The sequence below is a fragment of the Pseudalkalibacillus sp. A8 genome, from assembly GCF_045920555.1.
Lineage (GTDB): Bacteria > Bacillota > Bacilli > Bacillales > Fictibacillaceae > Pseudalkalibacillus.
In genome coordinates, this window is sequence record NZ_CP174509.1 from 5,592,292 (window position 1) to 5,649,962 (window position 57,671).

General features: G+C 40.4%; 49 protein-coding genes and 2 pseudogenes (2 of these 51 only partly in view). 9 read left to right on the top strand and 42 right to left on the bottom strand.

What is annotated here, in order from left to right; all coding sequences use genetic code 11:
• On the top strand, nt 1-108 hold the end of the coding sequence (locus ACJROX_RS28035; RefSeq protein ID WP_408008456.1) for a hypothetical protein. It extends 438 nt beyond the left edge of the window; the window shows 108 of its 546 coding nt (coding positions 439-546); the start codon falls outside the window, past its left edge; the stop codon is at nt 106-108.
• A gap of 418 nt (nt 109-526) precedes the next feature.
• Here ACJROX_RS28035 and ACJROX_RS28040 read toward each other — a convergent pair whose 3' ends face one another.
• Nucleotides 527-1,720, bottom strand: a complete 1,194-nt coding sequence (locus ACJROX_RS28040) for an IS110 family transposase (protein ID WP_408008457.1) — start codon at nt 1,718-1,720, stop codon at nt 527-529.
• Nucleotides 1,721-2,066: 346 nt separating this feature from the next.
• Here ACJROX_RS28040 and ACJROX_RS28045 point away from each other — a divergent pair.
• Nucleotides 2,067-2,702, top strand: a pseudogene (locus tag ACJROX_RS28045) (RNA-guided endonuclease InsQ/TnpB family protein).
• Nucleotides 2,703-2,862: 160 nt separating this feature from the next.
• Here the strand turns inward: ACJROX_RS28045 and ACJROX_RS28050 are convergent.
• The 12 genes from ACJROX_RS28050 to ACJROX_RS28105 all read right to left on the bottom strand — a co-directional run bounded on the left by ACJROX_RS28050 (nt 2,863) and on the right by ACJROX_RS28105 (nt 15,943).
• The gene (locus ACJROX_RS28050) at nt 2,863-3,819 is read right to left on the bottom strand and encodes an aminopeptidase (RefSeq protein ID WP_408008458.1); all 957 of its coding nucleotides are present in this window, start codon (nt 3,817-3,819) and stop codon (nt 2,863-2,865) included.
• On the bottom strand, nt 3,806-4,699 hold the full coding sequence (locus tag ACJROX_RS28055; protein WP_408008459.1) for a DMT family transporter: 894 nt from the start codon (nt 4,697-4,699) through the stop codon (nt 3,806-3,808). The genes ACJROX_RS28050 and ACJROX_RS28055 overlap by 14 nt, the downstream gene beginning before the upstream one ends.
• 50 nt (nt 4,700-4,749) lie before the next feature.
• On the bottom strand, nt 4,750-5,406 hold the full coding sequence (locus ACJROX_RS28060; RefSeq protein WP_408008460.1) for an AroM family protein: 657 nt from the start codon (nt 5,404-5,406) through the stop codon (nt 4,750-4,752).
• A gap of 2 nt (nt 5,407-5,408) precedes the next feature.
• Nucleotides 5,409-6,347, bottom strand: coding sequence for a DUF1177 domain-containing protein (locus ACJROX_RS28065; protein ID WP_408008461.1), 939 nt, complete (start codon nt 6,345-6,347; stop codon nt 5,409-5,411).
• Nucleotides 6,348-6,370: 23 nt separating this feature from the next.
• Nucleotides 6,371-7,411, bottom strand: a complete 1,041-nt coding sequence (locus ACJROX_RS28070) for a DUF917 domain-containing protein (RefSeq protein WP_408008462.1) — start codon at nt 7,409-7,411, stop codon at nt 6,371-6,373.
• A 77-nt stretch (nt 7,412-7,488) separates the two neighbouring features.
• The gene (locus tag ACJROX_RS28075; protein WP_408008463.1) at nt 7,489-9,066 is read right to left on the bottom strand and encodes an OPT/YSL family transporter; all 1,578 of its coding nucleotides are present in this window, start codon (nt 9,064-9,066) and stop codon (nt 7,489-7,491) included.
• Nucleotides 9,067-9,081: 15 nt separating this feature from the next.
• Nucleotides 9,082-9,714 (bottom strand): aspartate/glutamate racemase family protein, encoded by a 633-nt coding sequence (locus ACJROX_RS28080; RefSeq protein ID WP_408008464.1) that lies wholly within the window; start codon nt 9,712-9,714, stop codon nt 9,082-9,084.
• A gap of 305 nt (nt 9,715-10,019) precedes the next feature.
• A complete protein-coding gene (locus ACJROX_RS28085) occupies nt 10,020-11,630 on the bottom strand; it encodes a PucR family transcriptional regulator (RefSeq protein ID WP_408008465.1) in 1,611 nt (536 codons plus the stop codon).
• A gap of 397 nt (nt 11,631-12,027) precedes the next feature.
• Nucleotides 12,028-12,393, bottom strand: a complete 366-nt coding sequence (locus ACJROX_RS28090) for a hypothetical protein (protein WP_408008466.1) — start codon at nt 12,391-12,393, stop codon at nt 12,028-12,030.
• Nucleotides 12,394-12,624: 231 nt separating this feature from the next.
• Complete coding sequence (locus ACJROX_RS28095) at nt 12,625-13,830, bottom strand: aminotransferase class V-fold PLP-dependent enzyme (RefSeq protein WP_408008467.1); 1,206 nt, start codon at nt 13,828-13,830, stop codon at nt 12,625-12,627.
• 18 nt (nt 13,831-13,848) lie between these two features.
• A complete protein-coding gene (locus ACJROX_RS28100) occupies nt 13,849-14,934 on the bottom strand; it encodes a M24 family metallopeptidase (RefSeq protein ID WP_408008468.1) in 1,086 nt (361 codons plus the stop codon).
• A gap of 247 nt (nt 14,935-15,181) precedes the next feature.
• Complete coding sequence (locus ACJROX_RS28105; protein WP_408008469.1) at nt 15,182-15,943, bottom strand: IclR family transcriptional regulator; 762 nt, start codon at nt 15,941-15,943, stop codon at nt 15,182-15,184.
• Between the two features lie 173 nt (nt 15,944-16,116).
• On the opposite strand from ACJROX_RS28105, the gene ACJROX_RS28110 reads away from it, so the two are divergent.
• Nucleotides 16,117-16,395: a hypothetical protein gene (locus tag ACJROX_RS28110; RefSeq protein WP_408008470.1), complete on the top strand. Its 279-nt coding sequence runs from the start codon at nt 16,117-16,119 to the stop codon at nt 16,393-16,395.
• 1,109 nt (nt 16,396-17,504) lie between these two features.
• On the opposite strand, the gene ACJROX_RS28115 is transcribed toward ACJROX_RS28110, so the two are convergent.
• From ACJROX_RS28115 to ACJROX_RS28130, 4 genes are all read right to left on the bottom strand, one after another.
• Nucleotides 17,505-19,148 carry a M20/M25/M40 family metallo-hydrolase gene (locus ACJROX_RS28115; RefSeq protein WP_408008471.1) on the bottom strand — a complete coding sequence of 548 codons (1,644 nt, stop codon included), beginning with the start codon at nt 19,146-19,148 and terminating at the stop codon, nt 17,505-17,507.
• Between the two features lie 99 nt (nt 19,149-19,247).
• The gene (locus ACJROX_RS28120) at nt 19,248-20,576 is read right to left on the bottom strand and encodes an amino acid permease (protein WP_408011671.1); all 1,329 of its coding nucleotides are present in this window, start codon (nt 20,574-20,576) and stop codon (nt 19,248-19,250) included.
• Between the two features lie 116 nt (nt 20,577-20,692).
• On the bottom strand, nt 20,693-21,454 hold the full coding sequence (locus tag ACJROX_RS28125; protein ID WP_408008472.1) for a dimethylarginine dimethylaminohydrolase family protein: 762 nt from the start codon (nt 21,452-21,454) through the stop codon (nt 20,693-20,695).
• Nucleotides 21,455-21,474: 20 nt separating this feature from the next.
• Nucleotides 21,475-22,347, bottom strand: a complete 873-nt coding sequence (locus tag ACJROX_RS28130) for a dimethylarginine dimethylaminohydrolase family protein (protein WP_408008473.1) — start codon at nt 22,345-22,347, stop codon at nt 21,475-21,477.
• A 169-nt stretch (nt 22,348-22,516) separates the two neighbouring features.
• Between ACJROX_RS28130 and ACJROX_RS28135 the strand changes: the two genes are divergently transcribed.
• On the top strand, nt 22,517-23,254 hold the full coding sequence (locus ACJROX_RS28135; protein WP_408008474.1) for an IclR family transcriptional regulator: 738 nt from the start codon (nt 22,517-22,519) through the stop codon (nt 23,252-23,254).
• A gap of 364 nt (nt 23,255-23,618) precedes the next feature.
• Here ACJROX_RS28135 and ACJROX_RS28140 read toward each other — a convergent pair whose 3' ends face one another.
• Together ACJROX_RS28140 and ACJROX_RS28145 are read right to left on the bottom strand one after the other, a co-directional pair.
• Nucleotides 23,619-24,797: an amidohydrolase gene (locus tag ACJROX_RS28140; protein ID WP_408008475.1), complete on the bottom strand. Its 1,179-nt coding sequence runs from the start codon at nt 24,795-24,797 to the stop codon at nt 23,619-23,621.
• Nucleotides 24,798-24,982: 185 nt separating this feature from the next.
• Nucleotides 24,983-26,326 carry a YfcC family protein gene (locus tag ACJROX_RS28145; RefSeq protein WP_408011813.1) on the bottom strand — a complete coding sequence of 448 codons (1,344 nt, stop codon included), beginning with the start codon at nt 26,324-26,326 and terminating at the stop codon, nt 24,983-24,985.
• Nucleotides 26,327-27,796: 1,470 nt separating this feature from the next.
• Between ACJROX_RS28145 and ACJROX_RS28150 the strand changes: the two are divergent.
• A pseudogene (locus ACJROX_RS28150) lies at nt 27,797-28,425 on the top strand (IS4 family transposase); the annotation flags it as partial.
• A gap of 324 nt (nt 28,426-28,749) precedes the next feature.
• Here ACJROX_RS28150 and ACJROX_RS28155 read toward each other — a convergent pair.
• The 10 genes from ACJROX_RS28155 to ACJROX_RS28200 form a co-directional block, all read right to left on the bottom strand.
• A complete protein-coding gene (locus ACJROX_RS28155; RefSeq protein WP_408008476.1) occupies nt 28,750-29,235 on the bottom strand; it encodes a hypothetical protein in 486 nt (161 codons plus the stop codon).
• The gene (locus tag ACJROX_RS28160; protein WP_408008477.1) at nt 29,235-30,023 is read right to left on the bottom strand and encodes a DUF3100 domain-containing protein; all 789 of its coding nucleotides are present in this window, start codon (nt 30,021-30,023) and stop codon (nt 29,235-29,237) included. Before ACJROX_RS28160 ends, ACJROX_RS28155 begins: the two co-directional genes overlap by 1 nt.
• A 27-nt stretch (nt 30,024-30,050) precedes the next feature.
• Nucleotides 30,051-31,307 (bottom strand): M20/M25/M40 family metallo-hydrolase, encoded by a 1,257-nt coding sequence (locus tag ACJROX_RS28165; protein ID WP_408008478.1) that lies wholly within the window; start codon nt 31,305-31,307, stop codon nt 30,051-30,053.
• A 451-nt stretch (nt 31,308-31,758) separates the two neighbouring features.
• On the bottom strand, nt 31,759-32,520 hold the full coding sequence (locus tag ACJROX_RS28170) for an IclR family transcriptional regulator (protein ID WP_408008479.1): 762 nt from the start codon (nt 32,518-32,520) through the stop codon (nt 31,759-31,761).
• Nucleotides 32,521-32,738: 218 nt separating this feature from the next.
• Entirely contained in the window at nt 32,739-34,010 is a 1,272-nt protein-coding gene (locus ACJROX_RS28175) for a M20 family metallopeptidase (protein WP_408008480.1), read from the bottom strand.
• Entirely contained in the window at nt 34,007-34,957 is a 951-nt protein-coding gene (locus tag ACJROX_RS28180; protein WP_408008481.1) for a DUF1177 domain-containing protein, read from the bottom strand. The genes ACJROX_RS28175 and ACJROX_RS28180 overlap by 4 nt, the downstream gene beginning before the upstream one ends.
• An 18-nt stretch (nt 34,958-34,975) precedes the next feature.
• A complete protein-coding gene (locus tag ACJROX_RS28185) occupies nt 34,976-35,947 on the bottom strand; it encodes an ABC transporter ATP-binding protein (RefSeq protein WP_408008482.1) in 972 nt (323 codons plus the stop codon).
• Nucleotides 35,940-36,953, bottom strand: coding sequence for an ABC transporter ATP-binding protein (locus ACJROX_RS28190; RefSeq protein WP_408008483.1), 1,014 nt, complete (start codon nt 36,951-36,953; stop codon nt 35,940-35,942). The genes ACJROX_RS28185 and ACJROX_RS28190 overlap by 8 nt, the downstream gene beginning before the upstream one ends.
• A gap of 18 nt (nt 36,954-36,971) precedes the next feature.
• Nucleotides 36,972-37,823, bottom strand: a complete 852-nt coding sequence (locus ACJROX_RS28195; protein WP_408011814.1) for an ABC transporter permease — start codon at nt 37,821-37,823, stop codon at nt 36,972-36,974.
• A gap of 41 nt (nt 37,824-37,864) precedes the next feature.
• Nucleotides 37,865-38,830: an ABC transporter permease gene (locus ACJROX_RS28200; protein ID WP_408008484.1), complete on the bottom strand. Its 966-nt coding sequence runs from the start codon at nt 38,828-38,830 to the stop codon at nt 37,865-37,867.
• A gap of 229 nt (nt 38,831-39,059) precedes the next feature.
• Here ACJROX_RS28200 and ACJROX_RS28205 point away from each other — a divergent pair, with 229 nt between their 5' ends.
• From ACJROX_RS28205 to ACJROX_RS28215, 3 genes are all read left to right on the top strand, one after another.
• Nucleotides 39,060-40,673: an ABC transporter substrate-binding protein gene (locus tag ACJROX_RS28205; protein WP_408008485.1), complete on the top strand. Its 1,614-nt coding sequence runs from the start codon at nt 39,060-39,062 to the stop codon at nt 40,671-40,673.
• 249 nt (nt 40,674-40,922) lie between these two features.
• The gene (locus ACJROX_RS28210; protein ID WP_408008486.1) at nt 40,923-42,011 is read left to right on the top strand and encodes an amidohydrolase family protein; all 1,089 of its coding nucleotides are present in this window, start codon (nt 40,923-40,925) and stop codon (nt 42,009-42,011) included.
• Between the two features lie 4 nt (nt 42,012-42,015).
• Complete coding sequence (locus ACJROX_RS28215; protein WP_408008487.1) at nt 42,016-43,179, top strand: amidohydrolase family protein; 1,164 nt, start codon at nt 42,016-42,018, stop codon at nt 43,177-43,179.
• Nucleotides 43,180-43,588: 409 nt separating this feature from the next.
• Here ACJROX_RS28215 and ACJROX_RS28220 read toward each other — a convergent pair whose 3' ends face one another.
• The 13 genes from ACJROX_RS28220 to ACJROX_RS28280 all read right to left on the bottom strand — a co-directional run bounded on the left by ACJROX_RS28220 (nt 43,589) and on the right by ACJROX_RS28280 (nt 56,476).
• Complete coding sequence (locus ACJROX_RS28220) at nt 43,589-43,795, bottom strand: UPF0158 family protein (RefSeq protein ID WP_408008488.1); 207 nt, start codon at nt 43,793-43,795, stop codon at nt 43,589-43,591.
• Complete coding sequence (locus ACJROX_RS28225; protein WP_408008489.1) at nt 43,777-44,055, bottom strand: hypothetical protein; 279 nt, start codon at nt 44,053-44,055, stop codon at nt 43,777-43,779. Before ACJROX_RS28225 ends, ACJROX_RS28220 begins: the two co-directional genes overlap by 19 nt.
• A gap of 72 nt (nt 44,056-44,127) precedes the next feature.
• On the bottom strand, nt 44,128-44,439 hold the full coding sequence (locus tag ACJROX_RS28230) for a transposase (protein ID WP_408008490.1): 312 nt from the start codon (nt 44,437-44,439) through the stop codon (nt 44,128-44,130).
• A 622-nt stretch (nt 44,440-45,061) separates the two neighbouring features.
• Nucleotides 45,062-46,636 carry an FAD-dependent oxidoreductase gene (locus tag ACJROX_RS28235; RefSeq protein ID WP_408008491.1) on the bottom strand — a complete coding sequence of 525 codons (1,575 nt, stop codon included), beginning with the start codon at nt 46,634-46,636 and terminating at the stop codon, nt 45,062-45,064.
• A 124-nt stretch (nt 46,637-46,760) separates the two neighbouring features.
• Nucleotides 46,761-48,428, bottom strand: a complete 1,668-nt coding sequence (locus ACJROX_RS28240; RefSeq protein ID WP_408008492.1) for an alpha amylase family protein — start codon at nt 48,426-48,428, stop codon at nt 46,761-46,763.
• A 109-nt stretch (nt 48,429-48,537) separates the two neighbouring features.
• The gene (locus tag ACJROX_RS28245; RefSeq protein WP_408008493.1) at nt 48,538-50,064 is read right to left on the bottom strand and encodes a DUF4127 family protein; all 1,527 of its coding nucleotides are present in this window, start codon (nt 50,062-50,064) and stop codon (nt 48,538-48,540) included.
• 40 nt (nt 50,065-50,104) lie between these two features.
• Nucleotides 50,105-51,001, bottom strand: a complete 897-nt coding sequence (locus ACJROX_RS28250; protein WP_408008494.1) for a carbohydrate ABC transporter permease — start codon at nt 50,999-51,001, stop codon at nt 50,105-50,107.
• 13 nt (nt 51,002-51,014) lie between these two features.
• The gene (locus tag ACJROX_RS28255; protein ID WP_408008495.1) at nt 51,015-51,884 is read right to left on the bottom strand and encodes a carbohydrate ABC transporter permease; all 870 of its coding nucleotides are present in this window, start codon (nt 51,882-51,884) and stop codon (nt 51,015-51,017) included.
• Nucleotides 51,881-52,786: an ROK family protein gene (locus tag ACJROX_RS28260; RefSeq protein WP_408008496.1), complete on the bottom strand. Its 906-nt coding sequence runs from the start codon at nt 52,784-52,786 to the stop codon at nt 51,881-51,883. Before ACJROX_RS28260 ends, ACJROX_RS28255 begins: the two co-directional genes overlap by 4 nt.
• 12 nt (nt 52,787-52,798) lie before the next feature.
• Nucleotides 52,799-53,653, bottom strand: a complete 855-nt coding sequence (locus ACJROX_RS28265) for a MurR/RpiR family transcriptional regulator (RefSeq protein WP_408008497.1) — start codon at nt 53,651-53,653, stop codon at nt 52,799-52,801.
• Nucleotides 53,604-54,347, bottom strand: a complete 744-nt coding sequence (locus ACJROX_RS28270) for an N-acetylmannosamine-6-phosphate 2-epimerase (protein WP_408008498.1) — start codon at nt 54,345-54,347, stop codon at nt 53,604-53,606. The genes ACJROX_RS28265 and ACJROX_RS28270 overlap by 50 nt, the downstream gene beginning before the upstream one ends.
• A gap of 96 nt (nt 54,348-54,443) precedes the next feature.
• Nucleotides 54,444-55,721: an ABC transporter substrate-binding protein gene (locus tag ACJROX_RS28275; protein ID WP_408008499.1), complete on the bottom strand. Its 1,278-nt coding sequence runs from the start codon at nt 55,719-55,721 to the stop codon at nt 54,444-54,446.
• A 23-nt stretch (nt 55,722-55,744) separates the two neighbouring features.
• The gene (locus ACJROX_RS28280; protein WP_408008500.1) at nt 55,745-56,476 is read right to left on the bottom strand and encodes an alpha/beta hydrolase; all 732 of its coding nucleotides are present in this window, start codon (nt 56,474-56,476) and stop codon (nt 55,745-55,747) included.
• 558 nt (nt 56,477-57,034) lie between these two features.
• Between ACJROX_RS28280 and ACJROX_RS28285 the strand changes: the two genes are divergently transcribed.
• Nucleotides 57,035-57,671: the 5' portion of a PQQ-dependent sugar dehydrogenase gene (locus tag ACJROX_RS28285; protein ID WP_408008501.1), read on the top strand. Its footprint extends 554 nt past the window's final position; only the first 637 of its 1,191 coding nucleotides appear in the window; the start codon lies at nt 57,035-57,037; its stop codon lies off the right edge, out of view.

Below are 57,671 nucleotides of genomic sequence, written 5' to 3' on the forward strand. Positions count from 1 at the left end.
CTCGATAAATATTTTAAGTTAGATACTCTTTTGAATATCAATAGAAAGAAAAGAAGAAAAACTGTCTCCATGCTATCTAACAAAGAAAAACTAACTATTAATTCTTAAATCTTTACATTTTCAATTAAATAACATTGTACTAATCCAATAAAACAACCCTAAAATATTAAACAATACAAAAGCATATAATAAAATTGTAGTAACCTTCAATATAATTCCCCCATACTACTCTATATTAGCTAACATTAACAGTATAAATTATATTCTAATGGACTTAATGTTTGTAAAAAATTGAAAACCGTCATTATAATTAGTGACGGTTTCATATTGCTTTCATTAGATGTACTGGTACCGTTCACCTTGCTTAATGTTAAACCAATAATAACTTATTCCACAATACCAGCTAATAAGAGGTCAATAGCTAAGGTAAAATTCTTTTTATAAACATGATACAATAAAAAATAACATGCCAAATAACCTCCCTAATGTTAATGGAAGGTTATGGAAATATGTTTATGTGTTAACCTTATACAAAGGTTTCTTTACGTTTAAGCATATAATATAACCAATAGATGAGTTTGTTCATGCAGGCTCCCATAACGACCTTGTGGGGTTTCCCCTCTTCTCGCTTCCTTTGGTAATAAGCGATGAGTTTTGGGTTGCGAGACTTGCGTAAACCGCATTGCACAGCGCTATACAAAGCCTGACGCAACTTACTTGAACCACGCTTGGTCATTCGGTTTTGGGTTGCTTTAAATTTTCCTGATTCATGAACTCTGGGGTCAATCCCTGAAAAAGCAACTAACTTCTTTGGGTGATGAAAGCGATCGATTTCCCCAACTTCAGACAGGATTGTTGCCGCAATCTTGTCCCCGATTCCTGGGATTGATCGTATTAAATCATATTCATACAATTCTTGAGCCTGGGCATCTATCTCTTCCTTTAATACAGATAGATGCTTTTGGTATTCCAACAGAAGATGAATGTACATCTGTAAACTGATGATTTGGCTTTGGTAGAGCGTCCGTTGAAATGGATCCTGCCTGGCTGCCTCTTTCAACTGTTCAGCCTTCGTCATTGCCCACGCATAAGACCTCGTATGACAGTGCGTTTTAATACGTTCTCCTAATGTCACGCTATCCTCAGCCAAAACCTTTTCTGGTGTAGGAAAATCCAAAAGGAGCGTCAACGAAACCCTTGAATAGATATGTCCAAACACCTTTTTGTACTCAGGAAATAGCTGGTCTAATACGGTTTGAAACTTTAATTTCACTTGGACATAAGAGTCCGTTAACGCATCATGTTGTCTTGTTAGATGACGTAGGTTTAAGGTTTGAACACTTTTTCTCTGATAAGGTTCTAAATCTTCTTTATAGTACAACTCACATAAATGAGCCGCATCCAAAGCATCTGTTTTGACCTTTCTCATCCCCGTTTGCTTTGCCCCATGAGATACAATGGGATTCACGAGATAATACACGATATCATGCTTATCAAAGTACTGTGTCACAGGTTCATGATAATGCCCTGTCGATTCTAAAATCACCGTAGGTGATTGACGTCCTTCTCTTTCTACTTCTTTGTAAAAAGCGTGGAATTGCATAAACCCATCCGTATTATGCTTAAATTTAAAGCTCTTTTTATAAGGCTTCTTTCTTTGTAAATACGCCTGAATCTGGCTTTCTTCTTTCGCTACATCCAGACCGATGACTGGATCCATTCTCGAACCACTCCAATTCTCCCATTTCGCCGGTGCCTCTATCCCCTTGTAGTTTCATATCTTCGCTTGTTATACGAGATCGTTCAGAAACGTCCCAACCAGCCTCACACATGTTTCTACAAGTAGAGGGGAACAGTTTTGTGGACGGGATCATTCAAGTCCCACTGGCCCGTTCGTTCTCCTCCGGCTACTCATATTAAACCATGAAAAATGGCCAACCAGAAAATAACTGGTTGACCTCATAATACGATCTGGCCCGTATACGAAAAGACGCGTTATTCGATAAACCACATAATAAGCACTAAGATTGCACATTACCCGTTGTCTCTTAGGCAACGGGGCAACTGTGTCTAAAGATAACAATCGAACAAATCAAAAATATAAAGTCTATCCAACAGAAGAACAAAAAGAAATACTAGAACGTTGGTTACAATATAGTCGTCAAACCTACAATTCTGCTCTTTTAGATAAAGACCGTAAATATAAACAAAACAAAGAAAATTACAGTCGTTATGATATGCAAAACCAACAAATACTAGATAAAAAGAAATATCCTTTTCTAAAAGAAGTACCTTCCCAGCCTTTACAGGAAGTCTTTGTTCGTCTATAAAAAGCGTTTGAAAGCTTCTTTCGTAAAGATGCAAAATATCCAAAACAGAAAAAGTATAAAGATTATAATAGTATGACTTTCCCTCAATTCGGTTTCAAACCAAATGGGTTATCGAAATCCATTTCGGATGCAGGTTGGGGAATGTTCCGAAACATGCTTTTGTATAAATGCGAAAAGCATGGAGGACTACTGAAAAAAGTAGAACCAAAATACACTTCTCAAGACTGTTCCTATTGTGGGAATCGTGTAAAGAAGTCACTTTCTATTCGTACTCATATTTGTACAAAATGCGGAACAGTGTTGGATAGAGACCAAAACGCAGCACGAAACATCCTACAAAAAGCATTAGAAGAATTACTTGTAACAAACTGAATCATACGAACTGTAGGGCAAGGTTGTGTCCGAACAGTATAATCTACGCCTATGGAGATTATGTAAGACGTAGCGGGAAACCCCTCTACGCAACGGTCTGCGAAACAGGAAGCCCCTTCTTCAAACATCCCGAAAGGGTGTTAAGGAGGGGTCATTCACATTAGACGTCACCATTTGAAATCACTTTATCGCTCCCAATCCAAACTGAAGGTCTTTTAGTCACACAATCTAAATGTACACCTGCGTCTATAGTTCCTCCAAAGGTATGATTTGAACCAAAGGCAATGTGAATAGTTCCGTATGCTTTTTCATCTTCTAAAATATTTCCCGTTACTCGTGCAGCGTTATTCGTTCCAATTCCAAATTCCGCAATGCACCTTCCATCACGTTCACCTAATAACTCTAAAAGTTTTTTACCTTCCGAACCACTTGCAGAAACTAGGCGACCATTTTCTACTTTTAATAAGACTGGATCAGACACTTTTCCAATTCCAGCAATGGAACCATCAATTAAAATTTCACCAAAAGATTTTTCAAGTTGAGGAGCAATATAGCTTTCACCAGATGGAAGATTCCCAGATGCACCGCTTTTTTTAAATACACCTGTGCTGTTAATTCCCTCTCTGCTTTTAATATTAATGGTTAGTAAATACTCATTATTTTGCCCAGTTTGTATTCTTATTTTGTCAGAAATAGTTAGCTTTTCTGCAAATAAGTTTGTAAGTTTCTCAACTTTTTCATAATCAGCTTTCATGGCTCCTTCTGTAAACATATCCATCGTTATCCCTGGCATCGTAATCACTTTTGTTCCTGCTAAGCTTGCTTGTTTCTTAGCTTTTGTATGAGTTAAAGAATGTTGGCAAATGCAAAAACAAATATCAGCGGTTTTCATCATCGATGCTATCGTAGCAGGTGGTTCTTCTCCAGAACGGGATCTCGTTTGCATTAATACGAAATCAGCCTTAAAACCAAGTCTACATAGACTATCAAATACAAGGCGTCCAATTTCCTCTTTTTCAAAATCCGTTAAAACTACAACATGTTCATCTCCAAAAGCACATACATTTTGTTTCATCATATTATTTACGATTGGTAAAAACTCATTAAGCTGACTCAAATTTCCCCTTCTCCTTTCTCTTGTCCTTATTCATTAAGGTAATGCTTATTAAAATAAAAAATAATCCAAAAATCATGCTGCCGGTTACACTCTCATCTAAGAAAAAGTACCCTAACATTAGACTTATTATAGGCATGATATATGTTATAAAAAGTACGTAAACTGGCCCACCATACGAAACTAAATAATAGAATACAACATAGCCAAGCCCTGAGCTTAACATACCCAATATAAGATAAACAGAAAAATTTGTTGGCTCAAATAAGTTCGAATAACTATCCGGTTGAACAAAAAACATCATAATTCCACAAACTATCGTTGCAGTAAACAATGTAGTAAAGGCTAAAATATAGGGAGATGTTTGTTTTTGATACTTACTTGAGAGTATACTTGTGAATGAATAACTAAAGGTGGCAACTAGCAAGATTAGCACACCTAAAATTTCAGTAGATTGAATAGTTTTATTTTGAACGATAAAAATAAAAGCCACTCCAAAAAATCCTAAAAATAAACTTAGCCAGTCCAACGATTTTGGGCGATGTTTTAAAACGATAATACTTAATAACATACCAAAAATAGGTGTAAGTGAATTGATAATTCCTGATAATGTGGTTTCTAAGTATTGCACACTCACTGTCATCAATGTCCATGGTACTGTTGCACCTAATAAACCAATAGTTATTAATGAGGCAGATAGTTTTATCTTTGAGAAAGCCTTTTGTTTGATAAGAAATGGGAGTAAAAACAAAACACCAAACAAACATCTAAAAAAAACGATCGAAATAGGATGAAAATCTACCAATAATATTTTTGTCCAAAAAAATGTTGAGCCCCATAAAGTACTCAACATTAGTAAGGCAAATATATAAATAATACTCACCTCTTTTCTGGTTACATAATAGTAGTAGAAAGAACGGCTAACCGTTCTTTCTATGCTAGTTCTGCTGCAACTCTAGCCACAATACTTCTTGATAAAATCGTTGGGAGACCCGTCACAAATTTTACCATTTGCTTATGCGCTTCATTGTAACCCATGCAATCAAGTATGATGATCGTAGCACCTTTATCCTTTAATTTCCTTGCAGGTCCTTCAAAATCAGATTCTTCATATGGGGATACAGATTCTACAACAACAGGTATATTACCCCATTTATCTACCATTTGCTTTTTTTGTTCTTCTAAAGGAACGAGCAACCCTAACGTCCCATTTCCTAATACAGACTTTCCAACATGTTTTAATATCTGATCTGGGAACAACAATGGTTTCGAATGCGCAAGGGTCGGAAAACTTCCAGTACATACAACGATTGAACTTGATGCCTCTTCTTCTACTTTACTAATTTTTTGTTGTAAATAAGGCAATAGTTTTGATTTTGACAGCTTAACACTTTGGCCATTTCTTAATCTTGAAATGTAAGTAATCTCATCTTTTTCGGGAGCTAATTTCGCGATTTCCACTTCCGATAAATTATCCAAAGCTCCTGCTTCAACAAAGCATATCGCAGGTCCTAACAACACTTGCATTTCGGGAGTTAAATCGATACGAGGCGATTGACCAATCGTAATTAGACCAATCTTCTCACCCATCTTTAAGCGTCCTTTCCAAGAGTTTGTAGTACTTTCATTGAACCGTACAACTCGACAAGATGTTCAAACTCCTTTTCATCATAAAAAGAGATTTTACCTGCTGTAAATTCTTTCGCGACTTCAATGGCAAAGCGAACCGCTTGTGCGATATCCACTTCATGACTAGCACCTGTTCCGCAACCAGGAACTGCTGATTCTGCAGTAATGGCTAACCCTACAACCGGGACATCAGTCGCCACAGATGGTTGAAGAATAGAGTTTATATGATACACTTCATTACCATAAGGAGTAATATCTTGTGTCGTTACCGTAAATGTTGCAGGCAGTTGACCCGATGACATTTCTAAAATGCGTAATAAATCATCACTGAATTTTAAAACGTATCCTTCTTTGACAGTTGGTGAAAGAGCCACACCTTTATGATTAATTATGCGATTGCCCTTTGTAGTATCAATTGATAAAATCGCTTCCATTTCTGGCAGTACTTCATATTTATTCATCGTTAAAATGTCTACAGGTGATCCCATGAAATCTACTGGTTCATGAGGTTGAGTCGGTGCATTTGGACAAATATGCGTCGTCACATAGACATCCCCTTCGAGTCTGTCACCTTTTTGTGACATTTCAGCTAACTTTGCCGCTGCAGCAATCGCGGCCACTGCCCCGTCAGCATCAGACACCAATCCAATACGAGAAGGACGAGCTCCAATTCCTCCAAGTCTCCCAACTAGTCCAAATGTTTTAGTCGACCCACCTGATGATTTTCCATTCTTACCTTTAATTAATATTTTGATAAAATCGGTTGATCCTTTATCCCCTTGGACTGTTTCACAAGATGCTTCTACATACTCATACTCTTTAAAATACTCAATAATTTTTTCCCCATTTATTGATAGGTCATCTAGTATTTCGATAAATTGCATTGTAAATTGAAGTGACATTTTCCTTCTCCCTTTCTCTAAAACTAATTAAATACTATTTGTTTATTTACGATAGACTCTACTGTTTTAAGTAACCCTTTGTTGGACATCGTCGAACTTAGTAAAAGGTGTTCCTTCGGTACAGACAAAACCGCGATATTACGCCCATTTTCGATTTCTGCACTAACAATAGGTAGTCCTGTTTCTATGTCAAAGGTCATCAATAAATCAGGAAATGTTCCTTTGCGCTCGCCATTGACTTCTGCTGTCATATACTCATTCCAAAATGTTAGTTCTAAATCATCGACATATAACGTTCCAACATCAAAGCCGCCTTTTGTTACAATTGAGTAGTCATGTGTTTTCCCTACTTTAATCACACGACCTTGAAGTTTCGAAGCAACTGCCTCTATTTTATGATGTGGATCTTTTTCTTTTAAAAATACTTCCCCTAAAGCAATTGCTTGGTTAATTCCTCCAACAGCTGCATTTTCCTTAATATAGCCAATTTGCACAGGGTTTCTCGCTACACCAACTATACCGCCTGCTTCTACAGACATTTGCCGAACAACATTGGAAGTATATTGAATAGTCCCATTCACAAAACCAGAAATTTCATAACTACCTTTCCCACCAGCAGCCGCTTGATAAGAAGTATATCCATCCATTACTAATAAGTTCATAGACCCCATGGACGCTGTTGGATGTGCTCGTCCATTACATGGAGCGTCGATAACAGGTAATCCTGTTAAAGCCGCTTGGATCCAACCATTTACTGTTGTAGCAGCCCCATTTTCATTTGTCATTATCGCCTTTACTGGACTATGAAAATTCTTTTGAAGCATTTCCATTGTTGAATACAGCTGTTTTGCATTAACATATTGATGTTTAGCAGCAGGTGCTCCAACGAGAGATACACACGCTACATAATCTTCTTCTTGTAGTTGATCGACAGTGACGAGGTTCACTTCTCCAATTTCCAATGCTAATTTTCCCTTTTGCAAACCATCGTGAATCCATCCACCACCACCGCCGCCTAATATAGCACCACCGTATACGGCTTGTTCCATTAATTGAAAGTCCATCGTTCTCTTCTCCAATTTTCCACTTCCTTTATTTGATTCCATCTATCGATTAACACCATTCTAATTAGACTAAAAGACTATCTCGCTTTCCAAATCGAAGTAAAGAAGCTATATATTGCATCACCTGCAATAAAGCCTGCTGCTGTCGTAAACATTGCCGCCTCTGCTTCTGGTCCACGAACTTTAAGAATGATTAAGCGTAATACAATTCCTGAAAGAACTGCCCACCCAGCAATAGGGAATGTAATAAGTAGCCCTGTTGCAAACAATACTCCCATTTGTCGCTTAGGTCCTCCGATAAATTGGATGAATGCACCTGGAATCGCCCATAGAAGTAAGTACATCCCTGCGCTTCCTGTAATACCTGCCTCAATCGTTGTAGCGTACACTCGGTCAACAGGCGGAACTAGATCTTGTGCAAAGAATACGTTGTGAAAGCAAGCGACCATAATAATAGCAACTCCCAAGCCAATTAAGGCTGATTTTAATTGCATTTTCCGGCCATATAACTCCTTTTTGATATCTGTTGTTTTTCGAATTAATACGCCACTTTTAAAGTCATAGCCTAAGTCTGCAAATGCTGGTCCAGTTGCTGCTGTGTAACCTACTAAGAAAGCTAATGCAATTGGTGGAAAACCAAGAAGCATACCAACAATTAACGAAATTAAGGTTACAGCAAATGCTGGGAACCACCCTGAGTGCATCGCTGCAACTCCTACAATGATTTGTGTTACAAGTGCTGCAAGTGCTGCAAATAGTAAAAATAATAATAATTGTCCAAATGACAATTCAGAAACTAGTCCACCAATGAGTGCCACGATAAGGGCGCCACCGATAAAAGCAAGATAACCAAATCCGAATGCTCTTGTAACCTCTTTTTCTGATCGGGTATTGACCCATTTTTCATCAACTGTCGTTGCTGCTACTTCTTCTAAACGTGCTTTACGATCTTTTGTAATCATAGTAATAAATTGAATAAGTGCTACTAAACCCGCACCAATCATCATCCCGTGAGGAATATAAAAATCATCTAAATTTACATTAAATATAGGAAGAGAGTATCCTTTAATAAGTAGACCGATACCAAATATAGATAATGCCCATATATTTCCTATAAAGGCTACACCGAAAGCCGACATTGGGATCCCTGCCCACGCGCCTGCAATACCTCCAGCAATTCCGATTCCAAGAAATTTTGCTTTTTTTCCACCTTGATCTCCAGCTTTTAACGCTTCTGCAGTCGCAACTCCAGGAGGCCAAGCTTCATTTGCGCCAAATAATTTAGAATCAAACACTTTATAAAGAATTAATGCATCAATTATTAAAGCAATTCCTGCACCGATAAGCATCGGGATAATGAGATCTGGTCTTCCTAAAACGAATGGTAAACCAATTGGAATGAGTAAACTATTGGCTGCACCAAATGTTGCTGAAGAAATTGTTGTTTGCAATAGATTTTGATTTTCCAATGATTTATAACGATAAAAAAGTTGCATAGGAATACGTGCAATAAGAATCGCTATAAGTGCTCCAATAATAGACGTATTAGGAGTAATCCCTAAAGTTACTATTATTTGCATTCCGATAATAGCTCCAAGGATGGCAACTAAAATGGAAAAAATAACGAAAGAAATATCAAACCTTTGTTGCTTCATAGAATCTCCTCCTTTTTATTTCGTTAGTGAATAACCAATGGCTTGTGCTTGTACTAAATCGATAATAGGAACATTTAAGCTTTTAACTAACTCACGTTTTAAGCCAATTGTAGAAAAGCCTGTACACGCAAATAAAATACTTGTTGCCCCATTGTTGACTAGCTCTTGACATACAGAAGTTGCACGGTTCATTGCATCATCAGCTAATAAGTCTACAGTAGATGACACACCTTCCGGCCTTATATAATCGAGGAGATTATGACCAAGTATCCTTGCAATATTTGGTGGTATTTCTGGAGTTATACCAAGTACACCAACTTTGCGGCTGACCATCAGTGCTGCGTAAGCCCCCACTTCTCCTGCACCGTATACTGGAACATCTACGAGATTCCTGCTCGTTTCCACCGCAGGATCTGCTGCACAACTGATCGTGATCGCAGATACACCATCTTGCTCAACCATACTTTTAACTAAAACTTCAATTTTAGGCACTGCTAGTTCCAATGTCTCATCATTGTGTATGCCATTCCATTGCTCAGGAATACACCTAGAAACCGTGTCAATATTAAACTCCTCTTTCATAATTCGCGAATGTTCTTGCAAAATAGCTTTATCTTCTGTGGTTAATACACGTATAATTCCTAACACCGGTCCCTTACACCCCCTTTCTTTTGTTTAATTATAAATTTTCTGAAATAATGATGTAATCCGCATAATGTGCAATGATATTACGAGAAATTTGTTCATTTTGATATTTTTAGCTTTGTTATGCCAAAATATAAAGGTATTCATGTATACTTTCTTATAATGTTGAAGGAAAAAGGATGGCATGATTAGCCAACACAAAGTTCAATGAGGCCAAAGTGGGTGAAAGTTCTTCCTGAATTTCCATCAAGTGCTCTATCTCCGTCTCTCTTCTAGGACTTCTACAAAAAAATAGCCGCATTAAGCGGCTATACTGAATTTAACTTTCTTATTTTTAATAAAAGATAAAGCAAGAAACGTGAATCACTATCGTCCAAGTTGATATTTAGAATCGATTCAATCTTATTCAAACGATACTTCAATGTCCGACGGTGGATGTACAGTCTTTCTGAAGTTTTTGAATGGTTTCCATTTTCCTCTAAAAATATACTAAGGGTTTGGATAAGCTCCTTATTCTCATTATCATTAAATTTTAATTTCCCAAGGGTTACATCAGTAAAGTGCAGAACATCTTCATCGTTCTTTAGTTTTAACAAAATTTTATTAATTCCCATTTGTTCATAAATGATTATTTTATCTTTAATGCTTATATCTTCTCTCATTCGTAAAGCTAGCTTTGCTTCGTCTGTCGCCTTATCGATATCAGTCAATTGTTCATGTATAAGACTTATGCCGCAATAAATATCAAAGTCTAATTCAAGTTCGAGTTGTGTTATGATATTACGAATTATTTCAATCATCATGGACCGGCTTTGGCGATCATTACAAACGTATAGGCCATAAAGATAATGACCTGAGCGAAAGAGTAATGAACTTGGAAGCTTCTGATCTATAACTTCATATATTTTTTTATATAATAAATGAGTGACCATTTCGTTTTTTGAAATTTCCGGAAACGATTGTTTTAAATTAAAAAAGTCGAGAGCAAATAATCCATATAAATGATTACATTCTAAATTGAGCCGATTGCTAATAATAAAATGATCGGGTACCTTCTTTTCACGAAATAAATTCTTGATCCATTGATTCTCTTGAAAAAATCGCTTTTCAACATCATATTGATCTTTTAAAAACAATAGCTTTGTTTGTTTTTTAATACTGATTATACTACTTTCCAGAATGCCTACTAATGCCTTGGAATTCTTTAGTAGAATATTTAAATATCCTACACGTTCTCCTGCCTCATCTATTGGGATGATCATCCGGTCATCTTCAATAATATAATCGTCAATGCTCATATATTTTTTATACTCAACAGATGAAATAGCTGATTGAGGGAGACTTAAAAAGGAAAAATTTTTTCGTCTTTTATCTTTTTCTTTTTTTGAAAATGATATTAAACGGAAATCACAGCTTTCGAAATATACATTATCTTTAGTAATGGAAGATAGTTCTACAAGGAAGTCGTTTAAACTTTTTACTTCTGTATTTACAAGCTTATTCATTAGTTGTAATTGTTCGATCTGAGATGTTTTTTTCTCTTCATAGATTTTTTCAAACAATACAGTTAATACGTTGACAAATGAAACATTGAGTGGTAATGCTATAATCGGCATGTCATGTTTATTTGCTAAATCATACATTTCTTTTGGTAATTCCTTCACATACCGCCCAACTTTAATGATAAGACCTGCTCCATCTTCCTTTATTAACGCTTTAAACATATCAATTTGTGCCTCTGGTAAATCTTTGATGGAGTAAAAAGTAGAAATAATCAAGATTCCTTCCGTTAACCATTCATTAATATCAGGTACTTCCATTACTTCAGCTGCTTTAATACGACGGTTCACACCATTTTTTCCAGCTAATATTTTAGCTTCTTTTAAGACTTCGAGTTTCAATGCAGCTGATACTTTCATGTTTTTCACCACTTTTGGTATTTTTATATAAATTCTATTATTACTTAGCACTCCATTATCCGAGTTAAGCTCTTCTCCAGTTTTGATTAAACAAGATCTTCATTCCTGTTAGCGATTACATTTAGAAGACCCCAACGAGAACCAGATCCTATTAACAATAACACCTTTTTTATTTATTGTTCCCATTTATAGCATTAAACAAGTATTAATTTCTCATTATTAATACTTGTTTAATGCAAATTGGTATTTCTCCATTAATTTTATAATCTCACTACTCGCTTCTTTTATATGAATGAGAATATTTTAAATATCCTCTTCCGTAATACGATAAGTAGGACCTGAAACTGTAAACGAAGCTCTAACTTCGCCTTTCTAAATAATAGTACAGCGATGGCTATCACACCTGTATCTTTTCAACTTGTCCATCTTTTACTTCAACATTTAAAGGCTCATCAACTATTCCGAACGGTGCTAAGCTTCCAGCAAATACAATAGTGCCGTTTGTTGTTCCTTCTAACGGAGCGGTTGCAGTCGTGCCAGCAGGAGCGAAATTCCACTGACCTGGTTTATTGCAATTTCCGTCAACCGCCATTGTATTACGGCCTTCTACTGAATAAGTAACATCGGTGCCATTATCACAAGTAACCCTTACTTCTTTAGTAGACTCAAATAACTCGACAAACTTATTCGTAAGTTCGCTTAAAGCTTGGTAATCCGCATTTACAGCACCTGTCATCATTCTGGCATCAGAGCCGCTACACACAAGAACTCTTGCCCCTTCTTTTCTTACTTGGCGAATTGCTTCCTGCTAAAAAATCCATAGGTTCATTGTTCTGCTCAGCTAACGCTGGGTAAACAATCTGTCTAGTTTGCGCTTCCAGTAAACTGCCAGCAGTAGTGAAAGCCTCAATCAATCTGTCTGTAATCTTGTTTATCGTCCGCTCCGAAGTTCTTAGCCTTTCTCTGCTGATTCAAGTGAAAATTTAGTATTTATTTATTTTTGTCCCTTCCCTTCTTTTTGCTGTAAAGATTTAATAAGCGATACGACTGTATCAATTTCCTCTTCTGTATTGAAATAGTGAGGAGAAAGCCTTGCCATTTTATTTATGCCGTACTGTTGAAGCAGCGTATTCGCCATGAAGGTACCAGCTTCAATGATGATGTTGTTTTCTTCTAAATATTCAGTTATTCTGTCGGGATGTAACCCTTCTACGTTAAATGGCACAATTGCTAGACGGTTTTTAATATCCTGCGGCCCGTATACAGAAACTCCATCTATCGTTGAAAGCTGATCAACTGTATATTTTGTTAAAGTTTTCACTCTTCTGTGGATATTTTCCACCCCTATATTTTTAGCGTAATCAATCGCTGTGCCAAGACCTAGAATAGAAGGTACAATGGGACAGCCTGCCTCTACCCTCTTGGCAATAGATAAATAGCTATAATCATTCGTTTCAAAATCCCAGGTAGTTCCTCCCCAGCCAATCAGGGTAGGCTCAATAGAATCAATTAAAGATTCTTTGATATACAGAATTCCTGACCCTTCTGGTCCTCTCAGCCATTTGCGCCCGCAAGCTGATAAAAAGTCACAACCAAGCTCTTTTACGTGAATAGGGACGAGGCCTAAAGTTTGCGATGCGTTGATTAGAGTCAGCACATTATATTTTTTTGCGACTTTACAAATCTCTTCTACCTTTTGAAGAGCGCCGGATGCATTAGGTAAATGAGAGACGGTTATTAGCCTTGTACGGTTTGTAATTTCCTTCACGATGAGATCTACATCGATAACTCCAGATTTATCAGTTTCAATAATTTTTAAACTAACCTTCTTTTTATCCCGTAATTTAAGCCACGGTGTATAGTTGCTGTGAAATTCCAGATCGGCCAGGATAATTTCGTCGCCCTCTTCCCATGTAAGACCATTTGCCACAAAGTTAATCCCTTCAGTTCCGTTTTTTACAAAAGCGATTTCTGAAGCATCGGCGCCAATAAATTCACTAGCTTTAGCCCTCGTTTCATCTATCTTTTGATAAACCTCTTTCCGAAATGCAGGCAAGTACGGACCTAAACTTGCTGTTTTCTGCAAATAGTCTGTGATCGCATCGATCACTTGCTGAGGCGGCGCACAAGCTGCCGCTGTGTTTATATAGCTGTATCGTTCATGAAGAGGCATATCCTTCCTGATTTCTTCGATATTCATATTTACCCCGCCCCCTTTCTAAATAGTGATGAGCTCTTTTTGAAGAGACATTAGATTGAGGTACCCCTCCTCTGTGATAATAATATTGTCCTCTATTCGTACCCCGCCTTTTTTTGGAACATAAATTCCTGGTTCCACAGTAAAAGCCATTCCAGGTTCCAACTTTAAAGTACTGTTTTGCATCATATATGGTTTTTCATGGGGGCTCAAACCTAATCCATGTCCTGTGCGGTGAGTAAAGTACTCGCCATATCCTTTATCACGGATAATTGCACGTGCAGTTTCATCCACTTCATGTGCTGATACTCCAGGCTTAATTATATCTATTGCTGCTTGTTGCGCTTCTTTAACAGTTTCATAGATTTCCTTTAATTCAGTAGATATCTCTCCCACTGCCACTGTACGACAAATATCCCCTATATAACCATTAATTATAGAACCAAAGTCCATCACAATAAGTTCTCCAGAATCTATTTTTTTGCTACCTGCACGCGCATGAGGACTAGCCCCTCTATATCCAGAAGCAACGATCGTTCCAAATGGTGTACCTTCAGAACCTCTTTTTCTCATTTCGTACTCAAGCTGAGCGGCAATTTCACTTTCAGTAACTCCAGGTTTAATATACAGAAGTGTAGCTTCAAAACTTTCCTCTAAAACTTTGACAGCATGCTGCATCTGTTCAATTTCTTGTTTATCTTTATAAATTCTCAGTGTATTAATTACACCGCTTATATCTTCAGTTGATGTCGTTAAGGTCTTCGTAGCCTTTAACTCCATTACTCTCATCTGATCGTATTCCACTCCAATTTTAGAGAGAGTTCCAACTACATTTTTTAATTGATTTAAAGCTTGTCCTGGGCCTTTTTCATCGGTGTACCAAAACACATTTTCTTCAGTAACTTCTTTAACTTTGATTAATTCCACCTGTGGAGAGATAAATAACATTTCAGCATCCTTAGTAATTACAGCTAATGTTAGTCTTTCACTTTGTTTAAGCTTCAGTCCGGTAAAATAATACATATTCGATCCTGGCACAATAACAGCAGATTCAATATTTTTCTCCTTTAGTAATTGGCCAAGCTTTTTTCTTCGTTGTTCAAACATTTGAATTACCTCCTATTAATGTTCTTACTTTAGATATAATTGGTATCTAGGTCGATTTTTCATGTGTGATTTTAGCTATAAAGAAATTGAAAAATTAATGGGCTTTAGTGCCTTTACTCTTTTTAATAGGTTTTCTACCTCGAAAGACACATTTTCCTTAAAGTTCTTTTGATCTCGGAGTTAATACGGTACCTTTTTTCATACTTCTTCTTTCATTGACTATTGTTTATAAAAATATTTTTAAAAATCAAAAAGTAATTTGGTGTTTAAGAATCTCATGCTGAAGCTGTTTTTGTGTATTATTTAGCTTTTCGATTATTTCATTCGCTTTATCATCATTAATACGGTAGGAAGGGGTTGCTACTGTTAATGAACCTACTATTGTATTGTGGCGGTTAAAAATAGGAACAGCGATACCTGCTACATCCTTGGTATATTCTCCTATTGAATAACTCCACCCTTGCTGCTTAATTTTCTTTAAATCTTCAAAAATTAACTCGGAGTTTGTAATTGTATTATCAGTGAATTTAATAATTCCCTTATCAATTATTTGTTCTTGTTTCTCTCTTGGAAGATAAGCCAGGATTACTTTATGTGAAGCTCCTGCATATAACGGATTTCTACTTCCAACCGATACTGTATATTTCACTGTTTGATCACTCTCAGCTATTAACAAACAAACCCCCTCATTGCCGTCCAACCATGTAAGAAATACCGATTCCCCAGTTGATTCAGCTAGCTCTTTCATGTATGGATAAAAAACGTCTGAAATTTTAAATTTATTACTTACGATTAAACTATATTCAAAAAACTTTAAACCTAATTCATATTTGTTCGTGCGAGTATTTTGAACTAAGAAACCATACTCTTCGAATGTTTTTAAAATTCTGAATACAACGGAATGGTTCATGTTTATTTCATTAGCTAGTTCTCTTACTCCCCATGATGATTTTTCTTCTGTAAAGCATTTCAGTACTTCTAAAGATTTTTCTAAGGTTTTTAGACTCATTTTTTAGTTCATCCTTTTACTTGTTTCTATTTTAGAAACAAGTGTTTTTATTTATGAACTCATTATACTTAACGAAATTAAAATTGCAACCGATTTCTTAAAATTTTAAAAATATTCTGTTAAAATAGGTAGTAAATATTTTAACTAGTGAAAATTTTCAAAGGAGGTTAAAAATGAGAAAGGCAAGAGGGATTGTCATGGCTTTGGTACTTGGTTTGCTGTTGCTTGTAGTAGGAATATCACCTGACAATGTGAATGCGGAGACAGAATCGAAGGATATCACCAAAAGTACATGCAACACTTATCGTTTTTGGCTATATAATCCCAATTGTACCTTACATAGACAGACGATCTATACAGTCGATAACGCAGAGTTAAGAATCGGCTATTATCAAGGTATACAATACGGATGGGGAAGATTTGTAACGCCTGAGCCAGGAGCAACTGTATAGCTTGATATTGATATAAATGGCGATGGACAATGGGATGTACACAGTAGAGGAGATAATGATGGTAATACCTATGCTCATGCAACGAATTGGAGTACTTCGGAGGTAAAAGCAATAAGGATTGCTGTCCGGCATGCAAATAATACTTGGAGTTTTGGACGCTGGTGGGCCTGGTAAATATGGTATAGAAAAACAACATGAATTCAAAAAACGTTTAAAACAAATTGATGACTTTGTATCTTAAACATGGCGGGGCTTTCCGCTACTTATCGACTGGCTCGTTCATATCTTCGGGATCTTCCGTCACCTTTTAGGCGTTCGTATCATCATGATCGTATTTAAGGACGTAAAATCGATAAACTTCCTTTTCCCTTCACGTTTTTGCTTAATAGGGGTAAAGGCGCATGCCCATCAAGCTAAGGCAAATTAATACCCCCAAATCGCAAAAAACGCTATTCTTTCTGTAAAGAAAGAGGAAAGGATGGCGTTTTTCATGAGTCTTTCGTTTTTAGACGAATTGAACCTCTTTTCCCAAGAATTACAACGGTGTTTGTTCGATTCTACGACTGGTTGGTTTATCATGAGTTAGTAGAGGAAAAAAGAAGAAAGTACTTGGAAAGTTTATCCTCTTTGTAATCCACCGAGATGTTAGAACTCAAGAAAAACACCTTTTATAAAATAATGAAAGAATTCATGTAGAGAGGTATTCGTGTTCAAATATCTCTCTTACGAATTTGATTTTTTCTTCTTCAGTCTTTTGATATACCACCAGGACGGGAGACCTACCAAGAAAAAAGACAAAGTATAAATGGCCATTAAGATGTATATGAGTAAGGATTATACAATCAAACAAATTACAGAGGCAACTTAGAATCAGCAAAACATCACTGTATAGATATTTAGATAAAGCAAATTAGGATTACCAAAGTAAGCTGGTCCTTCGAATTACATTTTATATAAATTATCTGACTGACTAGAGCAGCTACCCTGTCACTAAGCCTTAATGAACAGTTTCTCGCTTTTTGCCGGTGGTCGTCTTCAAAGCTTTAAGGTTTTTATAGTTTCCTACACGACAAAAAGAAGAAAGCCCAGTAAGAGGCCTTCTCCTTGAGTCAAGATATTTTGTTCATAGAATGCTGACTCATATTTTTCCTTTTCGGAAACATGCTCTTGATCAAACTTTCAAGCATAACGGGCATTTGGATAAAAGCACTATCAATATGGAGACGCTCCGTACGCTGGTGAGCATCCTTTCCGAACGGACCGACATTGAAAACAGGAGCATTCAGCTGCAGCATATCGGTAAATGGAATGCTGTACGTTTCACCCCATACCGGTGTATTCCCTTCGTAGGCAGTCCATCCGTCATCTTCGTCCATATAGCTGACATAACTCAGGTCACAAATACCATTGAAATAGTGAATTTGATTTACCTCGACATTAAAACGACTCGCCACTTCCTTCATTAATTTTACGGAATTGATTACGAGAGGGTCCCGAGATGTATTGACAGCCGGGTAGTATGGCGGTGCGAAAAACAAGACGACAGCCGGTGCAAGTTCATAGCATTGGATCATCAGCTTATCGACGAGGTTTATCGATTTTTCACGGTCATCCCAACTTGTATTTTTAAACGTTTCTTCCTTTAATTTCCCAATGAATTCAGCACCAAACTTATTCTCTGCATAATGGATAAGTTCTTCATACCGAATCGTACGTACAGTGCCGACACCTTCAACGTTTTCCTTTTCGCAAATAGATTTGAATGCAAAATTACATGATGCCACGGCCTCTTGTGCAACTTGCTCGAATAAATCTATTACTTCATCAGCAGTACGTTTAAAAATGAATACATTATAAAGCGCCGCGGCACGGTATGGTGTCTGTGTCGAATATTGCGTTTTCAGATCTTTTTGTTGCAACGACACAGGTAGCGGTGTGCTTTCACCAAGATCGGATTCACGGAACAACGAATTCCACTCCATACGCTGAGTAAGGAAAGAAGCGATATAGTTCGCTGTAATCCCCTTCATCGGCTCACCTGCATGCGTTTCCTTTCCATAGAAAAGTGCACCTGGCATGATCTTCCCGATCGTTCCAGTATAAATATAATCCTTTGTATCCCCTGGCTCCTGTGTAAACGTCGGTTCACTATTCAAGAACATTTTATAAGAGATATCATATTTTTCACGTAAAAGAACGAGTTCTTTCACTGCAGCGCGCATACCGGCTGAATTGACTTCTTCATCCGGAACAGTTACCAGTAGTAGGTTTACTGGCCATTGTTCAACACTCGCCTTTTCAATCATGGCCATATGAAGTGCCAGCCCCATTTTCATATCCATCGTTCCCCGACCAAAGAGGTATTTACCCGATTCAAGGTCTTTACGTACTTCTACCGGTAAGTCATCTTTACGCTTAAACAGTTCTTTTGTAAGTTCTTCTGGGTGGAACGCAAGCGGCTCAAGATCACCGTATTCTTCGGTCTGGACGGTATCAAAATGGCTGATCAATACAATGGTTTCCTTTACGTCAGGACGCTTGTACATAGCCGTTACAAGATCCCGCCCGAGGCCCGCGTCATGAAGTGTAATGTGATCAGGGTTGTTTTTGAAATAATCGAGTTCGATCAATTTCGCTTGGACTTTCGAAGCGAATTCTCGCTCCCCTTTCGTGAATGTCTGACTTTCCCAGCTGACAAGCTCGCATAACAGTGTACGTAGTGAATCGGGCGTATCCCATAAATATCGGCTCATGCAAATGCCTCCTCCTTTAAAATGTTTTCAACTATATGATTGAATTGGACTGCTTTGTTCAAGCCACTGAGGCAATCCGCAAAATTTTTCGGTGCTTATCTATCTAGAAAGTTTAAACCGATAGAACAGCATACAAAATACGAAAAATCCTACTCCATAAAAAAGGCCGATACGCTGCGTCGGGTCAAACGCCAAGAATACGAGAATGAACGAACAAAAAGCGAGACAGAACAATGGAACAAAAGGATAAAGCTTAACTTTGAATTTCAAATCCTCCAGTTTTCCGCCTTCTTTCAAATAGGTCCGGCGGAACATGAACTGCGACAAAGCGATCCCCATCCACGAAATCGTAACGGCTATCCCTGCAATCGACATGAGTAGGACGAATACCGTATCTGCTTCCATAAAACTGGTCAATAAAGACAAGAGCGAAAAGAGCATCGTAAAAACCAAAGCTGTGAACGGAACTTTCCGTTTTGAAAGACGGCCGAAGATCTTCGGTGCCATTCCTTCATGGGCCATCGACCAAAGAAGGCGTGTTGATGCGTAAATACAAGAGTTCCCGACAGAAAGGATTGCAGTCAGAATGACAAAATTCATGATGTCTGCTGCAAAAGGAATACCGGCAATTTCCATCATCGACACGAACGGGCTTTCAAGCAGACCGACTTCTGATGAAGGGAAAATAGCTGACAACACTACGATCGAGGCAATGTAGAACACGATGATCCGTATCAATACATTCCGGATCGCACGCGGAATATTTTTTTCCGGTTCTTCACTTTCCCCAGCTGCAATTCCGAGCAGTTCAGAACCTTGATAAGAGAAGATGACATTCATCATCGTAATGAACACAATTGCAATTCCTGCAGGGAACAATCCCGAGGGAGCTAAATTTTCAAAAAAGGGGGGTGGGCGGTCATTTAATGGAATGATTCCAAAAATCGCCGAAAAACCAATGATGAGAAACGAAATGACAGCAACAACCTTTATACCTGCAAACCAATATTCAGCCTCGGCAAAGCCACGGGTGGTCAATGCATTCAATAAAAACAGAACAGCAATGAAAATCGCACACCAGATCCAAACAGGTGAATCCGGAAACCAATGTTGCATGAGGATGCCGGCTGCTGTAAATTCCACTCCGGCTGTTGCGGCCGAGCCGACGAAATACATCCAGCCGAGCGAAAAGCCAACTGATGGACTGATGAACCGTGAAGCATAGGTCTGAAATGATCCGGTTACGGGCATATAAACCGCTAGTTCCCCTAGACAGACCATGACCATGTACAAAATCAACCCACCGAACAAGTACGCAAGAAGGGCCCCTCCAGCTCCAGACTGGTTGATTGTGAAGCCTGCATTTAGAAACAGCCCCGTTCCGATGACACCACCGAGCGACAGCATAAACAAATGACGGCTCTTCATGGCGCGATTTAATTGGTTGTGCTTTTGACCTTGATCCAACTCATCCTGTTTTTGAACCTGTTCCAACAAAACTCATCCCACCTTTCTACCCCTCACATAGATATATTTGATCAATCTTAAAACCGTAAGGATAGGCAGCTTAAACCGCCGTCATGTTTCTGAAATTCAGACATTTCCAGTTCAATCGTTTCAAACCCGGCTTCATTGATTTGGCGGATCGTCTCCTCGTACCCTTTCGGAATGATGACATAGTCATTGACACGTATACAGTTGGCCGAATATTCTTCTTCAAGTGGAACAGTGATTTTTTTATAGTGTTGAAAATCCGGATGGTCAACGAATTCACCCGCAGCTATAATCAACTCCTTACCAAGATAGGAGATACCTGTTTTAAGATGGAAGAACTTTTGCAAGGGAACAATCTTCCCTTTATAGCCTTCCGACTCTAGGATTTCTTTCAATTGACGTGCACCCTCTTCATTCGTGCGGTCGGAAATACCGATATAGAAATGATCTTCAATTTGAAGGATATCCCCACCATCCAGCGTCCCGGGTGTTTTTATGTAATGAAACGTATCATAGAACTTTTTAAGAGCCGTTTCGATTTCTCCCGTTTCCCCATTCCGGGAAACAGCCCCTGGGTTTGATATAACAGCGAATTCCGGTGTCAGGACAGCAGTATCTTCTACAAAAGTCGAATCCGGAAATTCCTCATTTGCAGGTAAAAAAGTAACGGAAACACCGCATTTTTTCAAAGCTTCAACATAAGCATCATGCTGTTCCAACGCTTTTTCATAAACGGGTTTTCCAAGGTCGGATGTGGTCAAACCATTCACGTAACTTTTCCCTGGTTTCTTGACAATAACGTTCTTATACATAACTGAGTTCCTCCATTTGTTTATTTGCGAACGACTGGGCAAGTGAGACAAGTCGGTCCGCCTGTACCTTTATAGCTGATTTCGTATCCATTGTACTCATAAACCGAAGCTCCCGCGTCAATCAGCTGCTGTTTTGTCGAAGGGTTACCCGAAACGATCACGCAGACACGCGGCGCCAACGCAAGTACATTACAACCAAGATTCTCGTATTCATCGACCGGTACCTCGATCAAGCGGATTCCGTGATCGATCAAAAGCTGTCTGAAAAATACGGGCATAAGCCTTGAATACACGACTGCAAGATTTTCATCCACCATACTGATTATCGACATAAGATGGAGACACTCTTCCTCACCATTGTCATGTGGAAGAGGGACCACAATGAATTCGTCGACAAGATGGGCAGTCATTTCCCTTAACTGGCGAATCGCTTCATCGTTTGTACGGTAACCGCGCCCGACAACGAGTGTCCTATCATCAAGCCAGACGATGTCTCCTCCATCAGCAACAGCATCTCCTATCAATTCACCGATTATCGAGATATCCTTATCTGCGAGAAATTTTCTGTATGACTCTGTTTCATGCTGTCTTGAACGTTTCCCAGATTTTAAAAGGATCGCTCCTTCTTTCGTGAACTTAACAGGATCATGTACATAGAGGGAATCCAAACCCACTTCAGAGGAAGCAGGCAAATAATCGATGTGCGGGACATGCTTTTCCAAAATTAATATGAAAGCCTGATATTCCCGTAGTGCTTCATTGAAGTCGGGCTCCTCGATATAATTGAACAATTCCCATTGCTTGCTGACATTCTCCTGGCTGATGAATGCTTCGTTTGGATGCTTTACAATTACACGCTCCAACGATCTGAACATGGATGAACAATACATCATATCCCCACTCCTTTTCCGTTGAACGGAAAAATATTCCGTCAAAAGGAATTCATATTCTTAATATAAAGAACCTAGAATTTGGTGTCAATATATTTCTAATTGTTTGATAATTTGGTTTTGTACTTCGAAAATGACAAAAGGTATAATAGGAGTATTAGGGGGTGCTCCAATGCAAGCAATCGATCGAGCCATGAGTGTAGTAAAAATACTGGCATCCAATTCAACGGAGAGCTGGCTATCCATTACAGAACTATCCAAAAAATGCGAACTTCCCGTCAGTTCCATGCACCGCCTGCTGAAATCAATGATCAAGCATGAAATGATCCAGCAAGACGAGCGGACGAAATTATATGGACTTGGAACGGTTTGGCTTGAATATGGCCTACAAGTATATGACACGATGGATTATGTAAGCAAAATAAGACCCGAACTAGAAAGGCTTGTTCACGAAGTAGAGGAAAGCGTCTATCTCAGCAAGCCTATAGGGACCGAGGCTCTCATCATCGAACGGATCGATTCCGAGAAAAGTTCAATTCGGGTATATGATCAACTTGGAATACGAATTCCGATGCATATCGGAGCGGCTAACAGAGTAATGCTCGCCAATATGCCCGAAAAACAAGCGGATACCATTATCGAGGAAGTCCTTCCTGAGCAGGAAAGACCGAAGCTTCGGGAGACTTTGAGTGAAACGAAGAAATTGGGTTATGGAGTCAGTCACTCGGAAAGGACGGAAGGGACATCTTCTGTTGCTGTACCCGTCCTGAGTCATTCAGGTAAAGTGGAAGGTGCCGTAAGCGTCAGCTTCGTCAATTTCAACCTTACAGACAATCGACTTGAGTTCCTGATTGAAAAAGTTGTAGAAGCGGGAAAGCGGATCTCTGCAAAATTGGGATATCAAGGCTAGTTGAGAGGGTTCGGGGAAGGATTCCTTCTCTCGTATTTTGATTACTAAACTAAATAAAGAAAAGCGCAAGCGCCCTGGTCTGCCACGAAGGTGCCTGGAAGGCCATTGAGGAGGCTGTCGCCGCAGATAGCCTGAAGTGATCCGAGAGGCTGGGCGCTGGAGCTAGACATTACATCCTTGCGATAAGAACCCACTCCCGGCAAACATCAATTGCCCCTTCCATTACAAGTACATGGATCAACGTCGGTTATTCTTCTTGCTAAAAAGTTATACTTTCTTTACCTGTTAAAATGGAAGGAGCTAGTCCAGATTCTGAGGCTAGCTCCTTACTAATTGAAAGAATCAACTATTTCATTAGTTTTAATCAATCACAAGTCAGTTTTTCTGCAATCTTCACAAAATAATCCACCCCATACTGTAACGCTTTTTCATCGATTTTAAATTTAGGGTGATGTAAAGGGAAAGCCTTACCGAAAGCATCGTTATGAACACCAATGAACTGCATAGAAGCAGGAACAGCTTCAGAAAAAGATGAAAAGTCCTCCGTTCCAAATAAGGGTTCCTCGACGTTGATCAAGTTTTCTTTTCCACAGACTTCTTCTACAACAGCTCTTGAGATGTTTACGGCATCGATATGGTTTACAACAGCTGGGTAACCTAACTCCCATTTGATTTCGTACTTTGCCCCATAAGTTTCAGTAATACCATTCACAATTTGTTCTAGATATTCCCTTGATTTCACACGACTGTCAGGGTCTAAAGAACGGATGGTTCCACCAAGCTCTGCCTGTTCCGCAATGACGTTCAGGGCATTCCCGCAATTGAACTTCGTTACAGAAATAACTGGAGCTTTCAGTGCTGAAATTTTTCTTGAAACAATGTGTTGGATATTCGTGGCGATTTCTGAACCAATCACCAGTGGGTCAATCGTTAATTCTGGTGTGGAAGCGTGCCCACCTTGACCAATCACTTTTATCTCAAAGTCATCCGCAGCGGCGCACAACTCTCCTTCCTTAATACATATCGTCCCTGCTTGTTCATATGGGGTAACATGAAGTGCAAATGCATAATCCACACCATCAATAGCCCCTTTTTCCACTAATTCCTGAGCCCCTCCAGGTGTCACCTCTTCAGCATGTTGAAAGATGAAACGAATTTCTCCGCTGATCTCCTCTCTTTTTTCGGAAAGAGTCTTTGCAGCCCCTAATAACATTGCCGCATGTGCATCATGACCACATGCATGCATGACACCTGGATTTTTAGATTTAAAATCAACATCAGCTTCTTCTTCAATCGGAAGTGCATCGATATCTGCACGAAACGCGATCGTATATCGTTTTTCCGCAGATGTTTTCAATCCTTTTAGCACGGCTAAAACGCTCGTTTTAGTCGGTCTCGTAACTTCTAATCCTGAAAAAGTGTTCAATAGATTATAAATGTATTCTGAAGTTTCATGTTCATGATAGGAGAGTTCAGGATTTTCGTGAAGATGACGCCTCCATGTAATGACCTCATCTTTCACCGATTCTCGTACTGGATTCATTGTAAAAACCTCCTATTATTTTTTGGTAGTTTAATAGAAAAGCGGAAGCACCTTGCTCAGGTACGATAAGCGCTGGAGATTCTGAAACCAAACACACTTTTGTATTTGCGGAAGAATCGAAGCAACCTCGAGCACCTAGGCGCTGGAACTGGACATTGCATCTATGTACCCGATGTTCTTACCTTTTAAAAAGGGCCATATTGAATGCTTTGAGCAATCATCAAAAAGATGACCGCAACAGCAACCTGGATCAAAAAAAATGGAAAAACCCATTTGATCCACTTTGTATAAGGTATCCCTGCTAATGCCAAGCCTGCCAGCAGAACCCCAGAAGTAGGAAAGATCATATTTGATATCCCATCTCCTAGTTGGAAGGCAAGTACTGCAGTTTGTCTTGTAACTCCGATTAAATCGGCTAATGGTGCCATTATAGGTATTGTCAGTCCCGCTTGTCCACTTCCGGATGGAACGATGAAGTTGATAAATAATTGTACTATGAACATTCCTACCGCATTTATTGCAGGAGGAAGCTGCTCAACCAGGCTTGCACTATAATATAAAATGGTGTCCAGTAAACCGCCGCTCGTGACAATTACGACAATTGCATATGCAAAGCCTATGATCAGTGCCCCTGGAACCATATCACGAGCACCTGAAATAAAACCATCTGCCATCTTATTCGCAGATACTCTTGAAATGATTCCCATCATAATTGCGCTGAATAAAAACAAGCCTCCAATTTCACTTATGTACCAACCTAACTTGATGACACCGACTATTAATCCGATGAAGCTTAACAATAAAATCAATAAAGCGATCCGGTGTCTTTTACTGATCTTAAAGTTTTTGTCGGTCGGTGCTTCGGTTTTCCGGCTATATTTTCCGTATTCCCCTAATTCGGGGCTTCTCTTAACTTTCATTGCATAAAAGTAGATATACAGTACGGTAACAATGAAATAGACACCAAAAACAGCGATACGCAGTCCCATCCCAGAATAGATCGGAAGCTCGGCAATACTTTGGGCAACTCCAACGTTGAACGGATTCGTAATACCAGTTGCAAAACCAGTCGCCAAAGTCCCAAGCATTACAATAGCAAAACCAGTAAGGGCATCGAATCCTAAGGCTATCGTCATGGGAACAATGATGGCGATATAAACCAAAGCATCTTCCGCCGATCCAATAAGGGTGCCTAGCGATGCAAAAATCAATACCATCATCGGAATAAACAGTTTTTCTTTTGAACCGAATCGAATTGATACAAATTTAATGAATGAATCGAGTGCTCCTGTCGCCTGCATAATACCAAGCGCCCCGCCAAACAAAAAGACGAACAATATAATTGAAGCTCCTTCTATCATTCCCAGGTGGACACTGTTGAACATCTCCAATAGCCCTACTGGTGAAGAATCAACAAATTCAAAGCTAGATGGATCGACTACGGTCTGCCCGTCCGTTTCGGTTCTTTCATAATGACCTGCAGGTAAAACATACGTCAAAACAGTTGCTATTAAAATCACAATAAACATTAGTACAAACGGATTGATGCCTTTCTCTAGTACCTTATGTTGCTCCTCCGGCAACTCCGTTTGCTGTTCAGGTAAAGAACCCAATAAAAACACCTCCAATTTTATAGTGTCTAACTATTTTCTTCTAATTAAATCCCGATGACCCTTAATAAAGCGCCTCCCCTTTGAACTTATTTTCATAAAATCTTTTCATACATATAGGGTTTGTTTTAAGTTCCTTACCATTTTTCCGTATAACGGAATTGATTACCGTTAAAAGGAATTTTTACATCTAAACTATAGTATAATTCATTGATTATTGTCAATATATTTTCAATGGTTTGAATTTTTAGATTTTTAATCTAAGTCGGTACCAATGAGCAGGGTTATGTAAACAAGACTCGGAAATCAAACAAAAGCACTACCTTTATTCAAGGAGCTTCCTCGACAACTATTGCTTTGTTAATTTGAAAAGGAAGCTACAATTGATACGATTTAATGCTTTCCGTAGATTTTTATTCTTTAATCATCGATAGTTTACAAGCACTTTTTCAGACTTTTTGCTATTTCATTCACGCTCGGCTTCCCCGCAAGCTTGTTCTGGAGCCATGAACTGGCGTGTTCCCTCCCTTTCTTTATCTGCCCAGGTGAAGATGCGATGCTAAAATCAATCACTTTGGCCGTGGTTTTTTAAGGAACAAAATGATCACAAATTGTACCTGAGAAAAGCTCTGTGACGAAATAAAATAAATTGTTTTTTGATACAAAAAGTTCCGACTCACGTGTTTTCTTGGTTTCAATTTTTGATCCCTTTAATTCTTTTTCTTTTCTATTCTCTATAACCTGACTAATTTTACCCAAAGTAAGGGTATAAAAACCGAGAAAATTACTATTACATAAAATCCTGCCCCGATTCCAATACCAACACCCCCTGAAAAAAATAACATAGCTACGGAAGTTAACCCGGTCACACGGAAACCGTCCTTTAAAATTAAGCCTTTGTTCAGCTGTAAAGTCCACAAAGGCGGACCTTATTGATAAAAAATAGACTGATCGGTTTTGCCGTTCAGTCTATCAACAATGATTTACTATAGTGATAGGTAAGCTTTCATGAACCATAGCTCCTCTCAAACCTATGGTTCTATTTTAGATAGGGAATTTTATTCCGGCTATATTGGGGATTTTAACATCGGCTTTAACAGTATTTACAAGTGGCAACAAGTATCTATTTAATAACATTTTAAAGTTGCTCCTTTTAACCCCTATAATTTTCACATTTGATTAAACATTAAGCTTTACCTTCTAATACTTTTGGCTTAGTGACAGGGTTGCTCCTCTAGCCGCAAAGTAGAGTTGTCATCCTCTATTCAATAGATTACACTCAAAATAGGGGTAGCGTCACATGCCCATCAAGCTAAGGCAAATTAATACCCCCAAATCGCCAAAAACGCTATTCTTTCTGTAAAGAAATAGGAAAGGATGGCGTTTTTCATGAGTCTTTCGCTTTTAGACGAATTGAACCTCTTTTCCCAAGAATTACAACGGTGAGTTTGTCTCCTCAGGTTCTTCAACAACTGGCTAAAGAGGTAGGCTTTGTTCAAAGAAGTAGTAAATTTCGTGCTCAGGAGTTAGTTGCGTTATGTGTATGGATGAGTCAACAAGTGGCGAGCACCTCTTTATCACATCTATGTAGTTAACTCGAATCCTCTACAGGGGTATTGATGAGCACGGAAGGACTCAATCAGCGATTTAACCCTGCAGCCGTACGGCTTTTTCAGCAGGTATTAGCTCATCTTCTTACTGAAAAGCTGAATTCATCTGAGATCCTTCCTCACCGTTATGCTTCTATCTTTCAACGTATTCGAGTGTTAGATTCAACCACCTTCCAACTACCTGATGCTTTTTCCATGTATCAAGGTTCAGGAGGTAGCAGCCATACGGCTGGTGTTAAGATTCAATTAGAATATGATCTTCTTAGTGGCCAATTCCTTCATGTTCACTCAGGACCAGGTAAACAAAATGATCGAACCGACGGTTCCACTTGTTTACAAACGGTACAAATAGGTGATTTATGCTTACGCGATTTAGGATATTTAGACCTGGAAGCTCTCCATCGAATAGCTTTGAATAGAACTTTTCCAAACCGTCCCATGCTTCAACATCTCTTGTATTTTAGGAATCTCAATTTTGGCATTATGTTATATAGATTTTGTAACCTTAGAACGTAAATGGTTTGGATCTTTTTTTACTTGCTCCTAGCTTAAAGAGTTCAAGTTTTTTACCGATTAAGGTCATCATTCATACTGCTTAACAATATGAGACTACTTATTTACAAAAGCTGTCTCGTTTTACAAAAATTTTTGCCGCTATACTTTCCCCATTTTCAATATAGTCTGAGCCGAATCTTTCATGTGAATTTGATTTTTTTATACAAATTCTAAACTTTAGTTTCCTGTAATGAATAAACCAAGTTGCGAAAGAAGTGCACTTCCTAAATATGTTCCGATAAAGACTAATACAGCAACAATCGCAACTTTCCAAGATATCTTTCTTAGATCCATTAAACGATCCGCAACAGAAATACCAGCATACGTAAGGATTGGTGTTGTGATTGAAAGAAAGTCGACTGCACTAATTGCATTTATAAAAAAATCAGAAACTAAACAGAAAACAAGAGAAGCAATTGAAACCCAACCCAGAACTGGAAAATCTTGAATAACTTTAATTCGAGATTTCTTTGCTAAATCAGAGACAAGGATACCGAGCATTGAAAACAACCATAATATCAGCAATCCAATAATAGTCATTGAAGTGACTGGTGTAGATTCAGGGTTTTTCAGGAGCTTCATTTCTTGTGTAAATAAGATTGATCCAACACTTAGTAGAATGACTAAGCCTAATTTTACATATTTATTCAACCCTATCTCCATTATTCCCCACCTCTAACCATTAGCTTATACATAAATCGCTGTAAAGGCACTGCCAAAAATACCATAGTAAATGTTCCTAAAAAGCTTGTTAATAATTGACTTGCTGATGCATAAGCAATGATGGTACTTTCCTTTTCAGGCATAATGGCTGCTAAAGAGGAGGATGCTGCTGTCATCATACTGCCAGATCCCATCCCTGATGCCATTGCTAATGCTTCAACTCTAAACCCAAATTGTAGTAAAATAGGTGCAAATATACTAAAGAAAATAGCTCCAAATAACGTTCCTATGATATATAAAGACAATACGCCGCGCCCTTCATCCGAACCAAGGGTGTATTTTTCTGATATATATGCCAATTCTCCTTCTCGACCTAAACCTAATGTAGCTCCAATCGCTTCTCTTCTTAAACCAATTAAAATTGCAATAGGTAAGCCGAAAAGAACGGTTCCTAAATTACCTATCTCTTGTAATAAAAATATCCAGCCTATTTGTAATATCTCTTCTAGCTTTGGTGCAACATCCGCCCCATATCTCGCCATTAATGGAAGCATAATGAAAATTAAATACTTACTAGAAAATTCAACATTATCTTTACTGTATATCTTCTTTAAAATTCCTTTTCGAAGGAACGAAAGACCGAACACCATTGTAATAACAATAGCAAAAACTAACGGTAACAAATTTAAAGATATAAAACCTATTGGAATTGATTGAAATCCAATAAATTCTGAAACAGCGATTACGATTAGTGAAAAAATAAGTAAATAAATAAAATTAGATTTCACTCAACAAACCTCTATTCTGCTTAGTAATTAATCAATGATTGATAAAATCAGTTTTTCATAGTCTTTGTATGTTCGTTTATAAAGTTTTGTTTTATCAATTTTTCCGTTTAACTCTTCAAATACTTGCGATAAAAATCTTGGAAAGACTTTATAAATGTATTCAGGATCAATATCGATGAAGTCATCCCCATGGATGGTCCCAGTAAAGCCACTATATCCAATTTGAATACAAGGAATCATGAGAGAGAGGTCACCTATGTCTCCAGCAGCACTAATCGCATTACCATTTGATATAGCCTTAATGTCATTGTTTTTATGAAATGCTTTTACAACAAATTCTGATAGATAGCGGTTTTGTACAAATGGTAGATAACCCATCTGAGTTGCAATCGAAACTTCTCCTTGCAGTGCTATTGCACTTCCTCTAGCAGCATCATCCATTTTCATGGCTGCCTCTTTCATGTAATCAACCGATTGTGTTCTTAAATCGGTTCCAACGGTAATATTATTTGGGATGACATTTGTCGACATATCTGAATTGATCACAATAGGGTTAATTCTAACCATTTCCGAATCTTTTAATTGTTGACGTGAAAGCCCTAATGCCACATTAAATAACGTAGACATGCTATACGCATTTTTAGCTGAAAAAGGATCGAAACCCGCGTGTGTCGCTTTTCCTTTAAAGGTATACTTTTTATACAAGAACCCTGCAAGATCACAATTAACTTCAATCGTTCTTTCAGCAAACTCCCCGGCCATTGCATGGACACAAATACCAATGTCAATATCGTCAAAAACACCTAGTTTCATTGCTTCAGGTTTCCCACCATAATACGATATTTTTTTGTTAGCCATTAACTCATCACGAAAGGCTAAATCTAAATATTCTTCAGCAGGAACAAAAATAAATGTGAGATTAAAATCATATTTTTTATAGGCTTCCGATTGATAGAAAAATCGATACAAAGCTAATGCAATAGCTACCTGAGTATAATGGCCACAATTATGCGCCGCTCCAGTTTCCGGATCAGCCGACTTATGTGTTGGAGCATAAACTGCATCCAACTCAGCTATAAAAGCAATTGTTAAATCTTTTTCGTTATAAAATGAAGTCTTTAAACCTGTTGTACTAAATTCATCTATATAAATATTTGGATTTATCTTTCTTAAAAAATTGATAACTGTTTCTTTGGTTTTGATTTCCTTGTAACCAAGCTCTGGATTTTCAAAAATCTTTTTGGCAAGCTCACTTATTGCTATATACTGCTCATTAAAAATCATTTTTCCACCTACCCTTTTTAATAAAATTCTGTCTATTAGCTATAGGATTTTAATAACTAGATCATTAAATAAATCGTTTACCACTATTTTTAACCAATATGGATTTCTACAAATCTATATGAGCCTAAATAGGTGGCCCCTATCATTGTTGGAATGCTAACCATTTCGTTATCTACTGCTCTCTTTTACATATCTTCTTTAGAGTAAAACGTAAGCGCATTAGCTGTGCCATTTTATATAATATTTTGAACGACAAAACGACTGTATCTATATTACGTGAACTCCAAATAATTCGTCAATATTTTCAACCTTATCAAAATTTTCAAACAACAAAATAAAGAAGAAGGCAAACCCTCTCCCTTCGGAATGTTAGAACGTATCCTTTTTCTTTCATACTGAACGATATTACTAGGAATTCAATTCGTGCATAATCGTCGATCCTCCTAAAGCCTTAAGCTTTGAATTTCAGTTGATAACGCTGGATCACTCTTTCGGCTTCATCTCTTGCTTCTTTTAATAACGGAAGATATTCCTGGATTTTATCATCCGACATCCGGTAAGTCGGGCCTGAAACAGTGATAGACCCAATGATTTCCCTTCCGACAATTAAAGGGACAGCCAGGGCAATCACGTCTTCGGTATATTCACTTTGGCTTTGGGCCCATCCTTGTTCACGGATTTTTTCCAATTCTGCCTTTAATTCATCCGGATCGGTCATCGTCGTTTTCGTGTATTTTACCAGCCCTCCCGTAATCAATGCATCTACAAACTCCTCAGGCAAGTAAGCAAGGATCGACCGGTAGGAAGCACCGACATATAGAGGTGCCCTGCTCCCAGCCGAAACCGAAAATTTAACTTTATTTTCCGGCTCCACTACTTCAAGTGTCACAGCCTCATCCCTATCTAATATCGTAAAAAAAATCGATTCTCCTGTCTTTTCCATCAATTGTTCCAGAATAGGTCGGATTAATTTCTGGACATTCAGGCTTTCATACATAATGACTCCTAGTTCCCATGTAGCATATCCTAGTGAGTATTTCTTTGTAACCTCGTCTTTTATGATAAATCTATTTTTCTCAAATGTTTCAAGAATCCTGTATAAATTAGTGTGGTTCATCCCTAATTCATTTGCCAGTTCCCTGCCGCCCCACACCGGCTTTTCTCTTGTGAACATTTTTAGAACCTTTAGTGCTGAATCTAACGTTTTTAACATACATAATCCCTTCTTCCATTGGCAAAAAAGTAAGCTGCTCTTATGACAAACCGTTTTTATCGTTTTCTCCAAATAAACCGGAAGATATCCCCCTATAAGTAATAGGGAGTTAAAGACCTTAAAGGGGAATAACTGCCCGTAAACCCCATTTTCTCAGGCCAATAAGATTAAAAGCTGGCTTATTAGTCTAATGGGGAGAGTAAAAAATCCCTGTTAAATTAAGAATCTGAATTTAGAAAGTCGACCACGGCCGCTATATATACTTTAGCACACCGTACGATGTCTTCAACACGTACTTTTTCATTATAGCCGTGAATGCTAGGCAAGTACGCCGGCCCGTACTGAAGAACCGGTATTTGATGGTCTCTAAAGTGACGGGCATCGCTGCTCGCCCATTGCTGGACGCCATATGATTCCTTCCCGGTAACAAAGGAAATGTTATCAACAATCGCCTTACAGACAGGGTCTTCTGCATCGGTATAATTAGCATCGCTTCTAAATCCAAATGGCCGGATTTCATACCGGATTCCTAATCCGTCCAATTCTTTGTGTAAAAAGGTACTGACCTCATCCCTTGTAATGCCAAAAGGAAGGCGGCAGTCAATTTGCACTTTACAGCTTTCCGGTATGACATTGGACTTCGTTCCGCCGTGAATGGTTCCGATGTTAACGGTAACTCTTTCCAAAACAGGCTGGAATTTCTCTCGATCCTTTTCCACCTCCCGCATATAGCGCTTTGAGGCTTCAATAAGCGGCTGTACCTCTTCAGGAATGGAAATTTCAATGTCCCAAAGCTTTCGGATTTTCTCAATTGCGGCAAGAGCATCCGTAATGGCGTTGTTTCCCGCAATAGGCGAAAGACTTCCATGTCCAGGCTCCCCGTATACTTCGAGCTCAAACCAATACGAGCCTTTTTGACCGATTGTCGGATTTAGTGGTGACGATGGTTCAGCGATTAAACATCCGTCTCCCTGGATAATTCCGTTTTCTAATAACCAAGGAACTCCGTACTCCCCGCCGGTTTCTTCATCAGGAACAATGGCAAGCGTAAGCTTTCCCGGTAAATCTATATCTAACTTTTTCAGCAAGGAAAAGACAAATATAAGACCGCCAAGCCCAGCTTTCATATCACTGGCGCCTCTGCCAAGAAGCCAGCCATCCCTGACTTCTCCTGAAAACGGATCAAAATCCCATTTAAATCGATCCCCTGCAGGAACTACATCTGTGTGCCCGCAATAAATTAAATGTTTACCACTGTCATTCCCGATGCTTGAAACTAGATTAAACATTTTTATATTCGATTCATACCAGTCCGTCTTAAGATCAAATCGAGCAAGGTAATCCGTTATGAACTGGCTGATCTCCGTTGAATTCCCAGGCGGGTTTTCACTTGGAATCTTGATCAGAGAACTGCAAAGCTCGATTAGCTCATCTTTTTGAACTTCGACTTCATCTATTAATCTTTTCTTAAGATCTGTTAAATGGTTCATCCAGCAGTCACCTGATTTCCCATTGTTTGCAAGTGATTCATTTTTCCATATAGTTCTTCAAGAAGGGTAAATTCACTTGGATCGAAGAAAGTACACTTATTCTCTCCAAAAAGCTTGGCAACTTCAATGACATAGCGTACAACTTGTTCAACATCAGTTGGGTGAGTGGCCCCTGTTCCGCAGCCGGAAACCGCTGTTTCAGTCGTAATCGCAATTCCTACAACTGGGCATTTCGCCGCAACAGCAGGCTGAAGGATACTGTTAACATGGTATACTCCATTTCCGTAAGGCGTGATATCCTGTGTTGTAATCGGAAGTGTAACAGGAAGTTTACCGACAGATTGAGTATAAACATGGAGTAAGTCATTGCTTACTTTTAAAATATACCCTTCTTTGACAGTTGGTGTAATCGCAAATCCGCGATGATTAGTAATCATATTTCCTTTTGTCGTATCAATGGATAAAATGGCATCCATTTCTTTCGTTACTTCATGCATATTCATCGTTAAAATATCAACCGGAGAGTCCATAAAAGGAACTGGATCATGCGGACGTGTTGGAGCTGTCGGGCAAATATGCGTCGTCAGGATGATATCGCCATCCAGACGGTCTCCTTTTCCGCTCATGTCGAGCAATTTTGCAGCTGCGGCAATACATGATAGCGCGCCGTCCCCATCTGACACAAATCCTTTTACCTCCGGACGCGCTCCAATGCCGCCTAGGCGTCCGACAATTCCTAACGTAGGAGCGTCCCCGCCGTTTGTCTTCCCTTTTTCCCCAGGAATGGTCACTTTAATAAAGTCAGTCGAACCTGCTTTTCCTTCAACCGTTTGAACAGTTACTTCACCTAAATCAGAAATTGCATTTAAGTAACCTTTAACCTCCTTTCCTGAAACATGAATACTGTCTAATAGCTCATACACTTCCATCACATATTTTAAAGACATCGTAAAATTCCTCCTCTGTTATTCAACAATATGACAGGCTGCTTGATGCCCCGTAGCCGTTTTTTTCAGTGCAGGAACCTGAGTTTTGCACATTTCTATTGCATACGGGCATCTTTGATGAAAATGACAGCCAGATGGTGGGTTGATCGGACTTGGCACATCCCCGTTTAAAAGAATGCGTTCCTTCTTTTCAAAAGGATCTTCCTTTGGAATAGCAGAAAGCAATGCTTTTGTATAAGGATGGCTGGGGTTTTCATAAATTTCATTGTATGTCCCCATTTCAACAATTTTTCCGAGATACATGACAGCAATGCGATCACACATATACCTGACAACGTTTAAATCGTGCGAAATAAATAAGTACGTTAAATCGAATTTTTTTTGCAGGTCTTTCAGCAAATTAATGACCTGGGCCTGAACCGATACATCCAAGGCAGAAACAGGCTCATCACAAATGATGACATCTGGATTGAGTGCAAGGGCACGGGCTATATTAATCCGCTGGCGCTGCCCTCCGGAAAATTCGTGAGGATATCTTTCCCCGTGATAACTGCTTAAGCCGACTACCTCAAGCAATTCCTGAACCCGTTTTTTGCGTGATGCTTTGTCGCCGATTTTATGAATGACCAAAGGCTCCATAATTAATTGCTCAATGGTTTTTCTCGGGTCCAATGAGGCATACGGATTTTGGAAAACCAATTGGATGGACTTTCTGGAGGAACGGATTTCTTTTGTTCCAAGTGATGCTAAATCCTTTCCCTTAAACTCAACCTTTCCTTCTGTCGGCCGGATCAACTGATTGATCAGCCTTGCCATTGTCGACTTTCCGCAGCCGGACTCCCCGACAATCCCAAGCGTTTCACCGCGAAAAACATCAAAGCTGACACCATCAACGGCTTTTACACTCTGTGCGGCTTTTTTAAAAGGAAGCGGATCTTCAATTGGGAAGTGTTTCTTTAAGTTTTCTACTTTAATAATGACTTCAGCCATGGATTACCCGCTCCTTTCGCTCCAGCCTCATATCCTTTGTTTGAAAATGGCAGGATACAAAATGTCCTTCCTCCACTTCAACCATTTCCGGTTTTGCTGCGAAGCATTTTTCCTGTGCATATCGGCACCGGCCGGCAAAGTGGCAGCCCGGCATTTCTTCACGCAAATCAGGGGGGCTCCCAGGAATAGCAGAAAGCTTTTCTTCATTTGATACTTCACTAGTGATCTGGGAATCTAGCAGTCCCCAAGTATAAGGATGAAGAGGATTCTCATAAATCGTTTTTACACTTCCGTATTCAACGGTATTTCCGGCATACATGACAAGAACCTTATCGCAAACCTCCCAGACGACTCCCAAATCGTGGGTAATCATAATAATGGAAGTATCGATTGTTTCCTGCAGATGCCTCATTAAATCAAGAATTTGTGCCTGTACCGTTACATCCAGCGCAGTCGTAGGCTCGTCGGCTATTAATAATTTCGGCTTGCAGGCTAACGCGATTGCAATCATAACCCTTTGCCTCATCCCGCCGGAGAACTCGTGCGGGTACATATTAATCCGTTTTTCCGCCTCCGGTATTCCTACAAGTTTAAGCATATCGATAGCCGCGGCTTTCGATTCCTTTTTCGAGACTTTTCGGTGGGCACAGATGGATTCCATAATTTGGTCTCCGACCGTAAAGACAGGATTCAAGCTTGTCATCGGGTCCTGGAAAATCATCGAAATTTCATTTCCCCTAACTGACCGCATATCCTTGTCCGATAAAGAAAGCAAATCCTTTCCTTCAAATAGCAGCTTTCCTCCCGCTATTTTCCCAGGCGGGTTCGGAATCAGGCGAAGCAATGCCGTTGCCGTCACACTTTTTCCAGAACCCGACTCACCGACAATGCCGAGTGTTTCTTTTTTATTTAATGTAAAGCTAATACCGTTTACTGCTTTAACCACCGAGGAAGAAGAACGAAAATGCACCTCCAAATCCTCAACCTTTAAAAGAAGATCCGACATCTGTTTCACCTCCATCAATTAAATTTTCATTTTTGGGTCTAAAGCATCACGGAGGCCGTCTCCGAACAAATTAATACCAAGAACGGTTATCAAAATGGCTAATCCAGAAAAAGTAGCCATATGGGGGCTTAACACCAAAAAGTCTTTCCCGTCTTTTAAAATACTTCCCCAAGAGGGAGTAGGAGGCTGTACACCTAGTCCTAAAAAGCTTAAAGCAGCTTCAGAAATTATCGCCCCTGCAATACTCATCGTTCCATAAACAATTAATGGAGCCAGACAGTTTGGGAGAACGTGCTGAAAGAGAATACGCCCGTCCGTTGCGCCCAATGACCGTGTTACTTCTATAAATTCTTCCTCTTTAACACTAAGTACTTGTCCGCGGACAATCCTCGCAAAGCCAGGAATATTTGCTACGCCTATAGCAATAATGACATTCACAAGACCTTGGCCAAGAACCGTCATAAGTGCAATGGCGAGCAGGATAAAAGGAAATGCGAATAAGCCATCCATTGTCCTCATGATGATCGAATCAAGCCTTCCGCCAAAATAGCCGGAAACTAAACCAAGCAAGGTTCCGAAAAATGCACCAAAAATAACAGCTGAAAGCCCGACGATTAAGGAAATCCTTGCTCCATAAACAAGCCGGCTGAATAAATCTCTTCCATAATTATCAGTTCCTAATACATGTCCGTCTGTCCCAGGCGGTACCAAAGTACTGACCACATCCATCTCATTAGGCTGATGAGTGGCAATCAACGGCGCAAACACGGCAATGATGGTCATAAACATGGTTACAGCCAAACCGATGGCAGCAAGGCGGTTTCGAATCAATTTCCTAAACAGGCTTGTTTCCTTTTTCTGTTTGATCATCTTTTCTTCTACATCTGTAATTGTATTTTGTAAAGAGCCCATTATTTCGCCCCTCCCTTGCCGGCAGTATAATTTACTCTTGGATTTACGACTTTGTACATAATATCGACAAGCAGATTTACGAGAACAAAAATGACGGCGATAAAAAGAACCGTCCCTTGAACGACAACAAAATCCCGCTTATCAATGGCATCCACGATCAATCGGCCCATTCCCGGCCAGCTGAAAATGGTTTCTGTAAGAACTGCGCCTCCAAGCATCATTGAGATCTGCATGCCAAGGACTGTTAATAATGGAGTAAGAGCATTTTTAAAAGCATGCTTACAAATGACCCAAAATTCACTTAGCCCTTTTGAGCGCGCTGTTTTGATATAGTCCTGTGAAATAACCTCGAGCATACTCGAACGGGTGATCCTGGCAAAGGTCGCCATCGGGATCGTGGCAAGCGTAATACTCGGGAGAATCAGGTGCTTTATATAAGGAATGAATCCATCTTCAAGCGTCCCCATTCCTGTTGCAGGAAACCAGCCGAGATTAACGCTGAAGTAAAGGACCAGCATAACGCCCAGCCAAAAAATCGGCATCGAAACCCCTATCAGCGATATGAGCATAACCGAATAGTCGAGTAAAGAATTTTGTTTTGAAGCAGAAATAATACCTGCTGGCACTCCGATCATAAAGGCGATAATTAACGCACTAACCGCTAAAACAAGTGTATTGGGAAACCGGTCTAAAATTAAATGAACTATCGGTTCATTATAAGTAAGCGATACACCAAAATCCCCCGTTGCCAGATTGCTAATATATTGAAGGAACTGAGTATATAACGGAGCATTTAAACCGAGTTCTTCCCTTAAAGCTTCAATATCCTCAACGCTTGCCTGAGGTCCAAGCATAACTGCTGCAGGATCGCCTGGAATCATTCGAGTAATTATGAAAACAATTACCGCGACGACAAAAATCGTTGGCAAAAGATCGAAAATTCTTCTAATAATGTACTTTCCCATAAAATACCTCCTTTTCAGTTTATTCATTATTCGAATCACTGATTCATTATGTGAATTTCCTATAAGTTTAGCACCCATTTTTTTGAATGTAAACACAAAATAGAGTGAAAAAAAATCATTTTATAAATTTTCGAAAAATATTTACTCTTCCGAAATGTTGTGGTAGTTTTAATATTAAATTCAATATTCGAAATACTGTTTCACAATATGAATCAAAGAGGGGGATTTTATGAGAAGCAAGTTTTTTAAGCACTGGGTTTTGTTAGCTGCCTTAGTCATTTTGGTTTTAAGCGCCTGTTCTTCTGGAGGCGAAACCGATACTGCATCATCTGATCAAAAGCAAACGGATGCTAAAGCAGGCGAACCGCAGGATGGCGGTACATTGAATGTAGGTCTTTCTGCAAATCCAAAAACACTCGACCCGATTCAATATACAGGTGTTTATGAATCTCAGGTAATGCGTTCAGTTGCTGACACTCTCGTAGTGTACAGCAAGGATTTAAGTGAAATTGTACCTTCCCTTGCAACGGAATGGAGTGTTTCCGAAGACATGAAGGTGTATACATTTAAACTCCGTGATGATGTTTACTTCCAGCCGGGCGAATATCAGGATGGGAGACAAATGACTGCTGAAGACGTGAAATTCAGCCTTGAGCGTTCTGCAAAAGAATCTGCAATGAACCGTTTGCGCGGTGTGGAAAAGGTTGAGGTCACAGGAGAGTTTGAAGTTGCTGTTCATTTAGAAGCACCGAATGCTGCATTATTAGCGATGCTGACGGATGCAGGAAATATCATTGTACCAAAAGAAGAGGTTGAGGGCTGGGGTGACCAGTTTGGAAGCCATCTTGTAAGTACTGGCCCCTTCCAAATCAAAAGCTGGCAAAAGGATCAGCAGGTCGAGCTTGTCCGTCATGAAAAATATTGGGGCGAAAAACCCCATCTAGATGGTGTTACATTTAAAATTATCTCTGATCCAAATATGATGACAAACGCCCTTCGTTCCAGCGATATTGATATTGCTACTGATGTAAAAGGACAAAACCGCGAGCTTATTAAAAAGGATGAGCAACTGGAGCTGGTCTCAAAGCCTGCGCTTTCCTTAACTTATCTTGATTTGAACAACAAAAAAGGCCCAACGGCAGATCCAAAAGTCCGTGAAGCGATTTATAAAGCAACAAACGTCGAGGAAATTGTAAAGGGAGTCAATCAGTGGGGCGGCGCTGAAGTTTCTTACATGCCTCTGCCGAAAAAATCATGGGGATACAATGAAGAACTCGAAAAGCTTACACCAACTTATGATCCAGAAGGAGCAAAAAAACTTTTGACCGAAGCCGGCTATCCTGATGGATTTAAAACAGAGATTTACCTATCTGAAGCACGTGTTCCATACGGTACTATTTTCCAAAATCAAATGAAAGAAAACTTAAACATTGATGTTGAAATAAAAGTCGTTGAATGGGGTACTTACAGCGATACAGTTGCAAAAGGAAATGCGCCAATGTCGATCGGCGGCTGGACTTGGTATCCGGACCCTTACTTCTTCCTATATCAATTGTTCCACAGCGACCAAATCGGCGCTCTCGGAAATGGAAAAGGCTATTCTAACCCTGAAGTGGATTCACTTTTAGAAAAAGCTGTTTCTGAAACAGTTGATCAAAAGGAACGTGCAGAATTTTACCAGCAAGCACTTGAAATTATTTTAAAAGAAGTTCCGCGTATTGAGATTGATAACCTTGAATCTGCAGCAGGCATTAATAAAAAGGTACAAGGCTACGATGTGTCTGCCGACTTCTCAATTCAAATTGTCCATCCGAACGGAACAAACGTCTGGAAGCAGCCATAATCTGTGATTTTCCACAGCATGATAGAAATTATTCGAAAAGTAGAGATAGATTATCTCTACTTTTCTCTTTCATTCTTGGCTTTGTTAATAAACGTGTTGATAAATGTGTATTAAAGGGCTATTTTGCCTGAAGATACCCTTTTTCGGATTATCAAAAACTGCCTCCTGAAAAAGCAAATCGAACCTTAGGTATATCAACAATATCTTTTAACAAAAGCCTCATCCTTAAAGAAAAGAAGGGATAAAAAAGTGTCTGCTATCGCAATTACAAACGCGAATGTCTATAACCACGAAACGGGCAAATTCTCTCCTCAAACCGTACTTGTTAAAGATAATAAAATTCAAGCCGTTGCGGCGCCCGCCGAACCCAGCCAGGGCTACAGGGTAATTAATGCTGAGGGCGGCTATTTGACACCTGGCTTTATCGATGCCTGCTCGCAAATTGGCTTAAAGGAAATCGGCGTGCGCTGGGAAGGAAATGATGGGTACGAACCCCTTGAAGAAAATATGGCTGACCTTCAAGTCATAGATGGAATATACCCATTTGACCAAGCATTTCAAGATGCTGTCGCTTTCGGAGTGACCGCAGCCCATATTGTATCCGCTGCCGAGTCAATCAAAGGCGTAAAAACAGCCGTTATCCATACACATGGAAAAACAGCAGATGAAATGATTCTGCGCAATAAGCTAGGCTACTCATTCTCGATGGGCGATGTACCAAAAAAAGCATTTTGGGATAAAACACATACTCCTCTCACCCGAATGGGGATTGCTCACCAAATTCGAACATCATTAAAAGAGCTGCAGAAGCAAGAGCATGTACCGGAAACGCCGATCTTTATCCGCTGTAATCGGACTGATGACATTGCCACCGCACTAAGAATTGCAAAAGAATTTAATCTCCGGCTAATCTTAGTTCACGCTTCCGAATATCCGAAAATAGCCGGACAGCTTACTGAGCAAGATTTTTCAATCATTGCGGGCCCTTGTTTTCAGCCTATTGAAAGAGAAGAATTAAGAGGCTTGAGTCCATCATTATACCGAGTGCTTTCTGAGGAGCATGGCCAGTTTGCCTTTACAACAGACCATCCCGTTAGCTCTGTAAAACACTTGCAGCTTGAAGGTGCCTTAGCCGTTAAGGCAGGCGTGCCCGAGAAGATTGTCCTGAATGGGCTAACGCATTATGGAGCCAGGCTGCTGCAGATCGATCATCTTACCGGAGCTATTAAGGCCGGGCTGTTTGCCGATTTAGTCATTTGGAACAAGCATCCGCTACATTTAACAGCGCGTGCCGTCCGGACTTTTATAAAAGGAAAAGAGGTTTACAGATGGGAGTGAGACGATGTTAAAAGTATTTCGAGGAGCGGCCGTTTATACAATGGATGAAGCGAATACAATTATCAGGAATGCTGACCTTTGGGTTAAGGAAGGAAAAGTTATCAAAGTGGGCCCTGACACCGAGATTCCGGCTGATGCTCAAGTTGAACATGCAGATGGCTGTGTCATCACGCCAGGTCTTATTGATATTCATACCCACGTTGGCATCTGGAGGGAAGTTCAGGAACAGATTAATGATGCATGCGAATATTCTGACCCTTGGACACCTCAAATGGCTGCGATCGACGGGATTGATATTCATCATTTTTCATTTGAATTAGCGCGTCAGGGCGGAGTTACAACAGTTCAGACTGGTGCCGGCAGCGCAAATCCGATAGGTGGAATTTGGAGCATTTTAAAAACAAGCGGAAGCTCTTTACAAGAAATGATAATCAGGGAAAAAAGCGGTTTAAAAGGAGCGCTTGGCGAAAATCCTAAAAATGTATTCGGGCAGCAATACAAAAAAACACCGGTTACGCGAATGGCCATTGCCCGGATGATTCGGAAAGGGTTTCAGGATGCTTTGGCCTTATCTGCTATAGAGCAGAAAAACGCGATCGAGTGCAGGGCAGATCTCGCCCCGTTTATTGAGGTTCTCGAAGGCAAAATGCCTCTGCGCCTGCACTGCCATAGAGCTGATGATATTGCCACAGCGATTCGAATCGCAAAGGATTTTCAAGTAAATCTATGCCTTGAACATTGTACGGAGGGTTATATGATGCTTGAGTCTATTAAAGAAAGCGGGGCAAGAGTAACTCTGGGGCCGTTTATGCTTCCGGCATCTAAATATGAAACACGCCATTCAACTCCTGAGGCTCCTAAGCTTTTCTATGAAGCAGGAATCCCCTGCGCGATTATGACGGATCATCCGTTTATTCCGATTAACTATTTAATTATTTGTGCCGCGGAGGCTGTCAAATATGGTTTGGATGAAACTGCAGCATTACGATGCATTACAAGTGAGGCTGCAAAGCTAGCCGGTATTTTTGATCGGGTTGGATCTATTGAAATTGATAAGGACGCAGACTTTGTAATATGGTCACATGACCCATTTAACACCTTGGCGAATGTTAAAGGTACCTATATTAATGGAGATCCGGTATATTTGAAGGAGAGTGCCGGAATTTGAAGCAGCGAGTAGGTGTAATAACGATCGGTCAAACGACAAGGTTTCGGGTCTCCAGAATTTACTTTCATAACGATTTCTAAGTTATCTTCTAAACTATATTTAGACCTTTTGAACATACAAAATGCTCCCCTCAAGCAACAATTTCTCCCCCAGGTATGGACAGAAACTTTTCTTTTAGAAATTCTCTTTTGTCATGTGTTTAAATAAAGCTAATAGAGGATCAAAACGCGAAAACACAGACCAAAATTTTTTTGGTCTGTGTTTTGTTTTGAAACAATACGACAGGAGCTGCCCGTTTATTGAATAAAGAAAAAGCCAGAGATCAGCTGTCTGGAACTTCGGCTATTGCGACCGATTATTGCAAAAAAGAGTTGCTAATTTTAAATTCAAGGTTTAACTCGTGCTAACATTATTCAATAAAATTTATGTTATTGTCTCTACACCATCCAATTGCAATTTGTTTAAATCTTTCATCACGATAAGAATACCATTGCTCCTCAATATCAAGCTCGACGATTCTATCCTTGAATCTCCTAAAAGCACCCTTTCCCCTAATAGAGCTTAAAAATACTTCTTGCTGTCTTTCATTACTAATAGTTAGGCAAAAGTCTTCCACAATATCGTATCATTTATTTCATATTTTGTTGGGAGCTCCTTGTAATCCTCAAAGTTTTCAATAACATTAATAGCAATCTTTCTATCTACTTGTTGCCAATCAGGAAGATGATCGAATGGTTCATCATCTTCAGCAGATATTAGATCTTCTGATGTTACTACCACTAACTCACCAGTTTTTATATTTAATAAGGATCTTGACTCTTCAAACTGTATTTTCATTTCTTCGATTATATCTTTAAGATTTACTTGAATATTCATGATATCATCACCTCCCATTTTTTCTAGCGCCAAGATAGGCAGTTGTATCCAACCAAGGTCATCCTTTTTGTTTCATAGCGTGCTCGCTTCTATTTCCTCACTTAACTCTGGAAATTGCTTCTTAAAAGATTTTACAACCTTTGTTGTTTTACTAAATACATATTTTTTCACCTCATCATACGGAATCCATATCTCTCGATTCTGAATCTGCCCATACAAAGACGAAATAACAATATCTCTCTGATCAGGAGGTAGCTTCCTAGTTGTACGTCTTTCTTTCATTTTGTTGTGATAGATATTATAAAACACTGTTGCGATACAATCCTTTTGGCTGTTTTTTAACTGTGAAAATCGTTTGTTCGTTTGAAGAATCTTTCTGTTCACTTTGATACAATTTTTCATTTCTATATTCTATACCATAATAGATTACAGAAATCGAAACAAAATATTTGAAAGTAGTAGAACAAGCCGTTCCATTCCCCACTAATAGTGGTTACATTCACAAGAGTAATCATGTGCATTAAAGCTATAACAATAAACAAAATAGAATAGGTTTTCAAAAAATGATACCTCCAATATAATATATCTATTGATAACCATATAAACGTTTTTCGACTAACCTACCTCTATTGTTAATAACAATTATTTCAAAATAGGTAATTTAACTCAATCTTTAATTTTCACTAAAAAAGACGCTATCCTTGTTCTCGATGTCCAATTGTCGAAGATTGTTATATAAGAATTAGGCTTCGCAGTTACTCCTAAAAACCCCCCGTTTGTGGAGCAAAAGATAGGTATTATTCTGTTTTTGTAATTGGAGATTGTTGCTTTTCCCAATCCGTGGAACCTTCGTTCGGCTCAATAAAATTCCTCCAATAATCCCCCGTTTTTTTTATCAAATACAATAATATTTTGTTCATTCGCTGAAATAAACTCATACCTATATTGCTCCTTGCGGCGCAAGGACTTTGTGATGGTGCCTGGTACAGATGATGGTACAGGAAAATTAAACTACGCCGATTTCTGGCCAGTGGAGTTCGATTCCTTGTTGTTGGAGGAGGGTTTGGAAGTCTTGTAATATGGTACTGTCGTGACGGACTGCTCTTGGTTCGATGCCTTTGTCATGAGCGAAGGCTGCTAGATAACCGGCGGACTCTCCAATGTTCCATTCGACTGGATGGACACGGAAGCAGCCGTTCGTGATGTGGGTCGCACCGATGTTTTTACTTCCCGCTATAAGATTCTTCATTCGGACCGGCAAAAGCGCACCCATCGGGATTTCGAAAGGCAGGCTAGGTGTATAGAACAGCTGGTTGGTTACAATCGTCGGATGGAGATCGATACGATAACAGCCGACACCAACTGAATCCTCAACCTTCTTAATTCCTTTGTGACCACGATACTCGGCATTGATATCTTGTTCCTTGACCGTGACCTCGGGTTTGATCCTGCGTGATTCCCGAATATAAGGGTACATCGCAAGTCCATCATTTGTTCCGGACACATCCCGCCTCAATCGCAACCCAGGATAACCAATACCCCCATCATGCCTCGGCGCTTCCGTTTGTATCCAATATAGAAGGGATAAACTTAATTGTTTTGCTCCTTCCAAATGTTTCTGTCGTTCTTCTTCACTCACTTCATATATCGGTCCTAGCCAATAATCGTTTTGCGGCCAGTTGATGAGAGACAGATCGCCTTCTGCAAAACCGTCATGGAATAGCGTTTTATCAAGAGCCCTTCGATATTCCCAAAGCGAAAACAACCCTTCCTGTGGGAAAAGCGTGAATAACTTCGATTTTCCGGTCGCAGCATCTGGCCCGAACCAGCTCAATTGTTTATGATCCAAGAAATCTGCCTGGTAGTTTTTCCAGAACTCATACTGCTCCGGTTTTTCAATCGTATGGTCTTCACCTTCGATATAATCAACGGCAAAACAATGGGTGATGGACTGCATATCCAGCGGTTCAGCCCTACCTGCCAAGGCGTGCGGTTCCCCGGTTTCCTCTTGTGACTCGGCACCTGTCACATATTCCACATCTCCCAACGGTAGAAAATCTCCACATTCCGTTGCATCAATGAAAAGCGTTCCGCTGATCGTCACTTTATCACCTGAGTCGGTATTACGAACAGTAACAGAACGAATTTCATCTCTATTTGTCTCAGTAACCACTAGTTTATGCTTCAAAAGCACAGTGATTCTGCCGGTATGGATAAAAGGTGCAAGCATATCATTCAATACTGCGAGTGAAATCCTCGGGTCATGAGAAATCCTGCTTACAAGGGCATTGCCTGGATTCAGCCTCGGATTGTGCATCGCTTCTTCTTTCAACGGGTAATTCCGGCGATAATAGTCTCGGACACGGTTGCGAAACTCACGATAAGTACCCGTGCATCCGAATTGTTCGATCCATTTATGTTCATCAGGCGGGACGAGTTGACTTGTGAGCTGTCCACCAATCCGGCCAGTCTCCTCCGTCAGGATCACTTTTTTACCCATCTTTGCAGCAGATAGTGCGGCCTGACTCCCGCCAAGTCCGCCTCCAATGACGATGATTTCACCATGCAATTCTTTACTCATATAGAACGACTCCTTTTAAAAATGGGCTGTTATGTAAAATGAAAGGACTTGTTCGTTGAAACCCTGCCTGCAGTGCTAGATTCATAGATTCGGGCTGACTACCTTGAGCCAGCCCGTAACCCTGTTATTTATCGTCTCTGACCATTTTCAATAGACCTGGGATCTGGTGTGGTGGCTTTGACTCTTCTGCAAATTCTTCCTCAATGATGTCCCACCAGCCAAACTGTTCAAAATAAACAAGGTCAAAGAGCATGATTCCATGGGATCTTTCCATGACGGACCTTAACCCTTTCCTGAACTGTTCTGGATCGCCTTGATATTGATTCAGATAAAGACTGCCATAGACAAAGGTGGCTTCATTCACGACGTCGAAAGCAATATCCGCTGAACCCTCAACGCTATACCAATCAGGATTTCCTGACGCAATCGCTTCCTCACGTGTAACATCCCTGAAGTAGTTCCCCGTCATCAAGAAATCGAGTACTTCAGCATACCCCGTTTTACCATAATCAGGACTAGCCCAATCATAATCCGGCTGGTGGGTCTTGCTTGCCCAGTTCACGCCTTCACTATAGTAAAGCGGATACCAAGCTCCGACATAGGTACTGAAGAACAGAGAGGAATCCTTCTCATGGACGAGCTGCTCAGCCTTTTTGAAGAAGTTCTGGATGTTGCCTGCTCTCCATTCGATCCACTTTTGATAATGCGGTCCTGGGATCCGCTCTTGTCCTTCCTCAGTGAACTCCACTCTGAAAATGTCCTCAGGCCAGTTTTCCACGGTTTCACCGATATAGGCTTCAAACCGCTCACGGCTCAGGTCACTGAAATCAGCGTTGATGTTCGAATAACGTGCACGGTCAAGGACGATCCCATCTACATCATAGTTGCTGATGATTTCATCGATAATGCTCAACTCGTAATTCTGTACGTCCTCACGGATCGGGTTGGTGAATGTTGAAAAAGAAGGATATTCCGTTGCAGGTACCAATTCTGTCTTTGAAGCCGAGTAATCAAGTTGATCCCCGACTTGGACATTCTCGTTGAGCCAGGTCCTTGCTTCCCCATGACCGGACAGGACGACACCGTTTTCCGGAACCTCTACAGCTGGAGCACCATATGTACGGTCGACTACTTCCGTCACGACTCCATCTGTGATCTGGACTTCCGTTCCCCATTGGTTTGCAGGGGAAACATCATATTTTGACGATGTATACATGACCAATTGGTTTGAACCTCTGGTCGTGTTCACTCCCGTTATATCGAAGGTTTCTCCATTCGCAGCCTCTGCGATCCGGGAAGCCATATAGAAAGTTGTCTGCCATTGCGGATTTTCAAAGGCCGGTCCGTCCTTATAATCGTTGTTTCCTTCAGAGAATACGTTGACGTTGGCATGGACCTGGATGTCATGCTTGTGGGCTTCCTTTATCACTTCTGTAAGCAAGTCATATCCTTCAGGGAATTCGTCGTATTTGGGAATCTCAGATGTGCTCATATGCGGGGCGATCTCACTTAAATAACCGACAAAGCCTGTGTAATTCTTTACATCTAGGATGATCGTATCAATGTTTGCTCTTGCGGTTTTCTCTACAATGTTTTTCACTTTTTCTGGGGTATTCAAGTTTTGGATGTTAGCTGAAAGGTCGTACCATAGGATCCTTGCTTTCTTGTCATCTTCATTCACGAGGTCTTGAAGCGCCTGATGCCTTGATTTGTCATTTCCTGTTGCTGCCGCCGGTATAACAAGGCTCGACAGCAGGACAACGGAAAGTAGAACACCGAATAATTTTTTCATAAAATCCCTCCGAAAAATTCAATTGAACAAGATCAAGTGGCAGCGGTGAGAGTGAGAGGAAGGTTCAGAAGCTGATCAGCGTACCACCTCCTTCAATATTCCAGCATTCTTAAACCCTCTCTTCTAAACAAAGCGCCAGGCCGATTTCAAACGTACGATTCCAGGGCAGGTATATGTCTTTGATGTTAAGCTTGTATTCCCCCGTTTGCGGTATCCCTTCTAAGGCTTTCATGAACTGTCCGCGCACCACTTCCAGAAGCTCTTTTTCCTCCAGTGCATTTTCATCTACTCGATCTCTCACGGTTTGGCGGACGACCGATTGATAGAGGTAATCATCCAAAAGTCGATGAGTCAACAATTCCAAATGCCTCTTTTTAAAGTCTGCTTCAAGTAAAAATCCTTTGAGTTTATGTAGATGGACCATTGCAGAATGGGCGATGACCGTTCCAAGCGAATTGCCTGCTGTGTTCCATCCAGCATAGCCGGACAGGTTTCCGAAAATCCCCGAATCCAGCAATCGTGGTACAAGGGCAGGATCCGATCCGTTGGCATATGCTAGGTCTGCAACCGCCACATCTTTGCCTTCACCTAGGTAGTGTGTTATTTTCATCAACCATTCTCCAAGATTGCGGTCGGTCGTATCGACTTCAGCTAGATCCATTTGCAGAGCAAGATCTCCCTGCTTTTTCCCCGGTACATTGACAGCCAGTAAAATGTCCGCTTCTGATGGGGTTTCTACCGTAAAAGAGCCGAAAGCATAGACTTGTCCTTTGACAGATTCATAGATCGGCCTGTCTTCATACCTGGCGGAGGAAAGCGTCCCCTTTTGACCACAGAAAAAAGGTTGATAGATCGGTTTCAACACGTTTTCCAATTCATAGACCATCCTGGCGACCAACGTACTTGCCACCTCGTCTGCTCCGGGATAGATGAAGACTCTCTCATAAAGACGCCGTTTGCTGACTTCCTCTGATAACCATTCCTGCTCCTGGATGTTCATCCCATACTCCGCTGTATCGTCTTGAGGGAAGACCAGAATGTCGAATACGCCTCCCTCTACATCATCCAGCAAAGAACGGTTGATCGAAAAATTCCGTTCTCTCGTATGTTGGTAATCTTGTAAAATGGCATCCGGGATCTTCAGCCTCAACTCCTCTACCCTCTTCATGAAGTTGGGATCCTTCGTTTTCGAATGTTTGTGGGAGTAATAGGAGAATTGCCAGATTTCTTTTCCGTAACGGTTCCAGTATTCCTTCTCCTCTTCATTCACGTATGAATCGGAAAGGCGCATCGTGGCACTGAACCCCATGATTTTCAGCTCTGGTTTCGCCTCTTTCAGTTCTTTTAAAACTTGGACGCGTTCACGGACCTGCTCCACAGTGGCTTCTGAAATCCGTGAAGGGACAAGCCCGCCGTAACCTAGCATATCAATCGACACGACAATCCCATCCACTTTATCCGCTGTTTCCTTCAACCAGTTTTGGAGGCTGTCAAGGTTGCCCGGCTCTTTTAAAAAACCGAGCTCCTGACGTTCCGGAACGAGAACTTCCCATCCACCGATCGCAGCTAGTTGTCCTGGCAGGTCTCTCGTAACAGGTCTTCCGTCGACTGGAAGCAGTGCAATTTTTTGTTTCATCCCTACTCCTATCCTTTCTGTCAATAAGTTATCTGAGTCCTTATCCCTTTACGGCTCCACTCGTTGCTCCCTTGATGAAGTAGCGCTGGAGGATGAGGAAGAAAATGATGATCGGCAGAACCGAGATGACAGATCCTGCAGCAATCATGCGCCAATCTGCAGAAAACAGCCCGGTGAGCGCATTCAGCCCTAACGGCAGGGTGTACATCTTCTGGTCATCTAAAATGATCAATGGCCATAAGAAATCCCCCCATGCCATCACAAACGTGAAAATAGCAAGCGTGACCACCGACGGTTTTACAAGTGGGAGCAGGATCCTCCACCAGATTTGAAAGCTGTTCGCCCCGTCCATCCGCGCTGATTCGTCAAGCTCATATGGGATTGTGATGAAGGCTTGGCGCATCAAGAATATTCCGAATGCGGTCGTTGCGTGGGGCAGGATCAGCCCGGCATAGGTGTTTTTCAACCCAAGATCAAGTGACAGGATATAGATTGGGATCATCAATAGCTGGAAAGGAATCATCATTGTGCTGATGATCAGTATGAAAATGATATTTTTCCCTTTGAAATTCATCCTTGCGAGCGGGTAAGCTGCAAAGGAACAGAACAGGACATTAAGCAATACCGTGAAAAAGCCTACGATGGTGCTATTCATCAAATAGGTCCAGAACGGAAAAGCATCCATGACTCTAGAAAAATTGCTTAGCGTCGGGCTTTCCGGAATGAATTTTGGCGGATAACTAAAAATATTTTCATGCCCTGATTTCAATGCTGTCGAAAGGAGCCATAAAAATGGACCGAGCATTCCGAGAGCAACAATGGTCAAAACCAAATAGATCAATACTTTCTTGAGTAGGGCTTTTGTTTTAACATTAGTCATTTGACGTGTTTGCACAGTAATGGATCGATTTTTCTTTTCGGTTACAGGTGTTTCCATTTTTTCTCCCCCCTTATGCTACGTTTTCTTTCTTGCCCATCAGTTTCAAATTGACGATCGAAAAGATGAGTGTGACGAGAAAGAGTACAACCCCAGCAGCACTCGCATAGCCCATGTTCAACTTTTCAAATGCCTCTTGATAGATATAGAACACGAGCGTTTTTGAACTGTTCAATGGCCCGCCGCCTGTCATGATATAGATCTCTTCGAACACTTTCATAGCTGCAATCGATGACATGACGGTCACGATGATGATCGAGGGCATCAACATCGGGATTGTAATACGAATCGTCTGCTGCCACTTGTTCGCTCCGTCAATCTCTGCCGCTTCGTATAGATTTGATGGGATGGACTGTAGGCCCGCCAAATAGATGACCATGTAGTACCCCAAGCCCTTCCAGACCGTCACCGCCATGACGGCGAAAAGTGCCGTCTTTTCTGAGGTGAGCCAGTGGACAGGACCGTTGATCAACCCGACCACTTCCAGCAAATAGTTGAGCACTCCTTTTTCCGCATAGACCCATTCCCATGTGATCCCGACAACCACCCAGGAGGTGACGACAGGTATGTAATAAGCAGAACGGAAAAAGCCGATTCCTTTCAGCTTTTGGTTGACCAGGATCGCGAGGAAAATCGGTAAAATGATGAGCGCCGGGACCACTCCGATAAGATAAATCAGTGTCTGAATGAGCGTTTTCCAAAACATGGCGTCGTCAAAAAGACGTTGGTAGTTTTCCGTCCCGATGAAGTTCGGGTCGACGATCATGTTGTAGTCTGTAAAACTCAACCATATGGCTTGCAGTAACGGATAAAAAATGAAAGCTCCCAAAATCACACAACCGGGCAGCAAAAACAAATATGGTGTCAAAACGTTACGTTTCACACCTCTCCCCCCTTACTCATTGCATCGAACAACAGCTTTACTGCGCCGATCATGCCGGCTTTGTTTCCGAGAGTCGCTGGCAGAACATTCAGGTGGACACCTCTTTCCGCTAATTTTTGTCCAAACACATCCCACCACTGGTCCTTCGATTCGATGACCCCGCCACCAATGATGACGGCCTCAGGATCGATGCTTACGGAAAGGTTATAGACGACAAGCACCAGATCATCAAGATACCTCTCGACGATCGGAATGATTTCTCGATCGCCTTTCTGGAAATCATCAAATAGTTCCGCTCCGTTTTTGTAGGTTCGACCAGACTGTTCATTAGCGATTTTCACTAAAGCGGCACCAGCTAGATATTGTTCGATACAACCTCTTTTTCCGCAATTACACGTCCGTCCCTCAGGAAAGAGGATGACGTGTCCCCATTCGCCGCCATTCCAATGGTTACCTCGGAAGATTTTCCGATGGATCATGTTCGCCCCGCCTACACCTGTACCAAGGGTCAGGAACGTTACGGATTCATAGGCCTCATCTATATTCCACCATTCACCTGCCAGTGCTGCATTTGCATCGTTATCTATAATGGCAGGGAGTGCGTATGTATTCGTGATAAACTCACTCAGGTTGATGCTTTGCCAACCAGGAAGATTGGCCGTACTATAAATGACCTCACCGCTATCCACGTTGACTCTTCCTGCGGTGCCGATCCCGATTCCGGCGATATCCGTTTCTTTTTCAAGCAGCTGGTCGATTGTAGCTGTCAAGGATGCAAGGATTCCATTTCGACCCTCGGATATATTCGTCGGGGTCGTGATCTGATGGTGAATTTTTCTTTTTTCGTCAACAATAGCCCCTTTGATTGTGGTGCCGCCTATATCAATTCCGATTGCTTTCATGATTTCACCATCTCAATAGATCTTATTTACTACCGATTGTGCCGTCTTTTCCTTCATTTCCAGTGCCAGATCCTTATGCTTAAGAGCGAGTCCTGTACATAAAAGATCGATGACGAAGAGCTGAGAGATCTTTGCGGCAAGGGAGCTTCCTTCAAGAGGAGACTCTTTTCCCCCGTTTATAAGGACAGCATCAGCAATCTTGGTGATCGGGGACCTTGCATGGTAAGTGACCGCTATCGTTTTCGCACCATTTTTTTTTGCAATTTTCAACGAATCGATCGTGTCTTTCGTACTGCCCGATACTGTAATACCGACCACGAGATCATTCTCGGAAAGGGTAGCGGCCGTCATCGCCTGTATGTGCGGATCGATTACCGCATCCACTCTCCGGCCGATCCTGAGGAAACGGTTCTTGGCATCCAGGGCAGTCAATCCAGAAGTTCCCACCCCGAAAAAGTGGACGGAAGACGCATGATCAATCATGTCGATCGCTTTATTGATCGCTTCCTCACTATTCATGGAGACTGTTTCATTTATTGCATTGATCGTATAGGAGGAAATCGTCGTAAAAAGATCATTTTGTACAGGTGATCCAGGTTCTTCCCCTGTCTTGTTCGCCAAATCCTTGGCGATTGCTAGTTTGAATTCCTGGTAGCCTTTCAGACCGATTTTCCGGCAAAAACGGAGTACTGTCGTTTCCCCGACTTCCGCTGCATCAGCAAGATCGGTCACAGAATAATAGATTACCTGATCAAGCTGCTGCTGTACGATATCCGCAACCTTCTGTTCTGATTTTGTAAGGGAAGGAAAGTAACTGTTAATCAACCCTTTTATATTTCCGGTTTGACTCACCTGTTTCACTGTCATCCGCATAGCCTTCTTTCTTTATAAAATTAGTGTATCTTCTCGTGATTTCTTGAGGTCTAGTGATGGCAGAACCGACGACAACACTATGTGCCCCAAGCTGAAGAGCTTTCCTCGCATCCTCTGGCGAATGGTATCTTCCTTCTGCAAACACCGGGATTGCAAGACGTTTGGCTAATCGTTCCACCAGTTGGAAATCCGGTCCTTTTATTGACGGAGAATAGGTTGTATAGCCTGATAAGGTGGTCGATATGCAATCCACTCCCATAGCTGCTGCTCCTACACCCTCTTCATAAGTTGAAACATCAGCCATGACGAGTTTCTTATGGGTGTGGATCAGCTTGATCAATTCTTCAGCCTCTTGTCCATGAGGCCGTTTTCTGATGGTCGCGTCGATTGCAACGATATCAACGTTCGCTTTTATCAATTCCTCAACTTCATCGCAGGTAGGGGTGATGTATATTTCACTGTCTTGATAGGATTTTTTCACTAAGCCGATGATCGGGAGGTTCGTCGATTTTTTGATTTCCAGGATATCTTCAGCCCCATTTGCTCTAATCCCTACAGCGCCTCCAATTTGAGCAGCTTTTGCCATCTTCGCCATCATTTCTGATCCATGGAGCGGCTCATCCTCAAGTGCTTGACAGGAGACGATCAGTCCTCCTTTTAACTGTTGAAATACCGATAATGGTTCCATCTCTCTACATACCACCACTCTTATAAATCTTTTTGTTGAACATTAAATTGTTTAGAAAAAAGAGAAAGGGGAAGGAGATTCCCCTTGTATTCTTCCTTATTGAGAGAGGATCTCGTTCCACTCAGCTTCAGCTTGTTCTACTGCTTCTTCTGACGTCATTTTTCCGAGCATGGCAGCATGTAAAGCTTCATTGATCGATGTTTTCAGCTCTTCATAATTTTCCATAGGCGGCACTAATACTTCACTTTCTTTTAATTGTTCCGCAGATACGATTCTAGCTTCATCAATCGGTGTAGGATCCTCAGGCAGCTCATTGAAATATGGGTCCTCTAACGCACTTTCAATTGATGGGAGGATTGGAACGATCTTATCGAATTCAACCTGGTTTTCAGCATTGGTAATAAAAAGAGAGAACTTGACTGCTTCTTCTTGATGTTCACTTTGTTTCGGTACGACGAGGTTCATTGCCGCCGTGTTCTTTTTGCCTGATGCCCCGGTGATCTGCGGTCCAGATTTCGTTGCTTTTAATATATCAGGTGCATTCTCTTCAACTTTGTTCAGAAATTGAGGTCCAGAAGCTAAAATGGCGAGCTGGCCAGCTTGATACATATCAATCGCTTTTCCGTGACCTTCTGTGAGGACTTCACGCGGAATCAAGTCGTTTTGATAAAGGTCAACGAAAAATTCAAAAGCTTTGACGCCTTCAGGTGTATTGAAAGCCGCTTTTGTCATATCCTCATTCGTCAGGTCCACATCCATCATGACAAGCGTTTCGAGCAAGTGGCTGGCATCAAGCGGTGGGAAGAAAGCATATTTTCCTGTTTCTTCTTTGATGGTTTTTGCTACATCTTTCAACTCATCAAAGGTTTTAGGAGGTGAATCAGGATCAAGACCCGCTTCCTTGAAAATTTCCGTGTTATACATCGTCACTTGTGAAGAGAGATACCATGGAATGCCGAACGTCTTATCATTGAACGTGTTCGATTTCCAAACCCCTTCGAAAAACTCATTCTGCTTCTCTTCATCTACCATTTCGTCCATATTAACCAAGGCGTCCAATTCTGCTAGTTTAGAAGCGAATTGCGGGTTGAGGTTCGCGACATCAGGAGCAGTTTCAGAAGCGACAGCCGCTAATATTTTCTTCTCCATATCTGCCCACGGGACATCAACCCATTTTACTTTGATATCTGGATTTTCTTCTTCAAAGTCTGAAATAACACCGTTAATGTAGTCATCGAATGTAGGTGAAAGCTGCATGGTCCAGAACTCGATTTCCACTTGTTTATCATCTTTCGTAGTCTCAGCACTTTTACACCCCGAAATAAGGAGTGCTGTAACAATCAACATGGATAAAAACAACGAAAACTTTTTCATAATATCCCCTCTTTACATTGGAATTAGTTTTGAGCGAAATAAGTCAACGCCCTTTTCAAATCGTCTTTCCAAAAACTCCATAGATGGCCTTCGTTTTCTTCAAAGTATGTAAGGTTGGCATTTGCATAGCGGAAGGCGTTCACCAGCTTTCGATTGTTCGTGGTGATGTCAAGCGTCTTCCCACTGATTTGGGATTGAAAACCATCTTCATACGCCCCATACACTTGATAGACGTTCCAGTTTTCTCGGGTCATCTCTTTCACCTTTTGAATCAGTGTGGCCTCGATCGCTGTTGATTGAAGTAAAAGATGCGTCCATACTGATGGTTTTTGAAGCGCAAGCGCTATGCTTACAGTAGCTCCAAGGGAATCACCGAGCAAACCCATTTTCTTTATGTGTTTTCCTTGTTGGGTAAAGTTGTTTCGTGTGAATGGCAATAATTCTTGATGGAAAAATTGAAGATATGCTGTGTGGTGTTCACCTTCTGGATGGTAAAACTGATAACGTTCATTTGAGGTTCCTGGTGGAATAAGGATCATGGCAATGTCGCGGAACTGATTTTCATTCTGTTTTAGCAGTTCCGAAAACTGTTCTTTCAAGTGACCTAACTGCAAATAATCTTCCCCGTCTTGTACGAACAACAGGCAACAATCATCCCCTTCCGTTATGAATAGATCAGGGAACAGGAAAGTCACTTTTTGTTCCCTTTCAAGCACGGTGCTGTAAAAAACAAATTCCGCTAAAGCAACCTCCATACAACCCCTCCCAGATTTTGTTACCGATATAATATCACAAATTTTCAGAAATATGAATAATTTCTCTAAATTTGAGTAAAAAGGCGGATATAATCTCCAAAACGGATGAGTTGTTTCATAGACTATCACTTTAGGAGGCAACTTACGCATATTAAGTGCTATTTTGCACATCCAACTTTTATAGCTTTGGAATAAGATTGATCAAATTAATGATAATAACCTTGATTATCGAACAAAAAGAAAGAGCGTGTTTTAAAAAAAGATTGATCAAAACATGCTCTTAATACTTGTTGGAGGGATTGCATACAGGAGCCTCTTCATCCGATAAAACCTCTATTATCAAGGGAACAGGCACTGTCCTCCTTTTCTAAAAATGAATTAGCTGTTTCATCTTTAGATTTCCATTTTATTGCATTGTAGAAGTGTATTTTCAGGATAGTAGAATTGAAGTGTTTGCTGGTAGTTACATTTGACAATATTCCTCTCCGTAAATTGCCCATACCATAAGTTTGTTCTTTGCATATTCTGTTATATGATAATAAAGAAAGGAGAAATGACGTGAAATCATTAGATAATTGTCTATGTAAATTAATTAGCAGAATAGAAAAAGGAACTTCTATTACTGTTTCATTAGCTAGCTCTAATACTATTACGTTAACTTTTATAAAATTCAATCCTATCAATGGTTGCATCCAAGGAATTGATTCCAATGGACATATTATAATAATCGACTGCAAAAAGGTTGAATCCATTATTGTTTCACAGAATAGGAACACAGATAGGGAAGAGATCGCCACCCAATTACAGATCCCCTGGTCGATTACGAAACAAAGAAATTCATTTTACATTACCGAACGTGCAGGAACAATCGTTCAAATTAATAAGAAAAACATGAACAGGAAAAAACTGATACTGACAAGACAAGTGCACCATGAAGGAGAAGGCGGTTTGCTGGGGATGGTGTTAGCTCCTGATTTTCATAGAACAAGGAATGCCTATGTTTACCATACCTATCAGGAAAATGGGAATACCTTTCAGGAAAATGGGAATATCTTGAACAGGGTGATTCAAATCACCGAAACCCGTCAGGGCTGGGTGGAAAAGACAGTGTTGCTTGACAAAATTCCCGGATCCATTACTCATAATGGCGGACGCATCAAGATCGGCCCGGATCGACATTTATACGTTACAACCG

Bases quoted from the DNA above. Each gene is read 5' to 3' on its own strand.
- ACJROX_RS28260 (WP_408008496.1), bottom strand. From the start codon at position 52,786: ATGAAAGCAATCGGAATTGATATAGGCGGCACCACAATCAAAGGGGCT.
- ACJROX_RS28270 (WP_408008498.1), bottom strand. From the start codon at position 54,347: ATGGAACCATTATCGGTATTTCAACAGTTAAAAGGAGGACTGATCGTC.
- ACJROX_RS28265 (WP_408008497.1), bottom strand. From the start codon at position 53,653: ATGACAGTGAAACAGGTGAGTCAAACCGGAAATATAAAAGGGTTGATT.
- ACJROX_RS28215 (WP_408008487.1), top strand. From the start codon at position 42,016: ATGTTAAAAGTATTTCGAGGAGCGGCCGTTTATACAATGGATGAAGCG.
- ACJROX_RS28190 (WP_408008483.1), bottom strand. From the start codon at position 36,953: ATGTCGGATCTTCTTTTAAAGGTTGAGGATTTGGAGGTGCATTTTCGT.
- ACJROX_RS28175 (WP_408008480.1), bottom strand. From the start codon at position 34,010: ATGAACCATTTAACAGATCTTAAGAAAAGATTAATAGATGAAGTCGAA.
- ACJROX_RS28120 (WP_408011671.1), bottom strand. From the start codon at position 20,576: ATGAAGAGCCGTCATTTGTTTATGCTGTCGCTCGGTGGTGTCATCGGA.
- ACJROX_RS28240 (WP_408008492.1), bottom strand. From the start codon at position 48,428: ATGAAAAAATTATTCGGTGTTCTACTTTCCGTTGTCCTGCTGTCGAGC.
- ACJROX_RS28135 (WP_408008474.1), top strand. From the start codon at position 22,517: ATGCAAGCAATCGATCGAGCCATGAGTGTAGTAAAAATACTGGCATCC.
- ACJROX_RS28225 (WP_408008489.1), bottom strand. From the start codon at position 44,055: ATGAATATTCAAGTAAATCTTAAAGATATAATCGAAGAAATGAAAATA.
- ACJROX_RS28275 (WP_408008499.1), bottom strand. From the start codon at position 55,721: ATGAAAAAGTTTTCGTTGTTTTTATCCATGTTGATTGTTACAGCACTC.
- ACJROX_RS28145 (WP_408011813.1), bottom strand. From the start codon at position 26,326: ATGTTTATTGTGATTTTAATAGCAACTGTTTTGACGTATGTTTTACCT.
- ACJROX_RS28040 (WP_408008457.1), bottom strand. From the start codon at position 1,720: ATGGATCCAGTCATCGGTCTGGATGTAGCGAAAGAAGAAAGCCAGATT.
- ACJROX_RS28110 (WP_408008470.1), top strand. From the start codon at position 16,117: ATGAGAAAGGCAAGAGGGATTGTCATGGCTTTGGTACTTGGTTTGCTG.
- ACJROX_RS28115 (WP_408008471.1), bottom strand. From the start codon at position 19,148: ATGAGCCGATATTTATGGGATACGCCCGATTCACTACGTACACTGTTA.
- ACJROX_RS28180 (WP_408008481.1), bottom strand. From the start codon at position 34,957: ATGTCTTTAAAATATGTGATGGAAGTGTATGAGCTATTAGACAGTATT.
- ACJROX_RS28070 (WP_408008462.1), bottom strand. From the start codon at position 7,411: ATGGACTTTCAATTAATGGAACAAGCCGTATACGGTGGTGCTATATTA.
- ACJROX_RS28235 (WP_408008491.1), bottom strand. From the start codon at position 46,636: ATGAGTAAAGAATTGCATGGTGAAATCATCGTCATTGGAGGCGGACTT.
- ACJROX_RS28185 (WP_408008482.1), bottom strand. From the start codon at position 35,947: ATGGCTGAAGTCATTATTAAAGTAGAAAACTTAAAGAAACACTTCCCA.
- ACJROX_RS28095 (WP_408008467.1), bottom strand. From the start codon at position 13,830: ATGAATATCGAAGAAATCAGGAAGGATATGCCTCTTCATGAACGATAC.
- ACJROX_RS28200 (WP_408008484.1), bottom strand. From the start codon at position 38,830: ATGGGAAAGTACATTATTAGAAGAATTTTCGATCTTTTGCCAACGATT.
- ACJROX_RS28170 (WP_408008479.1), bottom strand. From the start codon at position 32,520: ATGTTAAAAACGTTAGATTCAGCACTAAAGGTTCTAAAAATGTTCACA.
- ACJROX_RS28140 (WP_408008475.1), bottom strand. From the start codon at position 24,797: ATGAATCCAGTACGAGAATCGGTGAAAGATGAGGTCATTACATGGAGG.
- ACJROX_RS28125 (WP_408008472.1), bottom strand. From the start codon at position 21,454: ATGTATAAGAACGTTATTGTCAAGAAACCAGGGAAAAGTTACGTGAAT.
- ACJROX_RS28130 (WP_408008473.1), bottom strand. From the start codon at position 22,347: ATGATGTATTGTTCATCCATGTTCAGATCGTTGGAGCGTGTAATTGTA.
- ACJROX_RS28075 (WP_408008463.1), bottom strand. From the start codon at position 9,066: ATGAAGCAACAAAGGTTTGATATTTCTTTCGTTATTTTTTCCATTTTA.
- ACJROX_RS28280 (WP_408008500.1), bottom strand. From the start codon at position 56,476: ATGGAGGTTGCTTTAGCGGAATTTGTTTTTTACAGCACCGTGCTTGAA.
- ACJROX_RS28250 (WP_408008494.1), bottom strand. From the start codon at position 51,001: ATGGAAACACCTGTAACCGAAAAGAAAAATCGATCCATTACTGTGCAA.
- ACJROX_RS28060 (WP_408008460.1), bottom strand. From the start codon at position 5,406: ATGGGTGAGAAGATTGGTCTAATTACGATTGGTCAATCGCCTCGTATC.
- ACJROX_RS28205 (WP_408008485.1), top strand. From the start codon at position 39,060: ATGAGAAGCAAGTTTTTTAAGCACTGGGTTTTGTTAGCTGCCTTAGTC.
- ACJROX_RS28100 (WP_408008468.1), bottom strand. From the start codon at position 14,934: ATGTTTGAACAACGAAGAAAAAAGCTTGGCCAATTACTAAAGGAGAAA.
- ACJROX_RS28065 (WP_408008461.1), bottom strand. From the start codon at position 6,347: ATGTCACTTCAATTTACAATGCAATTTATCGAAATACTAGATGACCTA.
- ACJROX_RS28105 (WP_408008469.1), bottom strand. From the start codon at position 15,943: ATGAGTCTAAAAACCTTAGAAAAATCTTTAGAAGTACTGAAATGCTTT.
- ACJROX_RS28195 (WP_408011814.1), bottom strand. From the start codon at position 37,823: ATGATCAAACAGAAAAAGGAAACAAGCCTGTTTAGGAAATTGATTCGA.
- ACJROX_RS28085 (WP_408008465.1), bottom strand. From the start codon at position 11,630: ATGAAAGTATCAGCTGCATTGAAACTCGAAGTCTTAAAAGAAGCTAAA.
- ACJROX_RS28165 (WP_408008478.1), bottom strand. From the start codon at position 31,307: ATGATTTTTAATGAGCAGTATATAGCAATAAGTGAGCTTGCCAAAAAG.
- ACJROX_RS28245 (WP_408008493.1), bottom strand. From the start codon at position 50,064: ATGAAACAAAAAATTGCACTGCTTCCAGTCGACGGAAGACCTGTTACG.
- ACJROX_RS28155 (WP_408008476.1), bottom strand. From the start codon at position 29,235: ATGGAGATAGGGTTGAATAAATATGTAAAATTAGGCTTAGTCATTCTA.